We start from the raw sequence: 55,675 nt of genomic DNA on the forward strand, positions 1-55,675 counted from the left end.
GGACGTTTAAGTCCTGTGGAATACCGGCACAAGCTTGGCCTAGCCGCATAAAACCAGTCCAAGTTTTTATCCGCACCTCCACCGGGGGCTAGTGGGTCACTTCTGGGTGGAAATCAACAGCGCGCGGCTTCCAAGGGTGATCAAGTGTCGTCGCACAAAGGTTGGCGCGTCACCAGCATCCCGCCCGAAGCTCTGCTCAAAGCAAAGGAAGAACATGCGAGGTTGCAAGTCATGGCGCGCAAAGCAGGCGGTAAGCCCGTCGAAGACTTTGACGAGTTGGCATGGCTGCGCAAAGCAAAGCGCTCAGCAGTCCGCAGCAAGCCCTACAACCTGCAAGACGCAGCTCAGCAGTGCAAGGAGCTGGCCATCAAGGCTGGATGGATCGAAGTCCAGATCCAAGAAATCAAGAAGGTCGTAGCAAAAAGCGTCACCTAACCAGCGCCAGCGGCCAGAAGTCACCCAACTCAACCCGAAAAACTCGGCTTCAAAGATTGACTCTTACTGACATCCACTTGAGCAAATGCTATAGAAACAATATTGGTTTTTTGCCTTTATTTGGTTTCCTACACAGTTGTACGCAGACTAAAGGATCCATCAATGAATGACACGCTCAACACCATCGCCAGCACAATTGCCAGTGAATTCTCTGACGTCACAGACGTGGCCCAGGCAACAAGAATTGTTGTTCGCCTATTTCTTGCTGCTGTCCTCGGTGGACTTTTAGGTTGGCAGCGCGAAGCAAACGGCAAGGCAGCAGGCCTACGTACTCATATGTTGGTGGCCATGGGGTCTGCACTTGTTGTGCTCGTGTCTCTGCAGTCTGGGGTGGATACAGCGAATGCTGCACGAGTAGTACAAGGGGTCATCACTGGCGTCGGTTTTCTCGGTGCCGGAGCGATCCTGAAATCTGACGGCGAGAATTCAGCACCCCATGTAAAAGGCCTGACTACTGCAGCCGGGCTTTGGCTCACGGCCGCCATCGGCGTATGTGCAGGACTCGGTGAAGAGGCAACAGCAGTCATCAGCACAATCTTTGCGCTCCTAATCCTGAGCGTGATTCCCATGCTGACAAAAAACAGCCAATCCAAACAGAAACCGAAATCAGACTAGTCCCCAACAGAGGTGCAAATCGCACATCGGCCTCGCTAGCAACCAACACTCATAGCCCGCAATAGCGGGCTTTTCTCATTCTGGGAGCCAATATGCAAGACAAGATCACTCTGGCCATTGATGCGCTGGCATCAGCAGCGTTCATTGAGGGCGGTGTGTCGCCTGAGAACACCCTGGCAGCCCGCGACCTAACCGAGCAGCGCAAGCGTGAACTGCTGGCCAGCATCGGCGCGCCCTGCCTGCACCAGATTCAGGAGCCAGCCCCTGTGCTGGCAGCACAGCCAGCTGAGGTGATAACCGCACTCTGGGAAGCTATCGGCCACCATTCCGCTCAGGTTGCTGAAACAGGTGAAATGGCCCCAGGGCAGAAGCTGCTTGATGCGGCCCGAGCCGTTGAAATGGCTATCCGGCCGCCAGCCATTGCCCAGGCAGCGTCAGCAGCCGTAGCGGTGCCTGACGGGTGGAAGCTGGTGCCCAAGGTTCCAACGCTAGCCATGGGATGGGCCTATCTGGACAAGGCGCGCGAAGTCTCTCCTGGTGATCGCTGGAAGTTCAGCCATCCCGGCTATGAAGCAGCTTTGACTGCCGCGCCACAACCACCCACGCTTGCCGCCACCACTGCAGCACATCCGAAGCCGATTCTTTCCGAAGAGGACTTGGACGATTTGCGACGCTTTGAAGGAATGGCTTCAGACGGCGAAAGCTACGACATAGCAAAGAAACACATGAAGCGGCTTGCAGAGCTGGGTGTAGTGCGATGGATGGGTGGAAGCCGATACGGTATGACCGCATTTGGTCAGTACGTTCTTAAATGCTGGGAGCACCTTCCACTTGAGACGCACGAGGAAGCCAATGCAAGAGTTGGTGCTGAGTTCAGGGCTCGAATTGACCGACTGAATGCAGAAGCCATCGCCACCCAGGCAGCGCAAGGGGGTGAGTCGTGATCCCAAATCGCCAGCAAGATCCGGTGGTACATGCGCTGTGGTGGCTTGGCCCTGACTTGGTGCAGGTGTTGCACGATCGCGCTGACATTTGCCGACTGGAGCTGCATTCCGGACTGGTGCCACGTACGTCACCTCGTGAGGCGCTGGCCCGATTGAAGCGACTTGAAAATAGGAGTCTGCTTGTGCGCGATCACAAAAGATCAAACCATCGCATCGTTTTTAGCCTGCGGGACAAAGAGGTTCAAAGCTACTTCATGGCAGCAGCTGTGCAGCGCGCAACAGCCAAGGAAGGAGCGCAGTAGTGAAATTGCAAGCCCTAACTATTCGCTATTTCAACGAAATAACGCCAGTCTGGCTGCACGCACACGAATTCACTAGGCTCTCGCCACTTACCCCTGTACTGTCTTACATAGGTACAGAAACTTGACGGAAGGCAGTGTTCCCCTCATGACCAAAATCAAGGAATCCACCGTTCACCATACCGTGGACGCAAAGCAGTGGGAGCTCAATCGCGAAAAGGAACGTATAACCTATCCGCCAAATCACGCCGGCCCAATACAGATGGACTGGCGCAAGCGCGAAAATTACTCTGCCTCTGATCTCAACTATCGCGGAAGAAGCAAAGCCGCGTAGACGATCACGCCAACCTGACACACCACGAACCCCGCCACTGAGCGGGGTTCTGCTTTTTGGAGGATGGAATGAATCTCTACCTCTCCCCCCAGGAGATTGACGATCTCTGCACGCCGCTCACCCAGCGGGCAGCCCAGAAGCGATTCATTGAAAAAGTCCTGGGCATTCCCGTTGCTGGCCGGCGCCCAGACGGTGTGCCGATTGTTGGCCGAGCTGCCGCCGAGGAGCGGTTGAAGCAAAAAGAAGCCGCAGCAGCACAATCACGCGGATTTAACTGGAGAAAGTAATGGGACGTAGACGTGAGCGAGCCTCCGGCTTCGGTCTCCTGCCGAGAATGGAGGCCCGGCCGCGCAAGGATGGGAAAGTGACCTATCGCTTTCACCCTGTCGGCGCAAAGCCCGTGAACCTGGGCACTGACCGAGATGAAGCGATCCGCCAAGTGCTCGGTGTCGCCGCCGATTTAAATTCGGCTGGCACTGTTCAAGAGCTGTGGAGCTTGTATCAAAAGAGTGCGAAGTGGGCTGAACTCAAGCCTAGAACGCAAAGCGACTACGAAAAGTACAGCGTCAATCTTCTGGGGGTCATGGGGGGTGTTGCAGCAGCAGCCATCAGACCATCTGATATCGCGCGGTATTTACGAATCGAACGAGCAGACGCCCCAGTGCGTGGCAATCGAGAGGTAGCCCTTCTTTCAAACTTGATGAACATTGCCATTGAGCGCGGCGACATCGATGCCAATCCATGTAAGCAGGTCAAGAAGAACTCCGAGCGCCCCCGGACAGAAGCGCCGGATCCGCATGAACTCAGCGCTTTCTTGGACTGGCTTTTCAGACAAGGGCCGCACAACAAAACTCTGGCACTCATGGCCGAGTTTGCCGCTCTTGCAGGTTCCAGAAGGGTTGAATTCTTGGATCTGCAGATTCCGCAGATCGACATGGAGGCCAAGGTCATCCGGTTGATGCGGGCCAAGCAACACCTGGGGGCCACCAAGGCGGAAACCATACAGATGGGGCCCGCTATGGAGAACTTGGCCAGGCGCCTTATTGGAATGCCACGACCTGAGAACTCGCTCCATGTGTTCAACAACACCAAGGGCAATCCATTGACTGAAGTCAACTTTCTTACTGGCTGGCAAAGAGCAATGGTGGCGGCCCTCAAGGAGGGAGTGATTACTCGCAGATTTACGTTTCACGATCTGCGCGCTTACTACACCACCCAGCACAAGGAAAAGTACGGCAGCTTGCCAGAGTTGCACGCCAGTACCGCCACGACAGCGCGGGTATATGACCGATCAAAGGTCGCGAAGCGCACTTCCTTGAAGTGAGGAATATTCCCATCGCGGGAATAAAAAGAAAAAAGCGCTACAGCTTTTATAGCTGTAGCGCTTGTATTCTTTGGTGGGTCCTGCGAGATTCGAACTCGCGACCAACGGATTAAAAGTCCGCTGCTCTACCGACTGAGCTAAAGACCCTACCTTTACCGAAAAAGCAGTTGTTGCTTATTCTGCGGTATGCCGTTATTGTAATAGGTTTTTCAGGCCTTCAAAGAAAGTTTTCGACTAATTTCGTCGATAACCCAACCTGCAGCACATTGACCGAAGGTTGCAGTGACCGCGACCACCGAGCCATAGCCATGGCAATTGAGGCTTCCATCGCCTTCAATCGCACATGAGGCGTCAGGCGGTGCTACTGCCTCACGGCTGAAAACACAGGTCACGCCCATGCGCTTGCCGTCCTTGGGAGCGCCGAACTGCTTGCGCAGACGATAGCGCAACTGCGCCAGCAAGGGGTCATGCGTGGTGGTGCTCAAATCGGCGATATCCACCAGATGCGCCAGACGTTTTCCTCCTGCAGCCCCTACCGAAATAAAGCACTGCTTGGTTTTGCGCGCATGCGCGGCCATGGCGGTCTTGGCTTTGACTTGATCACAGGCGTCCACCACGGCATCCGCATCCGCAGGCAACAGCTGCAGCCAGTTGTCAGGGTCCACAAACTCGTCAATGCAATGCACCTGGCAGGCAGGGTTGATCTGGGCGATGCGATCGCGCATGGCTTCGATCTTGGCCTGCCCCACCGTCTCGGTCAGCGCATGAATCTGGCGATTGATGTTGGACTCGGCCACATGGTCCATATCAATGAGCGTAAGACGGGCCACGCCGCTGCGCGCCAATGCCTCGGCTGTCCAGGAACCCACGCCACCAATACCGACCACCACCACATGCGCTGTTCGGATGCGGGCTGCGCCCTGCACGCCATACAGCCGCTCAAGCCCGCCGAAACGGCGCTGCATATCCGCAGCATCGTCTGGAGAAAAAACAGCGCCTGTTTCGGGCGCTGTTGCTGTGCTTTGAGACAGAATTTCCGACATCACTTCAGCGTAGCCAGCTTTGATTTGGCATTGGCCGCCGCCTCGGTGTTGGGATAGGACTTGATCAGACTCTCCAGAGTCGCGCGAGCGGCCTTGGTGTCCTTGAGTTCCACCTGACAGTTGGCAATGGACAGCGCAGCTTCCGGAGCACGAGCATGCAAGGGCGCATTGGTCAGCACGGAGCGAAAGTTCGCAATGGCGTTCTTGTAGTCACGCGTGGCGTACTGAGAGTTGCCCAGCCAGAAGCGCACGGACGGCGTGTAGCCACTCTTGGGCCATTGGCGCAAGAAGGCTGCAAACGCCTGACCGGACTCCGGGAACTTGCCGGCACGGAACAGGCCCAGCGCATCGTCAAATTCCTTTTTTTCGTTGGGGTCGGCAGCGAACTCCTGGCCATCCACATTCACCATGGTCGGCTCGAACTGGCGCAGGCGGTCATCCATGCCCTTGGCCAGATCCTTCTGACCACGCTGCAGCTCCACCACGTCACGAAGCAGCTGTTCGTTTTGTCCGCGCAGCTTTGCCTGGTCGGCCTTGAGCGCCTCGATCTGGGATTGCAACTCCAGCAGACTGCGGCGCGTTTGCGAGTTGTCCTCGCCCATGCGCTGCGAAGATTGCTGCAGGCTGTCAACGCGCTGGCGCAGTTCGATGATGGCGCGTCGCGCCTCGTCATCACCAAACAAGGCTGCTTGCGAGCTGACGGCATAGCCAGCCAAAAGGCTGGCTACCAGCAGCGGGCGCAGCGATACGGAACGGAGAGTCAACTGAGCCTGCATCATCATTAACGGTAGGAGATTTCAACGCGACGGTTTTGGGCGTAAGCGTCTTCGCTATGGCCTTCAGAGGCAGGCTTTTCCTTGCCGTAGCTCACGGCTTCCATCTGGGAGTCGTTGACACCCATCAGGCCCAGCGAACGGCGCACGGCCTCAGCACGCTTTTGGCCCAGAGCCAGGTTGTATTCACGGCCGCCGCGTTCGTCGGTATGGCCTTCCAGCTGTACCTTGGCATTGGGATTGCCCTTGATGAACTTGGCATGTGCTTCGATCTGAGGCTGTGCTTCGGCCTTGACGCTGTAGCTGTCAAAGTCAAAGTACACGATGCGGCTGACGCCTTGGGGGCCGGCCTTGGCAGCAGCGGAACCGGTAAGGTCCACGCCGGACACGCCGCTTTGGCTGCTGCCCGAAGTATTGCCGCCCTGGCTGGTCAGGGAGCCGTCGGTGGCGGGCTTGTCATCGAGCTTCACGCCGGAGCTGCAACCGGCAACCAGAGCGGTCACGGCCAGAGCCAGGGAAAGACGTTTAATGGTAATCATGGAATTTCTCCGATAGGTCCTCACGGACTTTTTTACTGTTAGAGGAAAAAGCAAACTGGCAATCACTGTTTCTGGAACGGGCCCCAATCGGGTTCCCGTATGTCCCCACCCTTGCCTGCCAGACGCGCCTTGATCTTCCCATCGAGCGTGGTGGTCATGAGTGCTTCACGACCTCCTTGAATGGTCGCATAAACGAGCAGGCGGCTGTTAGGCGCAAAACTCGGACTCTCGTCAGCCGTGGTCTCGGTGACGGAGTTGACCGTGCCGGTGGACAGGTCCATGACCTGCAGCTTGAAGCCGCCACCGATACGGGAGATATAAGCCAGCCATTTGCCATCGGGGCTGATGGCGGGCGAGATGTTGTAGTTGCCGTTGAAGGTCACGCGTTCGGCACCGCCGCCCGTAGCAGCCACTTTGTAGATCTGCGGCGCACCGCCACGATCGCTGACAAAGTAGATGGTGCGGCCGTCGCTGGAGAAGCAGGGCTCGGTGTCGATGCCGCTGCTTTGCATCAGGCGACGGGGCTCGCCGCCTTGAGCGCTGATCAAATACAGCTGCGAGCCGCCATCGCGGCTCAAGGTCACGGCCAAGCGGCTGCCATCGGGCGACCAGGCCGGCGCGCTGTTGGAGCCACGGAAATTGGCCACCAGACGGCGCTGGCCGCTGGCCACGTCGTGCACATAGACCACGGGCTTGCGCGACTCGAACGACACATAGGCCAGCTGCGTGCCGTTGGGAGCCCAGGCTGGCGAGATGATGGGTTCGGGGCTGGACAGCGCCGACTGGGCATTCTCGCCATCCGCATCGGCAATCCACAGCCGGTAGTTGGCGCCAGCCTTGGTCACATAGGCGATGCGCGTGGAGAACACGCCTTTTTCGCCGGTGAGCTTTTCGTAGATGTAGTCGGCAATGCGGTGGGCCACCAGGCGCAGATCGCCGGTGGTCACGGCAAAGCCCTGGCCCCCCAGATCCTGGCCGCGCACCACGTCCCACAAGCGGAAACGCACGTCATAGCGGCCATCGGCCAAACGGGTCACGCTGCCCGAGGCCAGAGAATCCGCGCCTTTGGAGCGCCACAGAGTCACGTCGGGGCGCGAGGATTCATCCAGCGCCACGCCCGAAGCATCCACCGCGCGGAACAAGCCGCTGCGCTCAAGATCGGCCTGAATAATGGCCGAGATTTTCTGGGGCGACGCACCCTCTCCCTTGAACGGTGCAATGGCAATCGGCAACTGCGTCAGGCCAACGCCTGTCACTTCCACCCGGAACTGGGCCAAAGCGGGAATTGCTGAAGAAGAAGCTAAAGCGGCGAGCACGGTGCGGCGCGAAGCGCCAAAACCTGCAGAAAAAGAGGAAAGGGATGGTAGTCGGTCAATAGTCATTGGCAGCCATCAAAATTTCCGGGCCATGCCCGGCACGAACACAAGCGCGAATGTTACACACACTGCATGCGTCATGATGTAAGAACGTGCTTAGTAGGGTGATCAAACGCAAGCCCGACGCACAAGGAAAAATGAGAGCATGCCAGAGTCTGATTACATACGCTAGCCACAGGTATGCATGGCAGAACTCATGGCCCGGGCCTGAAATCCGGCCTTTCATAGCCTCTAAAATCACGCGCTTATGCAAGCCACACCGCCCACACCGCCAAACGAGGCAGACACCGCTCCGGCATCTGCCGGCACGCCTGCCGCAGCACCTGCGTCGGAGTCTGTTTCTGCCCCCACCCTTCCCGTTGATGCGCAGGCCGCAGCTGCGGCCGAGTTGCCGCTGATGCAGCGCTTGAAGCGCCTGACGCCCTATTTCTCGGGCCAGCGCTGGGCCTGGGGGCTGGCAATCCTGGCCACCTTGATTGGCGCGGCCACCGAAGCGGCCCTGCCCGCCCTGCTCAAGCCCTTGCTGGACAGCGGCTTCACCCAGGGCACGCTGGCCCTGTGGACGGTGCCGGTCTTTCTGATCGGCATCTTCGTCGTGCGCGGTCTGGCCCAGTTTGCCGGCCAGTACGCGCTGGCGCGCATCACCAACGACGGCATGCTCGGGCTGCGCAAAAGCCTCTTCGAGCGGCTGCTGGCGGCGGACATGAGCCTGTTTTCGCGCCAGTCGGCCTCCTCGCTGTCCAACACCGTGGTGTATGAGGTGCAAACCGGCGCCCAGCAGCTGGTGCAGGCGATGATGAGTATCTCGCGCGATGGCTTCACCTTGATTGCCCTGCTGGGTTATCTGATCTATCTGAACTGGCAGCTCACGCTGATCGTGGCTTTCATGGTGCCCGGCGTTGCCTGGATCATGAAGGTGCTGTCCAAGCGCCTGTACCGCATTACCAAGTCCAGCCAGCAATCGACGGATCAGCTGGCTTATGTGGTGGAAGAGAATGTGCTGGCTCATCGCATGGTGCGCCTGCATGGTGCCCAGGCCGCTCAGCAGTCGCGCTTCAACGCCCTGAGCCGCCAGCTGCGCAACCTCAACACCAAGGCCACGATTGCCTCGGCCGCCATGACGCCGCTCACGCAGGTGCTGGCCTCGGTGGCTCTGTCCGTCATTTTGTGCATCGCGCTGTGGCAAAGCCGCGATGCAGCGGCTGCAGCATCCAGCGTCCAAGATGTGACCGTGGGCAGTTTTGCCGCCTTCATCTCGGCCATGCTGATGCTGATTGCGCCAATTCGCCGCATGGCCGACGTTGCCAACCCGATTACCCGCGGCGTGGCGGCTCTGGAGCGCGGCCTGCATCTGCTGGAAGGCTCGGTCAACGAGCAAGGCGGCAGCTACCGCCCCACTGCCCCCGTCATCGGCGCCATCGAGTACAAGGGCGTGAATGTGCAGTTCGGCGAAGACAAGGCCGCAGCGCTCTCCCACCTCAACCTCAAGGTCGGTGCCGGCGAGGTCGTGGCTCTGGTCGGCCCCTCGGGCGCCGGCAAGACCACCCTGGTCAATCTGCTGCCCCGCTTTCTCTCGCCCACCAGTGGTCAGATCACGCTGGACGGCGTAAAGCTGCCCGACTGGGATCTGCACGCGCTGCGCCACCAGTTCGCCATGGTCAGCCAGGACGTGGTCATGCTTAACGACAGCGTGGCCGTGAACGTGGCACTGGGCGGAGATATTGAAGAGGCTCGTATCTGGTCTGCGCTGGAAGCGGCCAATCTGGGCGACTTTGTGCGCCGTCTGCCCCAGGGAATCCATACCAGCGTAGGCCATAACGCCAGCCAGCTCTCGGGCGGCCAGCGCCAGCGCCTGGCCATTGCGCGGGCCCTGTACAAGAATGCACCAATTCTGATTCTGGACGAAGCCACCTCGGCGCTGGACAACGAATCCGAGCGCCTGGTGCAGCAAGCCCTGACCCGTCTGATGCAGGGCCGCACCACGCTGGTGATTGCCCACCGACTGTCCACCATCGAGCATGCCGACCGCGTGGTGGTGATGGAGCGCGGCCAGATTGCCGAGCAAGGCACGCATGCCGAGCTGATGGAGCTGGACGGCCTCTACGCCCGCCTGCATTCGCAAGTGCGCAGCACAACAGCCAAAGCTGCGCCTGCGCAAAAATAAGAGCATCTAGCGCACTAATCAAAAGGACTTCAGGGCTGACAAGCCTTGAAGTCCTTTTTTCATCAGCGCTACCCGCTATTAAATCAACAGTCTGAACGCTTACCAGCTGCCTCTAGAGGGCTGGCTTTTGCGCTCGGTCCTCAGCGCCTGGCTCAGGTGATCGGCCATGTACTGGCGGTCCACCAGCTTGGCAAAGTCCACAGCGGTAAAGCCGCGCTGGTTGCGCAAAGTCAGATCCGCGCCCTCCTTAAGCAGCAGATTGACCACGGCCTCGCTGCTGTACTGGGCAGCCAGCATCAGCGGCGTCGTGCCATTGGGCGAGGCGGCATCGATGTAAGCGCTTTCCTCGAGCAGCAGCTTGACGATATCCAGCGTCTGCGGCGTATCGGCCGAAGCCGCGTAGTGCAGCGGCGTCCAGCCTTCGCGGTTCACATCGGCGCCGCGCTGTATGAGCTGTCTGGCCAGGTCCAGATGGCCTTTGATACAGGCCATCATCAGCGCCGTCTCGTTTTGCCTGGAAGCTAGATTGACTTTGACGCCCGGCGATTTGAGCAGCACGTCGAACACCTTGAGCGCATCCTGGTGCAAGGCCGATACCAGTCCGGGGCGGCCGCGCGAGTCCAGCGTATTCGGGTCGAACCCCTTGAAGATCAGATTGATCATGACACTGGCGTTGTCGCTGACCAGTGCCCGCGAATAGTCATCGAAATCACCGGCCCGGGCCAGCCCCCCCGACAGGCCTGCCAGGGCAGCGCCCATCTGCCCCAGTCGCAACAGGGATTGGCGACGGCTCAAACGGGTGGGGACAAACAGGCTCATGAGCTCTTCTCCAGGACTTACTGCGTCACGCCTTTGAACAGGCGATCGAAATTGGCGCTGGTGGCCTCGGCCACCTCCTCCACCGAAATACCGCGCACCTCGGCAATTTGCTTGGCCACAAAAGGCACGTAAGACGGATTATTGGTCTTGCCGCGGTAAGGCACGGGCGCGAGATAAGGGCTGTCGGTCTCGATCAGCAGCCTATCGAGCGGCACAAAGGCCGCGACATCGCGCAGATGCTGGGCACTTTTGAAGGTGACGATACCCGACATAGAGATGTAGTAGCCCATGTCCAGCCCGGCACGCGCCACTTCGGCCGTCTCGGTAAAGCAGTGAAAGACGCCGCCGGCCTGGGTGGCGCTATCGGCCTCGCCGCACTCGCGCAAAATGGCCAGCGTGTCGTCCGAGCTGCTGCGGGTGTGAATCACCAGCGGCTTTTTTGCAATCTGACCGGCGCGGATATGGGTACGAAAGCGCTGGCGCTGCCATTCCAGATCGGCAATCGTGCGCCCGCCCTTGCGGTCTTCCATGCCGTAGTAATCGAGGCCTGTCTCGCCAACCGCCACCACGCGCGGCAGGGCGGCGCGCTGCACCAGATCCTCCAGCGTGGGCTCGGTCATGTCTTCGGTGTCGGGGTGCACGCCCACCGTGGCCCAGAAGTTGTCATAGTCCAGAGCCAGCTGGTGCACATCGCCAAACTCTTCCATGGTGGTGCAAATGCACAGGGCGCGCGTGACGCGGGCCTGCTCCATGGCGGCGCGGATCTGTGCCAGATTGCCGTGCAGCTCGGGAAAGTTCAGATGGCAGTGCGAATCGGTAAACATGAGAAAAAAACCTGTCAAAAACAACCACGCCGACCCTCCGATCTACCGCCCTGGCAAGAGCGAAATCAGCAGGTCGGCATGCAAGGCGAAAACTCGGCCCACAAGCCCGGCTCAAATGGTTTGCGTGGGCTTTTCCGAACTCAGTGCCGTGCCCAGAATGCCCTCGATCTTGGCCTTGAGCTCGGCAGACTTGGCATCCTTGGGAAATTGCAACCCCACGCCCTGCGTGCGGTTGCCGGGTGCGCGCTCCGGCGTCACCCAGGCCACCCGGCCCGCAATGGGGTAGCGCTGAGGATCTTCGGGCAGCGTCAACAGCACATAGACATCATCGCCCAAACGGTAATCACGCTGAGTGGGCACGAAAATCCCCCCCTCGGCGAACAACGGAATATAGGCAGCGTACAGCGCAGCCTTTTCCTTGATCGCCAGTTGCATCACGCTGGGCCGGGGAGTGGAAGGAGCATTCATAGGTGCTGAAATTTCATCCGACAGGGCGGCCCAAGGCTCGCCCTCTCAACATTTTTTCAAAGCCTGTAGGTTAACAGCCTACAAGGCCCACGGTCAAAACCCCGGCAAATCACCTGTCGCCAGGGCCTCGTCCGGCCCCAGCACCGCGCGCCCGGCCGGCATTGCCCGACAGCAGCACACTACGCGCCCTGGCTGCCAACGACTCCATCATCAGCCCGCTGTTGAAGGGATGATCGGCCGTACGGGCCGCCGCAACCAGCTCACGCGACCAGTCCGACAGCAGGGCCATGGACAGGGGCTTGGACGGCAGATCCGCCGGCGAGAAGTAGCGCGGCTCACCGCCACCGGTCAAGGCCATCAGATCGTGGCAGATCTTTTGCAGGGCGCTGACCGCATCGACCGGGGAGAACACCGACAGCGCGGCCACATCGCCCTTGGCCAGCTGGCGCGGCAGCTGCGACCAGGCCGCAGCGCCCTTGCCCTCCTTGGCCAGTGCCAGCGCATCGCCGGGGCGGCCGCCGGCGGCCTGCAAGGCAGCGTCCGCCTCGGCCGCATCCACCCCTTGGCCCAGCAGCCAGGCGCTGGCCGATTGCGCATCCGGCCAGGTCATGGTGTGGCCCAGGCAGCGGCTGCGTATGGTGGGCAACAGCTGATGTGCCGCCTCGCTGGCCAGCACAAAGCGTGCATCGCCAGGCGGCTCTTCCAGCGTCTTGAGCAAGGCATTGGCCGTGATGGCATTCATCTGCTCGGCCGGATAGATCAACAGCGCCTTGCCACGGCCGCGTGCGCTGGTGCGCTGGCAAAACTCCACGGCATCGCGCATGGCTTCCACGCGGATTTCCTTGCTGGGCTTGCGTTTCTTGTCGTCGATATCGGCCTGAGCCTTCTCGGGCAAAGGCCAACCCAGCGCCAGCATCTGCACCTCGGGCATGAGCACGCACAGGTCGGCATGGGCGCGCACGTCAATCGCATGACAGCTGGCGCATTGACCGCAAGCGCCCTCGGCACCAGGCCGCTCGCACAGCCAGGCCCGCACCAGGGACAGACCCAGGGCGTACTGCCCCAGGCCGGACGGCCCCTGCAACAGCCAGGCATGACCGCGCTGGGCCAGCAGTTGCCGGCGCTGGGCAGCAATCCAGGGCGCCGATGTTTCTACCGGCTGCACGCTTTGCGCCTCGCTCATGCCGCACCTTCGGACAAAGGCTTGTTCGCCACCATAATGGCCAGCCAGCCCCGGCGCACCACGGCCTGGGTGACCTGCTGCCACACCGCATGGCGGCTGGTATTGGCGTCGATGCGGGCAAAACGCTGGGGCGCGGCCTTGGCGCGGTCCGCATAGCCTTGGGCCACCCGGGCGAAGAACTCGCCAGGCTGGGCTTCGAAACGATCGGGCACGCGGGCCGTGGCCAGACGCTCTGCAGCCACTTCGGCCGGCAGGTCAAACCAGATGGTCATATCGGGTTCGCGCAGAAAATTCTCGGCCAAATCGGCCTGCAGCGCAGTACCGGTCTGCGCCATTCGCTCCAAAATTAATAGCTGATTCCAGTCAAAGCCCCGGCCTGCGCCCTGGTAGGCAAAGGTGGCGTCGGTAAAGCGATCGCTGATCACCACCTCGCCGCGCGCCAAGGCGGGCTCGATCACCTGCACCAGATGATCGCGTCTGGCGGCAAAGGCAATCAGCGCCTCGGTCAGCGGGTCCATGGCCTCGTGCAGCATCAGGGCGCGCAGTTTCTCGGCCAGGGGCGTGCCGCCGGGCTCGCGCGTCAGCGTCACCACCCGGCCCTGGTCTCTGAAGGCCTGGGCCAGGCCTTCGATATGCGAAGACTTGCCGGCACCGTCAATGCCTTCAAAACTGATAAACAAGCCTTTGGGGGAAGCGGTAGTCACGGGGGATCTTTCCTTCAAAAGCACCGACAGCGCTGTGAGGCCGTGGTGCTTTTTTTCTGATTCTTCAAAACGGGTGAGACGGCCAAGCGTCTCACCACAATGCTTACTGGCCGCGCTGATAGCGGTTGACGGCTCTATTGTGCTCGTCCAGCGAGGCGCTGAAATGGCTGGTGCCGTCGCCCTTGGCCACGAAATACAGGGCCCGGGTCTGCTCGGGCTGCACGGCCGCCATCAGCGCAGCCTTGCCGGGCATGGAGATGGGGGTGATGGGCAGGCCGGGACGGGTATAGGTATTCCAGGGCGTGTCGGCCTGCAGATCGCGCTTGCGCAAATTGCCGTCAAACGCGGCACCCAGACCGTAAATAACCGTGGGATCAGTCTGCAGCAGCATGCCTATGCGCAAACGATTCGTGAAGACGCCGGCAATCTGGGCCCGGTCCGAGGCACGGCCGGTTTCTTTTTCCACAATGCTGGCCAGTATCAAGGCCTCGTCGGGCGATTTGAGCGGGGTGTTGGCGGCGCGCATGGCCCAGGCATCGGCCAGATGCCTATCCATGGCGTGCAGCGCCCGGTGCAGCACTTGCACATCGGAGCTGCCTTTGGAGAAGGTATAGGTATCCGGGAAGAAACGGCCCTCGGGTGCCACGCCTTCGCGGCCCAGCAATTTCATCAGTTCCTCGTCCGAAAGCTCGCTGCTGTCCTGCTTCAACGTGGCTTCGCGCTGCAGCGCCTGGCGCACCTGGCGCCAGTTCCAGCCTTCCACCAGCGTCACCGCACTTTGGCTGGCCTCGCCGCGCGCCAGCTTTTGCAGCAGCACATAAGGCGTCAGCCCCTGCTCGAGCTCATAGTTGCCGGCCTTGATGGCCCGGTCCTGGCCCGAGAGGCGAAACCAGAGATACAGCAGCTGCGGGTCGACCTGCACACCGGCATCCGCCACCCGCTGCGCCACGGCGCGCGGACGCGTTCCGGGCTCGATCTCCAGCTCCAGCGTCTTGGCCGTCATGGTCATGGGCTGATGCAGCCACCACCATGCAGCGCCGCCGGCCAACACGGCCAGCAGCAACAAAACCATCAGTGCACGAAAAACAGCACGCACAACCTTGATCCATTCATAAGTTACTAGCGCCGATCATAATTCAGCCATGACCCTGCCATCGACGCCGTCCCTGAACGGCATTACCGCCATTTCCCATCTGGGTGTCATCCGCGCCGTAGGCGAAGACGCAGCCAGTTTCCTGCACGGCCAGCTGACCAACGACTTTGCCCTGCTGGATATGCAGCACGCGCGCCTGGCCGCTTTTTGCACCGCCAAGGGCCGCATGCTGGCCAGCTTTGTGGGCTTCAAGCGCAGCCAGGACGAAATCCTGCTGGTCTGCGACCGCAGCCTGCTGGCGCCCACGCTCAAGCGTCTCTCCATGTTTGTGCTGCGCGCCAAGTGCAAGCTCAGCGATGCCACGGGCGAATTCTCGCTCTACGGCCTCTCGGGCACGGCCGCCGAGGCCCTCATGCCCGCAGCCCGTCCCTGGGATCGCAAGGACGTGGGCCCTGCCTCGGTGATCGCTCTGTACCCAGCAGCCGGCCAGGCCCGTGCCCTGTGGCTGGCCCCGGCGGGCACGCCAGAGCCTGCGGGCGAGACGCTGCCCGAAGCCCTGTGGCTGTGGGGCACGGTGCAAAGCGCCGTGGCCACGCTCTCGGCCCCCGTGGTCGATGCTTTTGTACCCCAGATGCTCAATTACGAGTCGGTGGGCGGCGTGAACTTCAAGAAAGGCTGCTACCCCGGCCAGGAAATCGTGGCCCGCAGCCAGTTTCGCGGCACGCTCAAGCGCCGCGCCTATCTGGTTCATGCCGATACCGCACTGAGCGTGGGCCAGGAGGTTTTTTCGCCCGAAGATCTGGAGCAGGCCACGGGCACCGTGGTCCAGGCAGCCGCTTCGCCTCTGGGCGGCTGGGATGCGATTGTCTCCATGCAAATTGCCTCGGCCTCGCGCAACGACCTGTTTGCCCACGCAGCCCTCAACGAAGGCCATGCGGCCGATGCCACGGCTGGCGCTGCGCTGCAGGTCCTGCCCCTGCCCTACGAACTGCTGGCGGACATCTAGAACCGTCCATCTTGTCCACCCGGTTTGGCATGGCGCTCTTTGGGGCGCGTTTTGCTTTGCAGAGAACGGCTTTGGGCTTTGTACACTGCGGCCATGCCAGTCCCCCGCATTTTTGTTAGCTCCGCCAAGCCTTGGCTCGTCCTGGCCTGGCTGCTGGTATTTTTGCTGACCTCGGGCTTTCAGTGGTGGCAGGAGCGCACAGAGCAGCAACTCCAGCAGTTGCAGCTGACCGAGGCCGTGCAGCGCCAGATGCTGGAAAAAATCGCCCAGCACAAGGCCCACCTCACGGCGCTGGCCACACTGGCCCCGCTCCAGAATCCCAACGGCCAGCCGACAGCCATGTGGCAGGTGGCCCGTTCCATCGAGCTGATGTACCCGCGCATAGAGCGGATCGAGCTGGTGGCGACCGACCCTTCCGCCCAGAGTGATGCCTTAAGCCCCACCTCGGACGATTGCCGCAGCCCGGCAGCGGCCCGCACCGTGGCACCGCTGCGTCCCGGCGAAAGCGACAGCCTGCCGGACAGCGCTCAGCGCGGGCGCTATCTGCTACTCAAAAAAATAGCAGCACCCGTAGGCTGGTTGTGCATGCGCATTGATTCCGCCCATTTGCTGGAGGCCGACACTCTGCCGCCCCATACCGGCTTGCGCATCGACCTCGACGGACAGCCTTTGCTGCAGCCCCAGGGACAGAGTACCGACACCCACACTTACCAGCCCATAGGCCGATTTACCTTGCAAGGCTATGGCCAGCCCCTGCAGGTGCAGTTGCTGACCCAGGCCCAGCCTCTGCTGGGCTGGCCGCGCCTGCTGCTCAGCGCCGCACTCAGCCTGCTGCTGGTATGGCTAGGCGCCCTGGTCTGGAAAAGCCGCCAGCAGGCACGCCGTCACCTGCAGCGCGCCCAGTTGCTGGCCAACGAGGCACAGCTAGCCCACGCCTCCCGCGTCAACGGCATGGGCGAGATGGCTTCAGGCATTGCCCATGAGCTGGCCCAGCCCGTGACCGCCCTGCTCAGCCAGAGCCAGGCCGCCCTGCGCGCCCAGGAGCTGGGCAAGAGCGAGCTGCTGACCAGCGCCCTGCAGGCCAATGTGCGCGAGGCCCGCCGCGCCGGGGCCATTCTGGGCCGCATGCGCAGCTACATCAGCAACACGCCCAGTCAGGCCCAGCGCCTGGATCTGTCCCAGGCCGTGGCCCAGACTCTTTTGCTGCTGGAGGGCCCGGCAAGAGAAGCCGGCGTCCAACTGCTATGGGAGCCGGCGCAGGCAGATTGCAGTGTTTGGGCCGACCCCGTGGCACTGGAGCAGGTGCTGCACAACCTGGTGCGCAATGCGCTGGAAGCGCTGTCGCAGAGCTCGGTGGATGAACCCGCCATACAGATAGCGCAGCGAGCCGACGGCCAACAAGTCAGTCTCATGGTGCGGGACAACGGCCCCGGCATAGACGCCGCCACGGCCCAGCATATTTTCGACCCCTTCTTCACCACCAAGAGCGGCGGCATGGGCCTGGGCCTGCCGCTGTGTGCCACGCTGATGGAACGCATGGGCGGCCAGCTGCAATATCTGCCACCCGCCAGCGCCGGCCCGAGCACTGCCTGGCCAGGTGCCTGCTTTGTGCTGACCCTGCCCCTGGCGACCACAGGCTCCGCCCCGGAAAACCCCATTCCATGATTTACCTGATAGACGACGACGCCTCGGTGCGCGAGGCCTTGCACCTGCTGCTGCAGACCTACGACCTGAACGTAAGCTGTTTTGCCTCGCCGGCCGATTGCCTGGCCCATCTGGACCGCAGCCAACCCGGCGTGCTGATCATGGACTTGCGCATGCCGCTGATGTCCGGCCTGCAGCTTTACGAGCAGTTGCGTGCCCAAGGCGTGGACTGGCCCGCCATCGTCATCACCGGCCATGGCGATCTGCACTCCTGCCGCCGCGCCTTCAAGGCCGGCGTCACCGACTTTCTGACCAAACCCATAGAGGAGCAGACCCTGCTGGAGGCCATCAGGAGCGCCCAGGCCACGCTGGCCCGGCAGGCCGAGCGCAACGAGGCCCGCCACCACCTGCAGGTGCTGACCGAGCGCGAACGCGAGGTGCTGGAGCTGATCACCAAGGGCCTGGGCAGCAAGGAGATCGCGGCTGCACTGGATATCTCCGTACGCACCGTGGACACCCACCGCGCCAAGCTGGCCGAAAAGCTGGGCACGGGCTCCGTGGCCGAGCAGACCCGGCTGCTGCTGTCTGCCGCGGCCCGCAGCTGAGGCCCACCCTCGGTAAAACTACCGAGAGCCGTCCGTTGGCTTGCGAATAGGCGCCAAGCGCCCGGGTTCCTACAGTTCAGTCATTGCTTTCAACCCCTGGAGCCCTGACATGAATCGCCTGAGCACTTTTGCCCTCTTCGCCCTGAGCACCCTGGCCTGCGGCGCCGCCTCTGCGGCCGCCACGGTCAGCACCCGCTCCATTGCCTCGGCCACCGCAGCCCAACTGGCCCAGCAAACCGTGACCGCCTGCAGCGCCGACGGCCATAACGTGACCGCTGCCGTGGTGGACCGCGCCGGCGTGCTGCTGGCCCTGTCCCGCGCCGATGGCGCCGGCGCCCACACGCCCAAGGCCGCCACCGCCAAGGCTTTCACCTCGGCATCGTCGCGCAACCCGACCAGCGGCATGGCCAAGACGATTCAATCCAACCCCGATGCCGCCGGTCTGGCGCAAATCCCCGGCTTTCTGGTGCTGGCCGGCGGCGTGCCCATCAAGGCGGGCAATGAGGTCATTGGCGCCATCGGCGTGGCCGGCGCGCCCGGCGGCCATCTGGACGAGGCCTGCGCACAAAAAGCCCTGGCGGCCTTGAAAGATCAGCTGCAATAAGCCGCTGCGGCCTGCTAACTCCATAAGCCAAGGCCCCAGGCCTTGGCTTTTTTGCGTTTGAGCACCCGCTCAACTGGCTAGAATCACGGCTTTCCTGCGGGAGAGCGAGGCAGGCGCCACACCTAGCGCCATGCCTCCGCCGAAGGCGCAAACTCCCATAATCGCTCAGGCACCCCGTACCGCAGGTCAAGACAGTGCAGCCCAAATAAACCGGCTGCATGAATTCGCCAACTGGAGAGCAGCCCGCAGCCCTATGCTGCAGGCTCACCGAAGGGGCAAGTGCGCCATGCAAGACTGGCGCGCGCAACTCTCAGGTACAAAGGACAGCGGGAGAGGCACGCCAGACATTCCGCTGCGGTGAATGGCTGGTTTAACCCATCAGGGCTGTCATGCTTCCTTCTGTTTCCTTGCTGGACTCGTTCCAGGCCAGCAACTTCACCGTCATGCTGGTGATCTATCTGGTGGCCATCACGGCCGAAGCCATGTCCGGCGCACTGGCTGCGGGCCGGCGCAATATGGATATCTTCGGCGTGGTCGTCATCGCTTTTGTCACCGCCCTGGGCGGCGGCACCATCCGCGACATGGTGCTGGGCCACTATCCCATAGGCTGGACGCAGCACCCCGAATATGTATATCTGGTCATTTCCTTTGGCCTGCTGACCACGCTCATCGCCCGCCATATGCACCGCCTGAAGCAGGTGTTTTTGCTGCTGGACGCCATGGGTTTGATCGCCTTCTCGCTGATTGGCTCCAACACCGCGCTGGAGTTGGGCTACCCCACCATCGTCGTCATCATGGCCGGCATGATCACCGGCATCAGCGGCGGCATTTTGCGCGACGTGCTCTGCAACCAGGTGCCCGTGGTCTTCCGCCGCGAGCTGTACGCCAGCGTCTCCCTGGCCGTGTGCCTGATGTTCCTGGGTCTGCGCGCTCTGGATGTCAGCCCCAGTATCAGCACCATCGTGTGCTTTGCCGGCGGCCTGGCCTTTCGCCTGGCCGCCATACGCTTCAAATGGCGTCTGCCGGTGTTCTCCTATCAGCAGCGCTGGGAATAAGCTTCAAGCGTGCCCTATCTTCATCCACAGCAGCCGGACGGCGCCCTTCTTTCTGCCGACCAGCTTCTGGCCGGCTGCGGCCTGCCTGCAGCCTGGGCCCAAGCCCGGCAATGGCGCGTGCTGGAGACCGGTTTTGGCTGTAGCCTGAACTTTCTGCGCATCTGGGCCGCCTGGAAAGCCGATGCGCAAGCCCCGCGCCTGCTGCACTTCATTGGCCTCAGTGCCCAGCCCCCTTCCGCCGAGGAGATACTGGGCGCCCTGTCCCAAGCCGCTGCTGACGAAGCGCTGCACCCGCTGGCCCTACAACTGGGCGCCCAATGCTGGGGGCTGCTGCCGGGTGTGCACCGCCTGTCGTTTGAAGACGGCCGGGTGCTGCTGACGCTGCATGTAGGCGATATGCACAACACGCTGCGCAAGCAGCCGCTCACTGCAGACAGCCTGCTGCTCAGCCAAGCTGACGCTTTCTCCAGCCCCGAAGCCTTGAAAAATCTGGCCCGGCATTGCCGCCGTGGCAGCATGCTGGCGCTGGGCGAACGCCATGAAGACCCCACGCTACGCGAGCAACTGACCAAGCTGGGTTTTGACATCCACAGACACAGCACAGCCCAAACGCTGCAAGCCCGCTATAACCCCCGTTGGGAGCCACGCCACAAGGACGAAGGCCTGCCGCAGCCGGTGGCAGCGCCCGGGCGCTGCCTGGTCATAGGCGCAGGCCTGGCCGGTGCGGCTGCGGCCTCCAGCCTTGCGCGGCGCGGCTGGCAGGTCAGCGTGCTGGATGCCGCCGATGAGCCCGCCGCCGGCGCCTCGGGCCTGCCCGCAGGCCTGTTTTGCCCCCATGTCTCGCCAGATGACAGTGTTTTATCGCGCCTATCCAGAAGCGGCGTGCGCACCACGCTACAGATATTGGAGCAACTGAGCCAGGCACATAGGCTGGAGCAGGGAGTGGACTGGGAGCATAGCGGCGTGCTGGAGCACGATCTGCATGAGCCCGTGAACCTGCCGCCGCAGTGGCTGGATGCCGCAGCGCCGCAGTCGCAGGCCGGCCTGCAATGGAGCTGCCCGGCCACGCCCGAACAACTGGAGGCCGCCCACCTGCCCGCTGCCAGCCATGCCCTATGGCATGAGCAGGCGGGCTGGGTCAGGCCCGCGCAACTGGTCAAGGCCTTGTTAAAGGCAGCGGGCATTCGCTGGCAAGGCAATGCGCCGGTCGCCAGGCTCGCACAGACCGACGATGCACTCTGGACGGCCGTGGACGCCGAGGGCAAGACGCTGGCCCAGGCCGAGATGGTAGTGGTGGCTTTGGGCCCGGCCAGCACGGCCTTGCTGCAAGCCAGCGGCCTGCAATCCGGGGCCTGGGAGATAACGCCGATTCGCGGCCAGGTCAGCATGGCCGCTCACACGGTGCAAACGCGGACAGCCATGCCGCCCTTCCCGGTCAACGGCCACGGCAATCTGGTGCCGGATTTTCCGAATGCCCAGGGCCAGCGGCAATGGATCATGGGCTCCACCTTCGAGCGCGATATCACCGCGTTACCGCCCACCCAGGCCGAGCAGCGGGACGCCCATGCCAGCAACGGCGAAAAGCTGGCCGCCTTGCTACCCGAGTGCCGGCTGGCGCTGGGTGGTTTCTTTGCCGCCGAGACCCTGCCCCCCACCTGGGCTCGCGTGCGCTGCGCTGCCTACGACCGCATTCCCGTGGTCGGACCTGTAGAACTTCAGGGCAACGGGCTGTGGCTGCTGACGGGCATGGGCTCACGCGGGCTTACGCTGTCCATGCTCGCAGGCGAACTGCTGGCCGCCCGCGTACACGGGGAGCCGCTGCCGCTGGATGCCAAGCTGGCGCTGGCCCTGCATTCGCAGCGCATGTCGGCGCGGGCGATAAAACCGTAAAACAGATAGCAAAAAGCGCTTGACTGGCAAGCGCTTCATGCTGTTTTTACTGAGATTACTCGCTGCGCGGAAGCTCGGTGCCGATCAGGGTCTGATCGGGGGCGATGCGCGTGGCCAACACCTTGTCCAGCGCCTTGCCATCCATGTCCATGACTTCAAAGCGCCAGTTCTCCCACTCCACGCTGTCGGCCTCGCTGGGCAGACGGCCTAGCAGCAGCATGAACATGCCGCTCAGGGTGTGATAGCGACCGCGCTCTTCCTCGGGCACGGCCACCAGGTTCAGATGGTCCTTGAGTTCGGGCACGGGAATATGGCCGTCCAGCAGCCAGCTGCCGTCGTCGCGCTGCACAGCCCAGCTTGAGGCCAGATCGCGCGGCTGGAACTCACCGGTAATGGCTTCGATCAAGTCCTGCAAGGTCACAATACCTTGAACCTCGCCGTACTCGTCGATGACAAAGGCCATTTGCACATCCGAGGTGCGGAAGTTGTCCAGCAACTCCATGCCGGTAATGGTTTCGGGCACATACAGAGCGGCTTGCAAAGGCTGGTCGCGCAGTTCGCGCTGGCCATTTTCACGCACCGTCTGAGCCAGCCACTGGCGGGCACTGAGCACACCCAGAATATTGTTCATATCGCCACGGATGACGGGGTAGCGCGCATGATCGGCCGCTTCCACCCGGGCCAGACTGGCTTCAAAGCTGTCGTCAATATCCAGGCAGATCACATCGCCGCGTGGCACCATCAGCGAGCCGATCTGGCGGTCATCGAGACGGAACACATTGCGCACCATGGTGTGCTCGTGCGATTCGATCACACCGGCCGTGCGGCCTTCCACCAGCATGGCGTGAATTTCTTCTTCGGTCACGGCGCTGCCGTTGCTTTCCTTGACGCCCAGCAGCTTGAGCAGTCCACGCGTGGAAGCCGACAGCAGCCAGACAAAGGGCTTGGTGGCCAGCGCCAGAAAGTTGATGGGGCGCGACATCAGACGCGCCAGCGCCTCGGGATGGGTCTGACCCAGGCGTTTGGGCACCAGCTCGCCCACCACGATGGAGAAGTAGGTGATCATCACCACCACCAGACCGGTGGACAGATAGTCGGCGTACTTCTGGGTCATGCCCATGGTGATCAACCAGTTCTCCAGCGGCCCGGCCAGCGCGGCCTCGCCGACGATACCGTTGAGCACGCCGATCGAGGTGATGCCGATCTGGATGGTGGACAGGAAGCGGGTGGGATCTTCTCCCAATTTGATAGCAGCTGCCGCGCCGCTGTCGCCCTCATCCACCAGTTTTTGCATTCGAGCCTTGCGCGCGGTCACCAGCGCAATCTCCGACATGGCAAACAAGCCGTTAAGGCAGATCAGGGCGAAAAGTATGGCTATTTCCATGGTCAGGCACCCGCGGTATCCAAGCGGTTGTCCGGGCGCCTCAATTGTTGTACAGACCTCTATTGTAGAAAACCGGCCACGGGGTATGCTCCGAAAATGCAAGCGCAGTTGAAGGAAATACCACGGTTTGCGGCTGGATACCGGTTTTTTCCACTCCGAACCGCAGGGCTTGCCAGTCGGAAAACAGCCGGGCTGGCGACGTTTTTAATAACCAATCAGATATATATGAAGGACGAAACAATCGTTTGTTTCTATATAGAGCTTGTCTACAGTTCTGCCTAACGATCAAAGCCAAGCGCTTGTCCCACGAGGGGCAAGGCCGTACCAGCTCCACGGAAGAACCGCAGACATGTACCAATACACCGATTTCGACAAAGCGTTCGTCAAGCAACGCGCCGATCAGTTCCGCGACCAGCTCAACCGCTGGCAGTCGGGCAAGCTGGCAGAAGATGACTTCCGCCCCTTACGCCTGCAAAACGGCTGGTATGTGCAGCGCTACGCTCCCATGCTGCGTGTAGCTGTGCCCTACGGCGAGATCAACACCGCCCAGATCCGCGTGCTGGCCCGCATTGCCCGTGAATACGATGCACCCGAGGCCGAAGTCTTCAAGGCGGCCATGGAAGGCCAGGGCAAGCTAGGCACCACCTTCCTGCCTACGCACTGCGCCCACTTCACCACCCGCACCAATGTGCAGTTCAACTGGATTCCGCTGTCCAAATCCGCCGATGTGATGGATTTGCTGGCTTCCGTGAACCTGCACGGCATCCAGACCAGCGGCAATTGCATCCGCAACACCACCACCGATGCGCTGGCCGGCATTGCGCCCGACGAAATCGTCGATCCCCGCCCCTACGCCGAAATCCTGCGCCAGTGGACCACGCTGCACCCAGAATTCGCTTTTCTGCCACGCAAGTTCAAGATCGCCATCACCGGCGCAACCGAAGACCGCGCCGCTACCGGCTGGCATGACGTGGGCCTGCACGTGCTCAAGAACGCCGCAGGCGAGATCGGCTTCAAGGTCTTTGTGGGCGGCGGCATGGGCCGCACTCCCGTGATCGGCACGGTGATCCGTGAGTTCCTGCCCTGGAACCAGATCATGAATTACATCGAGGCCATCGTGCGTGTCTACAACGAGCTGGGCCGCCGCGACAACAAGTACAAGGCCCGCATCAAGATTCTGGTCAAGGCCGAAGGCCAGGCCTATATCGATGCCGTGGAAGAGGAATTCCGCCAGATCGTCGAAGTCGACGGCGGCCCTCACACCGTGCCCCAAGCGGAATTCGACCGCGTGGCGGCTATGTTCACCACCCCGGTCCTGCCTGTCGTGGCCGATGCGGCCGCCGACGAGCAAGCCCTGATCGAGCAAGCCGCCAAGGAACCTGCTTTTGCCCGCTGGCTGTCGCGCAATGTCCATGCGCACAAAGTGCCAGGCCTGCGTGCCGTGACCCTTTCCTTCAAGCGCGTGGGTCAGGCCCCTGGCGACGCCACCGGCGAGCAGCTGGATGCCCTGGCCGAGCTGGTGGACGGTTTCTCCGCCAGCGAAGCCCGTGTGACCCACGACCAGAACGTGATGCTGCCCTGGGTGCAGGTCAGCCAGTTGCATGCTCTGTGGCAGCGCGCCAAGGCCCTGGGCCTGGCCAGCACCAATGTGGCTTTGCTCACCGACATGATTGCCTGCCCCGGCGGCGACTTCTGCGCCCTGGCCAATGCCCGCAGCCTGCCGATTGCCGAAGCCATCACCCAGCGCTACCAGGATCTGGACGAGCTGGACGATATCGGTGAGATCGATCTGCACATCAGCGGCTGCATCAACTCTTGCGGTCACCACCACAGCGGCCATATCGGCATTCTGGGCGTGGACAAGGACGGCAAGGAGTGGTACCAGGTCACGCTGGGCGGCTCCGATGGTGCCGCCCTGTCGGGAGACGCGGTCGCCGGCAAGGTGATTGGCCCCTCGTTCTCGGCAGCCGAAGTGCCCGATGTGCTGGAAGCCGTGCTCACCACCTACCGCGATCTGCGCCTGAGTGGAGAACACTTCATTGACGCCGTGCGCCGCATCGGCCTCGACCCCTTCAAGGAAGCCGGCAAGGCCGCCCGCCATCCCGCCCCTGCCGAAGCCGAAGAAGAGGCTCTGGCCTGAACGACAAGAACAAGGAATCGATCATGAAAATTCTGGCAAACCAAGACTATCCCGGCGCTGCGGAAAACGACAGCAGCGTGCTGGTGCTGGCCAATGACGTGAATGCTCTGGAAGTCAGCCTGGACGGCATTCAGCAGGTGGATCTGTACTTTCCCAACTTCACCGACGGCCGCGCTTTCAGCCAGGCCTATTGGCTGCGCCGCCGCCGTGGCTTCAAGGGCGATATCCGCGCCACCGGCGATGTGCTGATCGACCAGCTGGTGCAGATGGAGCGCACGGGCTTCAGCTCTGCGGTTCTGCGTGCAGGCGTGGATGCCGCCGATGCCCAGCGCCAGTTCGAGCGCTTTTGCGGCTACTACCAGGCCGATGCCGTGAATGCCAAGCCCCACTTCGCCGAGGTGCAAGCATGAGCCTGCTCGCCCCTGCAATGGATCTGACCCGCATCAACGCCGAACTGGGCCGCGATGCCGCCGGTCTGGTGCGCTGGGCCGTGGGCCTGGGACAGGTGAACATCGTCACCACCAACTTCCGCCCCTTCGAGGCCGTGATCCTGCACCTGGTCAGCCAAGCACAGCCCGATGTACCCGTGGTCTGGATGGACAACGGCTACAACACCGAGGCCACCTACCGTTTTGCAGACGAAGTGACGAAGCAGTTGGGCCTGAACCTGAAGATCTACCTGCCGCGCCGCTCGCGTGCCCACCGCGAAGCCGTGGAAGGTGCCACACCTGCACTCGATGATCCGCGCCACGCAGCGTTCACCGAAGAGGTGAAGCTGGAGCCTTTTGCCCGTGCGTTGCGCGAGACCGCCCCCAAGGTCTGGTTTACCGCCCTGCGCGCCACTGACAGCGCCGTGCGCGCCCAGATGGAACCCGTGAGCATCAACCCCGATGGGCTGATCAAGGTGGCACCGCTGCTGCACTGGTCGTCCAAGGACTTGCACGAATACTGCAAACAGCACGGCCTGCCCAACAACTTCGACTATGTGGACCCCACCAAGGGTGAAGACCAGCGCGAATGCGGCCTGCACCTGGCGCATTGAAATGCTCCCCCTGAGCCGCTTTGCGGCTTCCCCCTCTCTCGCTCTGCTTCGCAGGACGGGAGGGGGACAGCACCGGTGCTGCGGGGCGGCCCTTGCACGGTGCCCCGGCATGGGCCGCGCCTGTTTTGTATGCCGTTGATTGAAAAAAGATAGCTTCCAGCGCTTTCCTCATAAGCGCTACAGCAAGATTTGATTGGATAAACAATGAATGCCCGAGTGGATACCTCTGTGCTGAACCACCTCAGCAACCGCCACCTGGATGCGCTGGAAGAAGAAACCATCTTCATCCTGCGCGAAGTCGCCGCCGCCTTTGAGCGCCCCGCCCTGCTGTTTTCTGGCGGCAAGGATTCGCTGGTCATGCTGCGCTGCGCCGAAAAAGCCTTTGGCGCGGGCCGCATCCCCTTCCCCTTGCTGATGATAGATACCGGCCACAACTTCCATGAAGTGACCGATTTCCGCGACTTCCGCGCCCAGGAACTGGGTGCCGAGCTGATCGTGCGCAGCGTGGAAGACTCCATGGCCCGCGGCACGGTACGTCTGGCCCATGAAGGCGAGAGCCGCAACGCCCACCAGTCGGTCACGCTGCTGGAAGCGATTGACGAGTTCCGCTTCGACGCTCTGATTGGCGGCGCCCGCCGCGACGAGGAAAAAGCCCGCGCCAAGGAGCGCATTTTTTCCCACCGCGACAGCTTCGGTCAGTGGCAGCCCAAGGCTCAGCGCCCCGAGCTGTGGACGCTGTTCAACACCCGCATCGCCCCCGGCGAGCATTTCCGCGTCTTTCCCATCAGCAACTGGACGGAACTGGATGTGTGGCAGTACATCGCCCGCGAAAACATTGCCCTGCCATCGCTGTACTACACCCACCAGCGCGAAGTGGTGGAGCGCAAAGGCCTGCTGGTGCCCGTCACGCCGCTGACCCAACCCCGCGATGGCGAACAGGTCGTTCTGCGCGATGTGCGCTTTCGCACCGTGGGCGATATCACTTGCACCTGCCCCGTGGAAAGCACGGCGGCATCGGCCGAGGACATCGTGATCGAAACCCTGGCCGCCGACGTGAGCGAGCGCGGCGCTACTCGCATGGATGACAAGACCAGCGATGCGTCGATGGAAAAGCGCAAGAAAGACGGTTACTTCTAAAGCACCCCCTGTGGCGCTATCGCGCCTTCCCCCTCTCTCATCAGGCTTCGCCTTCGGGAGGAGGACGACACCAGCGCGGCGGGGCGGCCCTTGCGCGGTGTCTCTGGGTTGGTTCATGCCTGTTCAAGGATCACGCTCTGGCTTGATCAAAGAAAGAATGCGATGACTGAAACTATTAATTCCATAGCTGCTGGTGCAAACACATCAAGCACTGCAGGCCAATTTGGTACAGATAACGGCAGCGCGCTGCGCTTTATCACTTGCGGCTCGGTCGATGACGGCAAGAGCACGCTGATCGGCCGTCTGCTGGTCGATACCCGTGCCGTGCTGCAAGATCAGCTGGCCGGCGTCACCAAATCCGGTGAAACCGATCTGGCCCTGCTGACCGATGGTCTGGCTGCCGAGCGCGAGCAAGGCATCACCATCGACGTGGCCTACCGCTACTTTGCCACCGAAGCGCGCAAGTTCATCATTGGCGATGCGCCCGGCCATGAGCAGTACACCCGCAACATGGTCACGGCCGCCTCCAGCGCCGATGCCGCCGTGGTGCTGGTGGACGCCACCAAGCTTGATTGGCAAGACCCCACGCTGGAGCTGCTGCCCCAGACGCGTCGCCACAGCCTGCTGGTGCATTTGCTGCGCGTGCATTCTCTGGTGTTTGCCGTCAACAAGCTCGATGCTGTAGAGGATCCGGCCCTGGCCTTTGTCCATATCAGCGCGGCGCTGCAAAAATTTGCGCAATCGGCCGGCATCCAGGTCGCGGCGACCATCCCGGTGTCGGCGCTCAAGGGTTACAACGTGGTCAACGCCAGCCAAGGCTGGGCCGGCTACACAGGTCCCAGTCTGCTGCAGCTGCTGGAGCTACTGCCCAATACCCCCAGCGATGCGGATCTGGCCCTGGCCTTTCCCGTGCAGTGGGTGGAGAAATTCTCTTCCTCGGCAGACACCTCGCAAGGCCGTCGCATCTTCTGGGGCCGCGTGGCCGCCGGCGTGGCCAAGGTCGGCGCCCAGGTGCAGATTCTGCCCAGCGGCCAGCTGGCTACCGTGGCCCAGGTGATAGACCATGCGCGCGCCCCCAAAAGCGTGAACGCAGGCCTGTCGGCCGGCATCACGTTGGACCGCGAAGTCGATGTCTCGCGCGGCGACTGGATTGTGGCCGCGCCGGTGCCGCTTGACGCCGCCGAAGACGACTTTGACGCACCGGCGGCACAAAGCCCCTGGCCTGCCAGCCGCGAGCTGACTGCCACCGTGGCCTGGATGGACAACGAACCCCTAGTCAGCGGCCGCGTGTACTGGGCGCTGCACGGCCACCGCTGGGTCAAGGCCAAGGTGCGCCGCGTGGCACATCGATTGAACATCAACACGCTGGAGCAGGAAGCGGCCGAGCAGCTGGAAGCCAACGCCATAGGCCAGGTGGAGTTGCTGCTGCAGGAAGCCATTCCCGCCGCCGCCTTCACCAAGGCCCGCCAGCTGGGCTCGATCATTTTGGTGGATACGGCCAGCCATGCCACCGCAGGCGCTCTGCTGATTCGATAGTCCTGAAACCGTCAAAATCGGGCCGCAGACACCGATCTGGAACACAAACCAGATCGCTCTGCGGCCTTATCCGTGTCAAGTTCTGGCACGACGCAGGAAAAAACCTAAAATCACGGGGTTTTACCCATCCCCATCCATAAGAAGAATCTCCATGACTCACGTCGTCACCGAAAACTGCATCAAGTGCAAATACACCGATTGCGTAGATGTTTGCCCCGTGGACTGCTTCCGCGAAGGCCCTAACTTCCTGGTCATCGATCCCGATGAGTGCATCGACTGCGCCGTCTGCATCCCCGAATGCCCTGCCAACGCCATCTTTGCCGAAGAAGATGTGCCTGCCGACCAGCTGGCGTTCATCAAGATCAACGTCGATCTGTCCCAGCTCAAGACCTGGAAGAGCATCACCAAGCGCAAGACTGCCTTGCCCGATGCCGACGACTGGAATGGCAAGCCAAACAAAGTGGATTTGCTCGAGCGCTGATCGGCGAGCCCGCGGGTCTGAGCTAGGCTTGGCAATATGAGCGAATCACAAGCCACAGCCATCCAGCCCGACTCTCCACCCTCCAACGCTATCGACACCGATGCCCTGATCATCGGTGCCGGCCCCATAGGCCTGTTTCAGGCCTTTCAACTGGGCCTGCAAGGCATCAAGGCCCATCTGGTCGATGCCCTGCCCCATGTGGGCGGGCAATGCGCACAGCTCTACGGCCACAAGCCCATCTACGACATTCCGGGCATTCCCGTGTGCACCGGCAAGGAATTGGTGCAGCTGCTCGATCAGCAGATAGCGCCCATGAACCTGCCCCGCCACCTGAACCAGCAGGTGCAAAGCCTCAGCCGCCTGGCCGATGGCCGCTGGCAGGCAGTTACCACGGCGGGCACGCAGTTTCACACCCGCAGCGTGTTTGTGGCCGCCGGCGTGGGCGCTTTCGTGCCCAAGGCGCTCAAGGTCGCAGGGGTGGATCAGCTCGCTGCCGACCAACTGCTCTACCACCCCAGCGAAACCAGCTCGGCACTAGGCCGCAGCGTGCTGATCTATGGCGGAGATGAAGAAGCCGTTCAGGCCGCCATTGACTGCGCCAGCCTGGCCGCTAAAACCCGACTCATGCACCGCCGCGATACTTTTAACGCTGCGCCCGATCAGCTGGCCCGCCTGCAAGCGCTGCGCGATAGCGGTGCGATCGAGGTCGTCATCGGCCAGATCACCGAGGTGCAACAGAACGCGGGCCAGTTGCAAGCCCTGCAGTGGATGGATGGCGAAGGCCGAGAGCAAACCCTGCGCGTGGATTGGCTGCTGGTGTACCTGGGCATCTCCCCGCGCCTGGGGCCGATTGCCGACTGGGGCATGGCCATAGAGAAAAAACAGCTGGTGATCGACCCGGCCACCATGGCCACCAGTGCGCAAGGCATTTATGCTGTTGGCGATATCGTGAGCTACCCGGGCAAGAAAAAACTCATTCTTTGCGGCTTTCACGAAGCCACCATGGCCGCTTTTGCGGCGGCCGAGTATCTGCAGGGTGAAAAACCGCTGCTGCAATACACCACCACCAGTGCCAAGCTGCATGCTATTTTGGGCGTGCATCACCCACAGCATTGATAGCGCCACGCGCACAGCAAATGATGGTTTCAGCCATATTGCAGTCTGAACTCCATTCAGATCATGCGCTTGAAGCTCTTGATTCAATAGCAGCAGCCACTGAAATTTGCGCTTTAGTTGGCCGCCAATCTGCCGATAAGAGGCATATCACCACGATTGGAAGCCTATGCTGCTTGCGTCCCAAGAAGCCCCCCCGCCGGCCACCGTGCCGGCCCCTATGCGCAGCGGCTTTTTTCAGATGCCGCTGTTTCGCCCCGGTACCGAGGTCACGGCCAATGGCAGACGTGAAGTCGTCAGCCACGTGATCCTGCGCCGCCGCGAACTGATGGTCTATCTGCAAGGCCATGAAGATCCGTTCAGGCCCGACCGACTGGACCTGGCACCCAGTCTGTTCAGCACCGAGCGTCGCCCCGAGCCGCTGACCGCATTTCTGTAATTGAGGCGCCTCAACCAGTCTTTTTACGAAGCAGTGGATGGCAAGAGGCTGTTGAACAGCTGCTTGCCGTGCTGGTACCGCGGCTACGCAGCCTCTTTTGCGCGAATAAATTCGCAATATTGAAAAATACGGCTGATTTCCAAGTTACATTAATGGCTTCGGAGCGTAGCGCAGCCTGGTAGCGCATCTGCTTTGGGAGCAGAGGGTCGCGAGTTCGAATCCCGCCGCTCCGACCAAACGACAAGGCCTTGGATTGAAAAATCCAAGGCCTTTTGTCTTAGTGGACCGTGGGCCGCTCTCTGGCCTGCAGCTGCACTCTCCTCGGCAATCTCTCTTCTTGCTTTTACCGATTCACGCAGCTGCGATGAGGCAGATTTTCCTTGCTTGTTCTTTTAAGCATGGACTTGCTCCGCGAGCTCCAGAGGCACAAGCCTTGGATGCAAGCGCCGTGTCATTCAACAGACAACACGACAGCCTCAACACCAGCCATGAGCGCCGCATTCGGCAGACAGATGGCTTGGCATCACCGCAGCTCAGACGGGCAAGCTGCTGGCTCGCTCGCTTTCCAAGGCGTTGCGACCCGCTTGATCTGACCAGTGCAGAGATGGATGGCTATGTCCTCGCGTTGGCCTGTCAGCCGGATTGATCATTCCCCGCGTCAATCCAGAGCGGTTCACGTTCCATGTGTCGTCCTCTGGCAGTTTGAAGACCGATACCGCCCGCACCAGCTCCGCCGCCTGGTTGTTCAGTCCGTCGGCCGCCATCGCAGATTCCTCGACCAGGGCGGCGTTCTGCTGAGTCACATGGTCGATCTGCGTTACCGCCTCCCCCACCTGACTCACACCCTGGCTTTGCTCCGCGCTGGCCTCGCTGATTTCGCCCACGATGTCCGCCACACGCTGGATGGACTGCACCACTTCCTGCATTGTTTCCCCAGCCCTGTTCACCAGGCTGGTGCCTTGCTCCACCCGCTGCACACTGGCCGATATCAGGCCCTTGATTTCCTTGGCCGCCTCGGCGCTGCGCCCTGCCAGACCACGCACCTCGCTGGCAACCACAGCAAAGCCGCGACCGTGCTCACCCGCGCGTGCAGCCTCCACTGCGGCGTTCAAGGCCAGGATATTGGTCTGAAATGCAATGCTGTCGATCACGCCGATGATGTCGGAGATTTTGCGCGACGAATCGTTGATGCCCTTCATGGTATCGACCACCTCGGCCACCACCTCGCCACCCTGCTTCGCAACAGTGGACGCACTCACAGAGAGCTCGTTAGCTTGGCGTGCGTTCGCTGCGTTATGTTGCACCGTGGTGCTGAGCTGCTCCATGGATGCAGCAGTCTCCTCCAGTGCACTGGCTTGCTCTTCCGTGCGGCTGCTCAACTCATTGTTGCCCTGGGCAATCTGCGCGCTGGCGGTCGCCAGGCCCTCTGCGTTGAGTCGAACACCCGCGACGATGTTCACCAGGCTCTCGCGCATGGCACGCATGGCAAACAGCACACTGCTCTTATCGTCAGCTGCCGTGTGGACTTCCTGGCTGAGGTCGCCCGTCGCGATCTTGTGCGCCAGATCCGCAACCTGGTGCGGCTCGCCGCCCAGTTGCCGGGTGACCTGACGCGTGATGATGAAGGCGAACAACAGTCCCACGGCCAACGCTATGGCGCCCAAGGCAATCATCGCGAACTTGGCGTTGTCGTAGGAGTCCTTGGCTGCACTGGCCGCTTTGTCATTCAGGTCCGCTTCGATCTGGACCATGTCGGCAATGGACGCTGCCCATTTTTCCTGGGCAGGATGCGTCTCGCTCATCAGCAAACGCGTGCCCTCTTCAGCTTCGTTGGCAAACCCCAGCGCGGCCGCCTTTTGCAACAGCGGCAATGCAATGGCTTCCATTTGCTTGATCTTGGCCATGCCCGCACGTTCCTCTGGAATAGTGCTGGGCAGCGTGGCAAACATCTGGTTCAGCTTGGCCTCGGCATCACTGTATTTTTTTCCTGCACCAGAATTCGATCGGCCTCCGGCTGCATCTGCGCCACATCGGTCAGCAAAATCAGGTTGCGGGCGGCAATTCTTCGGTCCTGCAACGAAAGCTGCATCACAGTGAGCAAGTCGGCTTCGACGTTGTTGACGTCGATGATTTCGACCATGCGCTGGTTGATGTCGACCATGCGATTGAGCGCAAACACCGTGCTGACCAGCAGGAACGCAAGCGTCAAAAGAAATCCACCATAAAGGCGGGTGCTAATTCTCATTTGCGCAAAATTCATTCGAGTTTTCTCCTTAGCATGGCCCGCACCGCGTGAAGACATCACTAGGCGATAAAGACTTTGTTTCTAAATGTTAACTCATTACGCGAAAAATAAGCCAAAACGGAAAAGCATCCTCTGGAAATTCGTTAAGGCGACAATCCAGATGACGCAGCAATCCGGAAAATGCCATGGTGTCGTCGCAATAGCAACCATGCAATCGGTCCTAGCCTTCACATCACCCGGACTGGTGATCTCAGCTTTCACCCACTCGTACATGGCCGGCATGCGTCAATGCCGAACCCTCACCCATTGGCACAGCTCCCTCCTGCACTCCGGCTCGCCGAGCCAATGGAGCCTCAGGAAGCGGCACCAAGCGGCGATGAATCGTCCTCTGACGAGATCGTATACGCGGGCGACCCATCAGCATCCTCGCGCAAACGTTGCCTGAATTGAAGTGGAGCCAGGGCCGGCGAGCACAGATAACCCTGGAAGTAGCCCCCTTGCATCTGCTCGATGGCAGCACATTGCTCCGGCGTCTCGACGCCTTCAGCCACGATCTCCACTCCCAATGCCTGGCCCATGCTGATGATGGCACCCACAATGGCCTTGTCTTCCTCATCATCGGGCAGGCCGCGCACAAAGCTTTGGTCGATCTTGATCTTGGAAATCGGCAGCTTCTTGAGATAGGAGAGATTGGAGTAGCCGGTACCAAAATCATCAATGACCAGGCCCACGCCCAATTCAGCAATGCGATGCACGCGCAAGGCCATCTCCTGGGCATCCTGCAGCAAGATGCTCTCCGTCAACTCCAGCTCCAGCCAGTGTGCCGGCAGCGTGCTGCCATGCAGTACCTGCGTGAGTCGCTCGACAAAATCGGGCTGTCTGAACTCCAGCGCGGAAACGTTGACCGAGACCTTGATGAACATGCCCTGGGCATGCCAGCGCGCCGCTTCCTGCACCGACTGCTCCAGCACCCAGGCACCCAGCGTGACCACATAGCCCGACTCCTCCGCCAGAGGAATGAAGGCTGCCGGCGAAACCACACCGAACTCAGGATCGGTCCAGCGCAGCAAGGCCTCCGCAGCCACAATGCGGCCGCTTCCTATATGCACTTGCGGCTGAAAGTACACGCTCATATGGCCCTTATCCAGAGCCTGTCGCATGGCATGTTCAAGCCGCATGCGCGAGAGCAGACCCGCACTCATCTGCGGCTGATAAAAACTGAAGTTTCCACGACCGCGTTCCTTGACGCGGTACATGGCAATATCGGCCTGGCGTATCAGCTCGCTCAAGGTGAGGCCGTCACGAGGGAACTGGGCCACGCCAATGCTGCACTGGACCGAAAAGCCCAGGCCGTCGAGCAGAAAAGGCCGCCGCATCTCGGTCAAAATTCTCTCTGCGACAGAAGCGGCGCCTTCTGCATTGCAGGCATGCAGATACAGCACAAACTCATCCCCGCCATGCCGACACAAGATATCTGCAGGGCGCAGCAAACTATTCAGACGCTCTGCCACCAGTTTGAGCACGCGATCGCCAAAATGATGCCCCAGAGAATCATTGATGATCTTGAAACGGTCCAGATCCACAAACAGAATGCTGAACATGTCGTTGTGGACATGGGCAGTGGCAATTGCCGCATCCACCCGCTCGATCAAGCTCATCCGGTTGGGCAAGCCCGTCAAGGCATCGGTGTAAGCCAGCTGCTCTATGCGTTGCTGGGCAAAGCGCTGCTGCGTCATATCCCGCATAAAGCCTATGCTTTGCACCACGTTGCCATAGCCATCACGCAAGGCGACCCAGGACAACCATACGGCACAACGCTTGTCCTGGGCCTGAGTGAGCCACAGATTGCCTTCCCAGAAAGCACCTTGCTCCCACTGCTCCTGCGCCAGTTGCGACAGCTGCGGCACGGCTCCGTCATCCGTCGCGAATAGCGTGCCGGCGTCCTGGCCGACCACATCCAGACCCTCCAGCAGCTTGCGCCCGGCAGGGTTGACCTGCACCAGCTTGCACGCGGCATCGGCAATGAATATGCCGTCAAGACTGGATTCAAACACACGCGCTGCCAAGCGCAGATCGGCTGCTGCCTGGGATTGAGCGGTGATATCCCGATACGAGAATATGCGTCCGGTTGGAACGCCACGGCTGACCTGCGGCACCGAGCGGCGCTCGATCACACGTCCGTCACACAAATCCAGGACTTCGGAAGTCTCGGGAGCCGACAGATCGGGCAAGCCCAGACCTGGCGTGTCCTGCAGCAATGTGAACTGGCTTGCACTACGCAGAATCTGCGCATCCAGATGCGCAAAAACAGCGGCATCGTCGCGGGACGACAGGATTGCTTGCGGCAGCGTCCACAGCTGCGAAAAACGATGATTGAAGGCCCGTATATCGCCATCCGGCCCACAGACCAGGATGCCATCGGCCGCAGACTCCAGCGTGGCCCGCATTTCGGCCAGCAACTCTCCAAGCACCGTCTCATGGCGCTCATGAGCGCTTTTGTCCATCATGGAAAGCAAAAGATAGCAGGGCTGGGAATCCAGCGCCGTCACCCGCATCTCGACCGGCACCAGCATCCCGTCGGCACGGCATATCTCCGAGACAAACTGAGCGCCTTCGCTCCAGTTGAGAGGGTCGCTCCAGAAAGCATGTTGCAGCGGCGTGGCCGCCAACACCAGCACCGAACGACCCAGGACCTCCTGTGAGCCATAGCCCGTCAAGGTCTGACTTGCGGCATTGGCATAGACCACGGTCAATTGCTGCACATCCAGCAGCCAGGCTCCTTCCTGCAATCCATCCAGCAGCTGGCTCATGAGCTTGGCTGGCGTATGGATTTCCTGAGAAATCTCGGCGCGGGCTGCGTTCACGATAAAACCTTCTCGGGCTGAACGCCCACAGCACTGTCAAAGTAATAGCTCACGCGGCGATGTGGCAACAAGGCGCACACCGCCTCCCGCGTCAGTTGATGCACACCAAGCCCGCGGCGTATGCCAAGTTGGGGACTTGCTTGCAGATCCGCCAAAGTTAGTGTCGCCGCTTCCTTGATGTCATGTATCAATACCCGGGGCTTGAGCGGGTAGGCGGTGTTGACCGAAGTCACCAAGCCTTGCCTGCCATCCGTCATCTCCACCAGCGAACCCGGCGGGTAGACGCCCATCAGGCGCACAAAAGCCGCCAGCACTGCTGGAACGAATTTCCTTTGATGGGTGGTAAACATGGAAGCCAGCGCCTCATGCGGCGTAGGCGAGACGTGATTGTCGGGCGGATTGCACAAGCGGTCATAGGCATTGACCAGGCACAGTATCTGGCCTGCCAGCTCCATGTCGCTGCCCAGCAAATGCAGCGGGAAACCCGATCCGTCGGCCCACTCATGGTGCTGGGCAATTGCAGATGTCACAGCAGGAGGCAGCCCCATGCTCTGCGCCAAGGCGACAGACTCGCCCACATGCTTGGCATAGTGGGCATGTTGTGCTTTCGAAGTATCCAGTACGCCAATATTCATGCCGCACACAAAGGGCTGAGTCGGCAAGGTCAGTTTGCCTAGGTCATGCAGCAAGGCCGCCAATCCCAGCTCATGCAGTGCAAGCTCCTTGAGACCCATGGCCCGGCCCAACAACAAGCTGAGCACGGTCACATTCACACCATGGGCGCTTGAAGCATTTGCCGAGGAATCAGAGAGTACGTGCAGCACCACATCCTGCTCTGGCAGCAGGGTGGCAAGACAATTGGCGATCAGTTGCTCACCGGCTGCGCGTGCCAGTTGCGGCTGCTGCAGCGCAGCCTGCTCAAGCTGCTCATAGCCGCGCGCCGCCTGCAAGAACTGCAGATCCATGTGCTTGACCTTGGCATGCCACTGCTCGACGGCATCCAAATGCAGTGGCTGCGGGTTCAAGGGTGCCAGTGAAGACAATGACTCGGGATCCGGCAAGCAATCCGCTGCCAGATCCTCATCCCCGGTCAAAGCGGACGCCATTTCGCTTTTATCAGGGTCGTATTGAATCGTGCTCAGGCCCAGTTCCTTCAAGGTCTGGATCTGTGCTTGAGAAATAATTTTGAAGTTATTGACCGGAAAAGGATGATGAAGCCATCCCAAATCAAGATGGACATACATGCCTATCCGCACTTGCCCAATATCAATAACAGCGAGTCGATTCACTTTTTGCAACAGATGTGAGAGCTTGCATTATCTCCACTTCAGCAGGCTCTCTGAAGAAAATAAAGCGTCATACGCTCGCGACAAACCCGGATTGTCAGTTTTTTGGTAAAACAGCGTCAATTTCAGCCAAGTGTTCAGCGGCACCAAAGACTGGGTTTGTAGACTAGATCCATCCACAGGGCCCAGGCCGATATGGCGACCAGCATCAGCCCTGCGATGCGGGTACCCCATTGCGCACGCGCCGCATTGATGCGGGATTGACTCAGACGCCACAGCCAGGGGCCGCCTAGCAGCCAGAGCCCGCTGCCTATGGCAAACGCAGCCATGGACAAACCGCCTTGCCATGCGCCGCCGCTGAGCGCAGCCACCAGCACGGCCGAATACAGCAAGCCGCAAGGCATCAATGCCCAGAAAAAACCGGCCGCCAGACGGCCACCGGGCGCACTGACCCAGGGCTGCACACACTGCCAGGCAAAACGCCCTGCACTCTCAAGCCATGCCGGCTGCCTGGCCTGCACCATCAAAGCCAGACCCCAGGCCATGACGGCCACATGGGACAGAGCCCATAGGGGCTGCAGCGCCGTGCTTTGATTGGTCAGCCAGGAAAGGCTTTCCATGGCCACGGCCGCTGTGGCGCCCAGAGCCGAGTAGCCTGCAATACGCCCTAGATGAAATGACACAAGCGCCAACCATGGACGGCTTTGCTTGCCATGAAAGTGCAGCACTTGTGACGGGCTGCCGTCAGTACGGCTGTCGGTCCTGCTGCCAGTGACCGCACTGCAGGGCGCAGCACACATGACAAGGCAATGGGACCCACCCACGAGTCCCATGATCAAAGCAGTCCAGAGCAGCGAAATCAACATGCCCTAGATGATCCTGGAAAAACGCGCACGGTTTCGGTCCGCCTGCAAATACCGATCAAACAACATGGCAACTCCGCGCACAAAGAACCAGCCCAGCGGCGTGACCTTGAAGCCTTCGTCGCTGAGCACCAGCAGCCCGTTGGCCTGCATTTCCTTCAAAGCTTGCAACTCGGACGCGAAATATTCCCGAAAATTCAGCAGCCAGGCTTGCTCCATGGGCTCGAACAGCACCTCCCCCTGGCACATGATGGACATGATGACGGCCCGGCGCGCCATGTCATCGCGCGAAAGCGCCAGTCCTCGAACCACGGGTAGCATGCCGGCATCCAACGCGTCGTAGTACTCCTCCAGGGTTTTGGCGTTCTGGCTGTAGCTCGCACCCACCTTGCCGATGGCCGATACACCCAGCGCAATCAGATCGCAATCGGGCTGCGTGCTATAGCCCTGGAAATTGCGGTGCAGGCGCCCCTGCCGCTTGGCAATCGCCAGGGAATCATCGGGCAGGGCAAAGTGATCCATGCCCACATAGACATAACCCCCGTCCATAAAGGCATCAATGGCTCCCGAAAGCATATTGAGCTTGTCCTGGCCCATGGGCAAATCGGCAGACTCGATGCGACGCTGGGGCTTGAACCGCTCGGGCAGATGGGCATAGGCATACAGGGCGATGCGATCCGGGCGCAGCTCGTTGACCTGGGTCAGCGTGCGTGCAAACGACTGCGGGGTTTGCTTGGGCAGACCGTAAATCAGGTCCACATTGATGGAAGCAAAGCCCAGTTCACGCGCCTTTTGCACCAGGGCAAAAACCTGTTCGGCAGGTTGTTCACGGTGCACGGCTTTCTGTACCGCGGGGTCGAAATCCTGAACCCCGAAGCTCAGGCGATTGAAGCCCAGCTCCTTGAGTACGGCCAGGCGCTCATTCGTCACGGTGCGCGGATCTACTTCTATCGAGTACTCCCCACCCGCTTCGAGCTTGAAATGCTCACGCATCAAATCCATGAGCCGGGCCAGCTCGGCATCGGAGAAAAACGTGGGCGTGCCGCCGCCCAGATGCAGCTGGCTGACCGCCTGTCCCTTGCCGCAGTGCTCGGTGTGCAAGGCCACTTCACGCGCAAGATAGTCAAGATACTGGGTCGCTTTCTCGTGGTGCTTGGTCACGATCTTGTTGCAGGCACAGTAGTAGCACAGCGACTCGCAAAACGGCACATGCACATAAAGCGACAGCGGCAGCGCCCTCGCTGCACAGTGGGTCTTGCGTTGCTGGAGCGCCAGGATGTAATCCTCGGTGCCGAAAGCCTCTACAAAACGGTCGGCTGTTGGAAATGATGTGTAGCGTGGTCCAGGAACATCAAATCGACTCAGTAGTTCGGGCGTAACAGCGGTCATAACGTGAATGTCAGGATGCGCTCACATTGGCGGATGACAGCTTGTTTCCTGATGGGCAGGATTTCTGGCAACTGCAACCGCAATGAACTCGCACACATTGATTGAAGGAATGATTGCAATGTGCCCCAAGCCAAACACATCAGCCTTGATGGATATCAAGAAATGCCAAGGCAACAGCTGCGACAATTTGATCCATCTCATCACTCACCAAGAGGTCACAGATAGTCCAGGCCCACCGGCTTGCACCATCCCTGCTTACCCATGAATCTTCAGACCATCAAAGCAAGCTGCTCCAACTGCAATCTGCGCGAACTGTGCATGCCCATGGGCCTGGACGATGAACAGATGGAGCGTATTGATGAGATCGTGGCGACACGCCGCAAAGTCAAACGCGGTGGTCTGCTGTTTCGCAATGGCGAAGGTTTCACTTCGCTGTATGCCATTCGCACCGGCTTTTTCAAGACCTGCGTCGCCACCGAGGACGGCCGCGATCAGGTGACCGGCTTTCAGATGGCGGGCGAGATCATAGGCCTTGACGGTATCGTCAACGACCACCACACCTGCGACGCGGTGGCACTGGAAGATGCCGAGGTCTGCGTGATGCCGTTTGACAAGCTCGAGCAGCTCTCGCGCGAAGTCACCGCCTTGCAAAATCACGTGCACAAAGTCATGAGCCGCGAGATTGTGCGCGAACACGGCGTGATGCTGCTGCTGGGCAGCATGCGCGCCGAAGAGCGGCTGGCCGCCTTTGTGCTCAATCTGGTGCAGCGCCTGTCTGCCCGCGGCTTTTCCAAGTCGGAGCTGGTGCTGCGTATGACCCGTGAGGAAATCGGCAGCTATCTGGGCCTGAAGCTGGAAACCGTGAGCCGCACTTTCTCCAAGTTTGCCGAAGAAGGCATTGTGGAAGTCAAGCAACGCCATCTGCGCATTCTGGATACGGAGGCGCTCAAACGCATCGTCAACAGTCAGCAGTGCCACGACTAAGGCTCACCCCGCTTCACAATAAAAAGCCCGCTTCCATGGACGCGGGCTTTTTTCATGAAAGCGACTTACTCCACCAGCGGCGCGGAAACAATGCCGTGATTGAGCTCCTGCGCGGAGCGCGAAAGCAAACAGGTGATGTAGCTTGAAAAAAGGGTCACGCCCCAGAACACAAAGAACGCCAGCGTGTAGACAGCGTTGCGCGACCAGCCCACAGGGGCAATATCGCCGGGATCGACAAAAGCAAAAACCACCATCTCCATGATTGCCGCCGCCAGAAAGGCCGGCCAGGCAATCCACTTCCAGCGTTGAGCGAGCATGCTGCGTCTCCTTGGGCTGTGTCATCGGTGCAAAACATTTTGCACAAGCAGCCATGGAATGCGCCCCCGCAAACCCTTGGATTGCCGCAAACAGCGGGCAAGCCTCGGGAGAATTACTATTTATTTAATAGCTATCAGCACTTTGTGCATATGGACTAGAGGCCAAAATGCTTTGAATTTACCGAAAAACAAGCGTTTAGCGGTCCGTGGGGTGGTCCTTGGCCGGGGTAGCGGCGTGATTGCGACCTGTCACGGCAGGCGCCAGACTTTTTTGAGACTCTTCCAGACGCTTGTTGATCTCGATACCGTGCTGATAGTAGTCCGGGTCAATGACGGGATCGGGCGCACTGATGGCGATATAGGCGGTCACAAAACCGGCCACCACCACAATGGCCGGGCCGGCGACAACCAGCCAGACATGAGGAAACTTCCACCAGGGCTTGCCGTCTTCGGCATGAACCGGCTTGACAGCGCGCCCGGCAGGGGCAGAAACAGGGCTAGAAGACATGACAAAACCTCTTTGATCAATCTGCCACAAGCGCCTGCGAGGCGGCTGCGGCATTCACATTGTTAACGCGGCACCAGAAACACGGCTTTTTCAGACGTGCGCCCTGCCCCGGCAGTCACGGCATCCACATTGAAGTACACGGTATGCGAGCCCGGTGCTGCCGATCCATAGGGAATCTGCAGACCCACGGGCACGCCGCGCGTCTCCGCCGGCCCGACCACCACCTCATCTTCAAGCACCACCTCCAGGCCATCCAGTCCCGTGGCAGTGATGCGATAGCGCTGCTCCTGCTCGGTGGCATTCATGATCTGCAGGCGGTAGACATTCTCCAGCTTGCCGCCGGCCACAATGCGCGACAGCGAGGCGCGGTCACGAATCACATTGAGCTTGAGCGGCTCGCGCAGGATCAGACTGGCAATCATGGCCGCGCTCAAGCCCAGCAGCACCACCGTGTAAATCAGCACCCGCGGCCGAAATACTCTGCGGATGATCTGCGCCTGCTTCCAGGCCCTGGCGATGGCATTTTGCGTGCTCATGCGTATCAGGCCGCGCGCATAGCCCATCTTGTCCATCACGGAGTTGCAGGCATCGATGCACAGCCCGCAGCCAATGCACTCGTATTGCAGACCGTTGCGGATATCGATACCCACGGGGCAGACCTGTACGCACAGCTTGCAGTCAATGCAGTCGCCCAGACCCTGGGCCTTGGCATCCACCTGCTTGGTACGGGGGGCGCGCGGCTCGCCGCGCTGGCCGTCGTAGCTGACGATCATGGTGTCCTTGTCGAACATGGCGCTCTGAAAGCGCGCATAAGGGCACATGTATTTGCAGACCTGCTCGCGCATATAGCCCGCATTGCCATAGGTAGCAAAACCGTAGAACAGAACCCAGAAGATCTGCCAGTTGCCTTGCAGTTCAAGCAGCTGCGAACCCAGCTCACGGATGGGCACGAAAAAGCCCACAAAGGTGAAGCCGGTCCACAGGGAAACGGCAATCCACAGAAACTGCTTGAGTGACTTCTTCCAGATTTTCTCGAAAGTCCAGCCGCTCTTGTCTATGCGCATGCGGGCGCTGCGGTCGCCTTCGACCTTGCGCTCTATCCACATGAAGATTTCGGTATATACCGTTTGCGGACAGGAAAAGCCGCACCACAGACGCCCGGCCACCGCCGTGAAGAGAAACAGCGCCAACGCACTGATGATGAGCAAGCCCGTCAGATAGATGAAGTCCTGTGGATACAGCACCAGTCCGAAGAGATAAAAACGGCGCGCCTCCAGATCGAACAGCACCATCTGGCGCTGGCCCCACTGCAACCAGGGCATGCCGTAGAAGAACAGCTGGGTCAGGAACACCATGGCCCAGCGCCAGCGGGAGAAAAACCCGCTGATGGAGCGCGAGTACACCTTTTGCTCGGAGGCGAACATCGCCACCATCTTGTCCCCGTCCTCGGGCTCTACAGGCGTGATCGGGATGATCTTGCGGGGCTTGCCGTTATCGGGCTGCATGGCAGCTCCTTAATTTTTTGTAATGACTGAAAATTCAAACGCGAAAAAAAGGCGACGCGCGAGCGCCGCCCTTTCCAGCGTGCTTACTTCTGAGCCGGGCTGCCCTTGTTGGACAGGCCCCAGACATAGGAAGCCAGCACGGCAATCTGTGCCTCGGTCAACTTGTCCTTCTGGGTCGGCATCTCGTTGTGCTTGCCGTTGTTGACGATGTTGACGATGGCCGCTTCACCCCAGCCGTGCAGCCAGATGTCGTCAGTCAGATTGGGGGCACCCAAAGCCTGGTTGCCCTTGCCGTCCACACCGTGGCAGGCGGCGCAGGCCACAAACTTGGACTTGCCTTGCGAGGCGCGAACCGTGTCATGCGGGCTGCCGGAGAGGCTGAGCACATAGTTGGCCAGGTTGCGCACATCCTCGCTGGAGCCCACGGCCGCTGCCATGGGGGGCATGACGCCGGTGCGGCCGTTGGTGATGGTTTCCCTGATCTTCTCCGGTGTGCCGCCATAAAGCCAGTCACCGTCGGCCAGATTGGGGAAGCTCTTGCTGCCATGAGCATCCGAAGCGTGGCACTGGGCGCAGTTGTTCATGAACAAACGCTCGCCAATGGCCATGGCCTGGGAGTCCTTGGCCATTTCTTCCGTGGGCATGCTGACGAACTTGGCATACATGGGTTCCAGATCGGCCCGGGCCTTGGCCACTTCCTTGTCGTAGGCGCCGGTCTGGGTCCAGTCCAGCTTGCCGGTAAAAGCACCCAGACCGGGGTATGCAGCCAGATAGCCGAGACTGAAGATGATGGTGATCAGAAACAGTCCCATCCACCATTTGGGCATGGGATTGTTGAGTTCGCGCAGGTCGCCGTCCCAGACGTGGCCCGTGGTGTTGTCGGCCGAGGAGACCACTTTCTTGCGCGCCACTACCAACAGCAGCAGCAAGCAGCCAATGATGCCCAGCAGCGTAATCGCGGCCACATACACCGACCAGAAGTTGTTTATAAAGTCGCTCATGGGTTGTTCTCGTTGTGGTGTGCGGCCTCAGTCTTCCAGAAACGGAAGCTGAGCTGCCTCGTCAAAACGGGCCTGGTTGCGGCGGGCATAAGCCCAGCACCAGATGCCGATGAAGCACGCCAGCGATGCCAGCGTGGCCACGATGCGCATGGTGGTGATATCCATATCCAGTCCCTTCTCTGTTACTTGACGGCACGGCCCAGGACCTGCAGATAGGAGATCACGGCCTCCATCTCGGTCTTGTCCTTGACCTGGGCTTGCGCACCGGCGACTTCCTCGTCGGTATAGGGCACACCCACCTTGCGCAGAGCATTCATGCGCTGGGCCACGGCGCTGTCATCGACCTTGCTGGTTTCAAGCCAGGGGTAGGCAGGCATATTGGACTCGGGCACCACATCACGCGGGTTGTTCAGGTGGATGCGATGCCATTCATCGCTGTACTTGCCGCCCACGCGATGCAGATCGGGGCCCGTGCGCTTGGAACCCCACTGAAAGGGATGGTCGTACACGAACTCGCCAGCCACCGAGTAATGGCCGTAGCGCATGGTCTCGGCGCGGAAGGGGCGGATCATCTGCGAGTGGCAGTTGTAGCAACCTTCGCGCAGATAGACGTCGCGGCCCATCAGCTGCAGCGGTGTGTAGGGCTTGAGACCGGCCACGGCTTCCGTGGTGGATTTCTGAAAGAACAGCGGAACGATTTCCACCAACCCGCCGATGGCCAGCACACACAGTGTCAGCGCGATCAGCAGGAAGTTGCTGGTCTCTATCTTCTCGTGGGAAAAGCTCTTGGGAGCTGCGTTGTTGTTGTCAGACATTGCTTTGACTCCTCAATGCTCAGGCGTATGCCGCAGCAGCCACGGGGACACGCACGGGACGACCGGCCATGGCGGTCTTCCAGGTGTTCCATGCCATCACCAGCATGCCGCCCAGATACAGCAGACCACCGGTGACGCGAATCACATAGAAGGGATAGGTCGCCTTCACGCTTTCCACAAAGGTGTAGGTCAGCGTTCCATCCGGGTTGACGGCACGCCACATCAGGCCTTGCATCACGCCGGCAATCCACATGGCCGCGATGTAGAGCACGATGCCGATAGTGGCCATCCAGAAGTGCAGCTCGATGGCTTGCATGGAATGCATTTTTTCGCGGCCGAACAGGCGGGGAATCAGGTAGTAGAGCGATCCCATGGTGATCAGCCCCACCCAGCCCAGAGCGCCGGAGTGCACGTGACCCACGGTCCAGTCGGTGTAGTGGCTCAGGGCGTTCACGGTCTTGATGGCCATCATCGGGCCTTCAAAAGTGGACATGCCGTAGAACGATAGGGATACGATCAAAAAACGCAGGATGGGGTCATCGCGCAGCTTGTGCCAGGCACCCGACAGCGTCATCACGCCGTTGATCATGCCGCCCCAGCTGGGAGCCAGCAGGATCAGCGAGAACACCATGCCCACGGACTGTGTCCAGTCAGGCAGCGCGGTGTAGTGCAGGTGGTGCGGACCCGCCCACATATAGGTAAAGATCAGGGCCCAGAAGTGCACGATCGACAGGCGATACGAGTACACCGGGCGGCCAGCCTGCTTGGGGATGAAGTAATACATCATGCCCAGGAAACCAGCGGTCAGGAAAAAGCCCACGGCGTTATGGCCGTACCACCACTGCACCATGGCGTCTTGCACGCCGGCATAGGCGGAATAGCTCTTCATCCAGCCAGCAGGGATGGAGATGTTGTTGACCACGTGCAGCAAGGCAACGGCCAGGATAAAGGCACCGAAGAACCAGTTGGCCACGTAGATGTGCTTGACCTTGCGTATGCCTATGGTGCCGAAGAACACGATGGCATAAGACACCCAGGTCACGGTGATCAGCAGGTCGATCGGCCATTCCAGCTCGGCGTACTCCTTGCCCTGGGTGTAGCCCAGGGGCAGGCTGATGGCCGCGCCCACGATCACCAGCTGCCAGGCCCAGAAGGTCAGGCTGGCCAGTTGAGGCATGAACAGCTTGGTGTGGCAGGTACGCTGCACCACGTAATAGCTGGTGGCAAACAAGGCACAGCCGCCAAAGGCAAAGATCACGGCATTGGTGTGCAGCGGACGCAGACGACCATAGCTGAGCCAGGGAATGCCGAAGTTCAGTTCGGGCCAAGCCAGCTGCGAGGCGATCAGCACGCCCACAGCCATACCAACCACCCCCCACACCACGGCCATGATAGAGAACTGCCTTACGACTTTGTCGTCGTAATAGACAGCATTGTTATTTGTTGCTTCCATCGGGCACCTCTTAGATTTCTTGCAAAGTGTTCATTGGTTTCTCATCTGGCTCGTTGAGCCACATCAATCGTCGCGAAGAATGCGCTCGCCTTCTTGTTCCACGCTCTCGAACTGACCCCGGTAAACTGCCCACCAAAGGGCCGCAAGAATGGCCAGCACCAGCACGACCGAAAGCGGTATCAACACATAGAGAATGTCCATCAGCGGCCTCCTTGAGTCAGTGGCATGACGGTGCCCGGCGCAAGATGCGCGGGGTCGGACGCGTTGCTATTTGCAACCTGCAGCGGCAACGCACGTGCTAGACGGGCTGCGTTAGCGACGACCAGCAAAGAGCTCAGCGCCATGCCGAGCCCTGCCAGCCAGGCAGGCATCCAGCCCATCAGGGCCAGAGGAATAGAGATCGCGTTATAGGCTGCTGCCCAGCCCAGGTTCTGGCGCACCACGGACAAGGTCCGTCGGGCCAGCAACAGGCTTTGCAGCACTAACTCCAGGCTGTCTCCCAGTACCACGAAGTCTGATCGTGATTGTGCCAGCGGTACTGCTCTACCAAACGCAAAAGAGATATGCGCTCCGGCTAAAACTGGGCCGTCGTTCAGGCCGTCGCCCACCATGGCCACTTGATGACCGGCTGCCTGCATGGCCTGCATGCGCTCGAGCTTGTCCTGCGGTTGGCAGTCGCCCTGCGCCTGGGCAATGCCAAGCCTTTGCGCCACAGTCTGCACAGCCGCATTGCGATCTCCAGAGAGCAAACACACGCTTATGCCATGCGCCTTGAGCGCCTTGATGACTTGCGGCGCCTCATCGCGCAAGTCCTCGCTCAGATGAAATTGCGCCAGCGCCTGCCAACCCTGAGGCGTCTTTTGTGCCAACAGCACGCTTTGCCCGGATGCCTGAGGCGCCAGTTCGGCCACACCGCAATGCGCAGCCGACCCAAAACGCAGGTGTAGCTTGCGGGATGTGCTATTGATTTCATGAGCACTGGCCTGCAGACCGGCCCCGGCCAGTTCTTGCACCGACTCCAGCACCCAGGCGGTTGCCGGCCCTCCCGCCTTGGCCGCTGCCTGCGCCACGCTGCGCGACGCAGGGTGCATGGATTGGCTGGCCAGCAAGCCGGCCAGCGCCAGCAGCTCATTCGGGTTCTGCCCGGCAGCAGGGGTGAGCGCACGCAACACCAGGCCGTCGCGGGTCAAGGTCCCGGTCTTGTCAAACACCAGGGTATCGATGGCGGCCAGCGCCTCCAGCCCATTGAGATTGCGTACCAGCACGCCATGGCGTGCCAGCGTGCCGGCGGCGGTGAGCATAGCCACCGGCGTGGCCAGGGACAGTGCGCAGGGGCAGGTCACGATGAGCACGGCCACCGCCACCATCAGCGCCTTGCCCGGGTCCTCGGGCCACCACCAGACGGCCGCGGCCAGCGCCGCCAGCAGCACCACGACGAGAAAGGGACGCGCTACCTTGTCGGCCATCTGGGCCAGCTGCGGCTTTTGCAGCGATGCGCTTTCCATCAGATCCACAATTTGCGCAAAACGGGTGTTGGCGCCAACGCCGTCCACACGCACATCCACCACCGCATCGAGGTTGTAGCTGCCTGCTGTCACGCCGTCGCCCAGGGCGCGCAGCACGGGCGTGGATTCCCCCGTCAGCAAGGCCTCATCGGCATGGGTGGTGCCGCGCACAATCATGCCGTCTGCGGGAAAGGCTTCGCCGGCGAGCACGCGCACCACATCGCCCACTCGCAGGCGGCGCGTGGCAATGCGCTCGAAGGTATCGGCATCTGACGCCTTGCGCAGCACCGAGTCAGGCAGGCGGTTCATGACCGCTTCCAGCGCGCCGGCCGTGCTATCGCGCAAACGCAGCTCCAGCCAGCGACCGGTGAGCAGGAAGAAGACAAACATGGTCAGCGAGTCGAAAAACACTTCGTGACCAAAGGGGCCGGAGGGATCAAAGGTTCCCAGCGTGCTGATGATGAAGGTGATAGCCATGCCCAGCGCCACCGGCAAGTCCATGCTCACCCGGCGCTGACTGATGTCCTTGAGTGCGCTCTTGAAGAACGGGCCGCAGCAAAACAGCACGACGGGCAGAGAAATCACCCACGAAGCCCAGCGCAGCAAAGTCTCGAACTCCTGCGTCAGATCGCCGGGCTTGGAGACATAGGCAGGCCACGCGTACATCATGACCTGCATCATGCAAAAACCGGCCACCAGCCAGCGCCACAGCGCGCGACGGGTCTCGGCCTGGCGTAGCTCGCGCAGAAAAGCGTCGCGCGCCGGCAGCGCGCGGTAGCCCGCACGCGCAATGGCTTCCATCCACTGGGATGGAAGCACCTGGGCAGGGCGCCAGACGACACGGGCACGGCGCGTGGCAGCACTGACTTCAACCCCTTGCACGCCGGGTACGGCGCGCATCGCCTCTTCAATGGTGAGCGCACAGGCCGCACAGTGCATGCCCTCCAACACCAGGTGCGATTCCCAGACCGGAAATGCCGTGGGTTCGTCCAAAGAGGCGGTAGAGGCCGCCTTGGCCTCTGCGGGCCGGCCGAACGAACTCCACTCCTGTGGGTCGTCCAGCAGCAGATTGCCAGCCGGGGGCGGGACTTGGGGATCTGATCCGGCAGCCACCTGCGTGGCCTGATCGGGCGTGACAGGATGGTTGTGATACATGTTTGAAGCTTAACGGGAGGGGATCATAATGAGCTTGACCTTGATCAACTGACATCACCCCGCACCGTCCTATGCTTTAAAGCATCAATCCGCCCACCAAAAGGAGTTCGCCATGTACAACCGCATCCTCATCGCCACGGATGGAACAGAGCTTTCCGACAAAGCCGTACGCGCCGGCATTGAGCTGGCTGCGCTCTCAGGCGCCAGCGTCGTCGCACTCAAGGTGGTCTCGCACTACCCGCGCAGCTACATGGAAGGCACGGATCTGCAGGACATCAAGGAAGCCAAGCGCATAGAAGAGCAGTGGACGGAGCAGGCCCAGGTGCTGCTGGGCGGTATCAAGAACCTGGGTCAGGAGCACAAAGTGAGCGTAACCCCCGAGGTGGTGCACTCCGATCTGGTGGCAGAAAGCATTGTGGAAACCGCCAAAAAACGCGATTGCGACCTGATCGTGATGGCCTCTCACGGCCGCAAGGGCCTGCAGCGCCTGCTGCTGGGCAGCGAGACCCAGCACGTGCTCACCCATTCGCATATACCGGTGCTGGTGCTGCGCTAACGCCACCTCACAACCGCAGCTACGCTTCGCCTGATTGAAAGCAGGCGCTCACACAGAACAAAAGCAGCTTGCACCCAGGCTGCTTTTATTCATTTTGGCCTCTAGCCCACAAGAGATATGCGCTAGTAGCTATCAATTCGTGAGTCAAGGTGAAAGTCAAAGGACCTGGCTGCACATAAAGAAGCTGCCCCTCGCCCACGCAATTGAGCACTCGCCACAGTCAAACAAACTCTTTCTGGTACTGGTCGCGCAACAGCTTCTTCTGCACCTTGCCCATGGTGTTGCGCGGCAGGGCATCGACCACATAGCAGCGCTTGGGCACTTTGAAATTGGCCAGCTTGGCCTTCAGAGCATCGATGATTTTCTGCCCGTCGACCTGCGCCCCCTTGCGCGGCACGATGACGGCCACGCCCACCTCGCCAAAGTCAGGGTGAGAGACTCCGACCACCGCGCTTTCGTCCACGCCGGCCAGCTCGTTGATAAAGCCTTCCACCTCCGCCGGATAGACGTTGTAGCCGCCCGAGATGATCAAGTCCTTGCTACGGCCCACGATGGAGAAATAGCCGCGTGCGTCCTGCATGCCCACATCGCCGGTCTTGAACCAGCCGTCCTTGGTGAACTCCTCGGCCGTCTTCTCCGGCATGCGCCAGTAGCCAGCAAACACATTCGGGCCTTGCACCTCGATATTGCCAATCTCGCCCACGGGCAGCGGCAGGCCGTCATCGCTGTGAACGCGCACGCCCACGCCGGGCAGCGGAAAGCCCACGGTACCGCCGCGGCGCTCGTCCTCATTGCCGTAGCGCGGGTCTGCCGTGTAGGGGTTGGAGGTGAGCATGGTGGTCTCACTCATACCATAGCGCTCCAGAATGGCCTGACCGGTACGCGTCTTCCAGGCGCGGAAGGTCTCGATCAGCATGGGTGCCGAACCCGAGATGAACAAACGCATGTTCGCGGCCTTGTCGCGATCCAGGCGTGCATCGGCCAGCATGCGCACATACAGCGTAGGCACGCCCATGAAGATGGTGGCGTCCTTGAAGCGGTCGATCACCGCCGCAGGTTCGAACTTGGAAAACCAGATCATGGGGCTGCCATTGAGCAAAGCGCCATGAATCGCCACGAACAGCCCGTGCACGTGAAAAATGGGTAATGCATGGATCAGCACATCGCCGCCCTGCTCCGGCGTGCGCCAGCCCCAGTAAACCTTGAGCATGGCCGCATTGGTGGCCAGATTGCCGTGGGTGAGCATGGCGCCCTTGCTGCGCCCGGTAGTGCCGCTGGTGTAGAGAATCGCGGCCAGATCATCGGTCTTGCGCATGGCGGGTTGCTGCTCATCGCCATGGTGAGCGGCGCGGTCCAGCAGGGTACCGCTGCGATCCGTGCCCAAGGTGTAGACATGGCCTACGCCGCTGTTGAAAGCGATCTTGGAGACCCAGCCAAAACTTTCGGGCGCGCAGACCACCACGGCGGGCTCGGCATTGCCTATGAAATATTCAATTTCTGCACTTTGATACGCCGTGTTGAGCGGCAGAAACACGTGACCTGAGCGCAAGGTGGCCAGATACAGCATCATGGCCTCTACAGATTTTTCCACCTGCACGGCCACGCGGCTGCCCTCGGGTAGTTGCAGCGAATCGAGCAGATTGGCCATGCGCGCACTGCCATGATCCAGATCGGCCCAGGTGTAGTACAGGCTCTGGCCATCGGGATCCACGGCCTCCACCGCCACTTGGTCCATCTGAGCAGGAAATGCGGCGCGCAAGGCGCTGTAGAGATTCGCTTGGTGCATGTCGGTCATCGGTGATCAAAGAAAGAGGAACTGGGATGCGAGAGACATCATAGTTCCTCGATACGGGGCCCAAGACCTGGTCCATGACGGCCCGTTACCGGCCCCCTGGCCGGGGCCGGTTGCCGCGCTCAATCGAGTTTCACTCCCGAAGCTTTGACCACCTGGGCCCAGCGCTGGATCTCGCTGTGAATCATGGCCGCAAACTGCTGCTGGTTGAGCTTGCCATACTCCGCTCCGTTGCGCGCCCAGGCGGTCTTGACCTCCTCGGCCGCACCGATTTTCTGCACCTCCTGCAGCATGTGCTGCTGCATGACGGCAGGCGTGTTCTTGGGAGCCCACAGCCCGTACCAAGTGGTTACGGTGTAGTCGGGCAGGCCCACTTCGGCGGCGCAAGGCACGTCGGGGAAGGCGGGGTTGCGCTCCTTGCCGGCCACCATCAAGGCCTTGATTCGGCCGCTCTTGATGTGCTGAGCCGAGGAACCCAGGCCGTCGAACACCATGTCCAGATTGCCGGCTATCAAATCCTGTAGCGCCGGGCCCGCGCCCTTGTAGGGGATGTGCAGTATGGAGGTCTTGGTCTGCAGCTTGAACAGCTCGCCGGCCAGATGGTGGGAGCTGCCCGAGCCTGCCGAGCCATAGTTGTATTTGCCCGGCTTGCTGCGCATATCGGCCAGCAACTCCTGCACCGTGTTGAACGGCACATTCTTGGGATTGACCACCAGCACCTGGGGAACGCTGGCCAGCAGTGCCAGCGGCACGAAGTCACGTTCCAGGTCGTATTCAAGTCGGGGGTAGACCGATGGCGCGATCACATGGTGGGCACCACCCATGAAGAAGTTGTAGCCATCGGCCGGCGCCTTGGCGGCAATGGCCGCGCCCAGCGTACCGCCCGCCCCACCCCGGTTGTCCACCACCAGAGTCTTGCCGGTGATCTTGGAAAACTGGCTGGAAAACGGCCGGGCAAATGCATCGGTGCCGCCGCCGGCAGGAAAGGGCACGATCAGATTCACCGGCTTGGCAGGCCATTCGCCAGCGGCTGAGGTCTGCGCCTGGGCCAGGCCCGTCCAACCGGACAGACCGCCCGCAGCCAGCGCGCCCATGGAATGGATCAGCTCGCGTCGCTGCCTAGAAAACTCCTGCATTGCATCTCTCCTGAATGCCCAGCATGGCCGGGCTGAGTGGTCAGAAGGCGCAGAGACAGCTTGCTTGCAAGGCTTGACGCAGCACGCTCACGCCGTGCGCATCAGTTCTTGCACAGCGATTCAATCTCGGAGGAGACGGGAATCTTGCCCTGCGCCAGCAGGCTGCGGTGCTTGTCCAGACGCTTGAGGTCATACAGATAGTTGACCATCAGCCCCATGGATTGCTTGTGCCCCTTGGGCGACAGGTCTGCCGCCCAGTTCAGGCGCTCCACGCGCGCACCGTTGCCGAGGTGAAAGCGTGCCACGGCATCGAGCGGACGACCCTTGGCAGTTTCCCGCCCCAGATAGCGGGCGGCGCAGAACATAGCCGCCTGACGCACGGCAGACTTTTCCTTGAGCGAGGCAGGATCGTCCAGCGCGGCCAGCAAATGCGCCATGTCCACGCCGCCGGCAGCGGCTTGCAGCGCTGCTTTCTGCTTGTCGTCCAGCTCGGCCAGCACGGCATCGCCATGCTTGGAGAGCCAGGAGCGCAGGCCGGGAATGGGCGACAGCGTGGCAAAGTGCTTGAGCTTGGGGAACTCCTGAGTGAGCGTCTCCACCACATGCTTGATCAACGAATCGCCAAAGCTCACGCCCTTGAGGCCCGATTGCGTATTGCTGATGGAATAGAAGATGGCGGTATTGGCCTTGGCAATATCGGCGGCGGCAGCCGATTCGTCGAGCAGCGGCGCAATGCTGTCGGACATCTTGTCCACCAGGGCCACTTCCACAAAGATCAGCGGCACCTTGGGCATGCGCGGGTGAAAGAAGCCGTAGCAGCGGCGGTCGCTGTCCAGGCGGTTCTTGAGGTCCGACCAGCTGCGGATATCGTGCACGGCTTCGTACTTGATGAGCTTTTCCAGCAGCGATGCCGGCGAATCCCAGTTCAGGCTCTTGAGCTCCAGCAGCGCCACATCAAACCAGTTGGAAAACAGGTGCTCCAGCTCGGCATCCAGGGCCACATAGCGCTGCTCGGCCTTGGGCAAGGCCAGCAGCTCGGCCCGCATATCAACCAGAAAACCCATGCCGCCCTGCGGCTGGGCAAAGCGCTGCAGCATCCGGGTACGCGAAGACATCAAGGCCCGACGCAAGCCCATTTCGGCTTCGCTGCGCTCCACATCGCTACCGGCCTTGTCATAGCGTTCGCGCGCGGCCTGCAGCGCCGTGGCATCGGGGCCAAACTGCTCGATGATCAGCGCCCAGAAATCCTTGTGGGCCGGCAAAGCCGCCTTGGCATACCAGTCCATCAGCAATTGGGCATGGCGACCACCCTCCACATCGCTCAGCGAAGCATCGGCCACTTGCTGCAGATCTTCCAGCAGGCGGCGCAGCTCGCGCGGAGACAATGCCTCCTGCCCGCGCTTGAGGGTTGCCTCCAGGCGCTTTGCCAGCGGACGCTGCTCCACGCCATCCTTGCCAGGTTTGTCGCCTTCCACGCCACGCACCCACAGCGTGGTCTGCTCGATCCAGTCTGCTGCCCAACCCATTCACATCTCCTTGCGTGCTGTTGATGATGCTCTCAATCGAGAAGCAAATACCGCATATGCAGTCATGTCTGCAAGCATTATGGGCAGATTTTGTGACCCCAGGCACGGGCTGTTCCGCCCAGAAACAAAAAACGCAGGCCTGGGCCTGCGTCGTGAGGAAATGGGGCTAGGCCGCGCAATAAAGCTGCCTTATGCCGCCGAGCGATTGACGCTATAAGGCGCATTCTTGCCGCACCACAGCCACATGAGCGCACCGCCCGCAATCATCGGAATGCACAGCCACTGGCCCATGCTCATGCCCAGGGACAGAATGCCCAGGAAATCATCGGGCTCGCGGAAATACTCGGCAATGAAGCGGAACACGCCATAGCCGAACAGGAAGACCGCGGCCACCTGGCCGGGCTTGTGCTCCTTGCGTGCGTAAATCCACAGCAGGATGAACAGCAGCAGGCCTTCCATCAGCATCTGGTAGATCTGCGAAGGGTGGCGCGCAATCATGGAACCGCTTTGCGGAAACACCATGGCCCAGGGCAGGTCGGCACTGGCAGCACGCCCCCAGAGTTCGCCGTTGATGAAGTTGCCAACTCGGCCTGCAGCCAGCCCGGTAGGTACGCAGGGCGCTACAAAATCTGCGACTTGCAGCCAGCTGCGCTTGCGCGAATGTGCAAACCAGAGCATGGAACCGATCACGCCCAGCAGGCCACCGTGAAAGCTCATGCCGCCTTGCCAAACGGCAAAAATCTCCAGTGGATGCGTGAGGTAGTAATCTGGCTTGTAGAACAGGCAGTAGCCAAGGCGCCCGCCGATGATTACGCCCAGCACGCCGAGAAACAGAATGTCCTCCACATCCTTGCGCGACCAGGCTTGATCGCCCCGCATGTATTTGAAGGGCGGATGATTCAGGCGGCGCGTCCCCAGGAACAGGAACAGCGCAAATGCTGCCAGATAGGTCAGACCATACCAATGCACGGCCAGGGGACCGATTTGCACGGCAACGGGATCAATTTGCGGATACATCAGCATGACAGGCATTGTGCCGTAGCCAGACATGCCCCCAGGAATGCGCCGCAGGAAAACCACTCGAGCCGGACTGCGGCGACTCGCCATCCTATGCCGAATCAATGAAAACAGCCTCAAGCGCTTGTTGGACAAGCGCGTCAAGCTATTGATTTCATTGCATCAAGGCTTGCGCACGGCTTCCAGTTTGATCAAGCCTTCTTTCACCATTTCGCGCACGCTGCGACTGGCCTCCTGCGTCATCTCCCGCAACTGCTGGGGCGATCCGCCCAGCACCTGAACTCCCATGACCTGCAAGCGCTCCTGCATGGCTGGCTCGCTCAACACGGCGTTGGCAGCCGTGTTGAGCTTGTCGATAATCTGTGGCGGTGTGCCTGCAGGAGCCACCAGACCGAACCAGGTAATGGCCAGATCGTTGAGAGCCGGATGACCGAGCTCCCTGAACGTTGGAACCTGGGGCAAGGCCGGCAGCCTCTCCTGCGCAGCCACAGCGATCGGTATCAGCCGGCCCGAGCTCACATGGGCGGAAGACGAGGGGTACTGATCGCTCAGAACATGCGTCTCCCCCGATAGCGCACTGCTCACCACCGGTCCCTGACCCTTGTAGGGAATGTGGTGCAGCCGAATCTTCAGCGAGGCATTCATGCGTTCAATGATCAGATGCCCCACCGAGCCCACGCCCGAT

General features: G+C 60.9%; 54 protein-coding genes, 2 tRNA genes and 2 riboswitches (1 of these 58 cut by a window edge). Of the genes, 24 read left to right on the forward strand and 32 right to left on the reverse strand.

Translation table 11 applies throughout. The annotated features are described in order from the left end of the window. Nucleotides 1-231: 231 nt before the first annotated feature. The 6 genes from ACNAZA_RS14820 (at nt 232) to ACNAZA_RS14845 (ending at nt 4,011) form a co-directional block, all read left to right on the forward strand. On the forward strand, nt 232-435 hold the full coding sequence (locus tag ACNAZA_RS14820) for a hypothetical protein (protein ID WP_415797314.1): 204 nt from the start codon (nt 232-234) through the stop codon (nt 433-435). A 162-nt stretch (nt 436-597) separates the two neighbouring features. Next, entirely contained in the window at nt 598-1,110 is a 513-nt protein-coding gene (locus tag ACNAZA_RS14825; RefSeq protein ID WP_415797315.1) for an MgtC/SapB family protein, read from the forward strand. A gap of 92 nt (nt 1,111-1,202) precedes the next feature. Next, nucleotides 1,203-2,054, forward strand: coding sequence for a hypothetical protein (locus ACNAZA_RS14830; RefSeq protein WP_415797316.1), 852 nt, complete (start codon nt 1,203-1,205; stop codon nt 2,052-2,054). A 447-nt stretch (nt 2,055-2,501) separates the two neighbouring features. Then, a complete protein-coding gene (locus ACNAZA_RS14835) occupies nt 2,502-2,687 on the forward strand; it encodes a hypothetical protein (protein ID WP_415797317.1) in 186 nt (61 codons plus the stop codon). 68 nt (nt 2,688-2,755) lie between these two features. Further along, complete coding sequence (locus ACNAZA_RS14840) at nt 2,756-2,974, forward strand: hypothetical protein (RefSeq protein WP_415797319.1); 219 nt, start codon at nt 2,756-2,758, stop codon at nt 2,972-2,974. Beyond that, nucleotides 2,974-4,011 (forward strand): tyrosine-type recombinase/integrase, encoded by a 1,038-nt coding sequence (locus ACNAZA_RS14845; RefSeq protein WP_415797320.1) that lies wholly within the window; start codon nt 2,974-2,976, stop codon nt 4,009-4,011. The genes ACNAZA_RS14840 and ACNAZA_RS14845 overlap by 1 nt, the downstream gene beginning before the upstream one ends. 71 nt (nt 4,012-4,082) lie before the next feature. Here the strand turns inward: ACNAZA_RS14845 and ACNAZA_RS14850 are convergent. The 5 genes from ACNAZA_RS14850 to tolB form a co-directional block, all read right to left on the reverse strand. After that, nucleotides 4,083-4,158, reverse strand: a tRNA-Lys gene (locus ACNAZA_RS14850). 62 nt (nt 4,159-4,220) lie between these two features. Continuing rightward, entirely contained in the window at nt 4,221-4,976 is a 756-nt protein-coding gene (locus ACNAZA_RS14855; RefSeq protein WP_415797321.1) for a tRNA threonylcarbamoyladenosine dehydratase, read from the reverse strand. A 77-nt stretch (nt 4,977-5,053) separates the two neighbouring features. Further along, nucleotides 5,054-5,836 (reverse strand): tol-pal system protein YbgF, encoded by a 783-nt coding sequence (gene ybgF / locus ACNAZA_RS14860; protein ID WP_120967337.1) that lies wholly within the window; start codon nt 5,834-5,836, stop codon nt 5,054-5,056. Next, entirely contained in the window at nt 5,836-6,366 is a 531-nt protein-coding gene (gene pal, locus ACNAZA_RS14865; RefSeq protein ID WP_415797322.1) for a peptidoglycan-associated lipoprotein Pal, read from the reverse strand. The genes ybgF and pal overlap by 1 nt, the downstream gene beginning before the upstream one ends. 62 nt (nt 6,367-6,428) lie before the next feature. Further along, a complete protein-coding gene (gene tolB, locus ACNAZA_RS14870) occupies nt 6,429-7,748 on the reverse strand; it encodes a Tol-Pal system beta propeller repeat protein TolB (RefSeq protein ID WP_120967335.1) in 1,320 nt (439 codons plus the stop codon). Nucleotides 7,749-7,989: 241 nt separating this feature from the next. On the opposite strand from tolB, the gene msbA reads away from it, so the two are divergent. Beyond that, complete coding sequence (gene msbA / locus ACNAZA_RS14875; protein WP_415797323.1) at nt 7,990-9,906, forward strand: lipid A export permease/ATP-binding protein MsbA; 1,917 nt, start codon at nt 7,990-7,992, stop codon at nt 9,904-9,906. A gap of 99 nt (nt 9,907-10,005) precedes the next feature. Here the strand turns inward: msbA and ACNAZA_RS14880 are convergent, their stop codons facing one another. The 6 genes from ACNAZA_RS14880 to mltG form a co-directional block, all read right to left on the reverse strand. Then, on the reverse strand, nt 10,006-10,725 hold the full coding sequence (locus ACNAZA_RS14880; RefSeq protein ID WP_415797324.1) for an ankyrin repeat domain-containing protein: 720 nt from the start codon (nt 10,723-10,725) through the stop codon (nt 10,006-10,008). A gap of 17 nt (nt 10,726-10,742) precedes the next feature. Then, a complete protein-coding gene (locus tag ACNAZA_RS14885) occupies nt 10,743-11,549 on the reverse strand; it encodes a TatD family hydrolase (RefSeq protein WP_415797325.1) in 807 nt (268 codons plus the stop codon). Nucleotides 11,550-11,660: 111 nt separating this feature from the next. Further along, nucleotides 11,661-12,017 carry a PilZ domain-containing protein gene (locus tag ACNAZA_RS14890; RefSeq protein WP_415797326.1) on the reverse strand — a complete coding sequence of 119 codons (357 nt, stop codon included), beginning with the start codon at nt 12,015-12,017 and terminating at the stop codon, nt 11,661-11,663. A gap of 109 nt (nt 12,018-12,126) precedes the next feature. Next, nucleotides 12,127-13,200 carry a DNA polymerase III subunit delta' gene (locus ACNAZA_RS14895; protein WP_415797327.1) on the reverse strand — a complete coding sequence of 358 codons (1,074 nt, stop codon included), beginning with the start codon at nt 13,198-13,200 and terminating at the stop codon, nt 12,127-12,129. Continuing rightward, the gene (gene tmk / locus ACNAZA_RS14900) at nt 13,197-13,904 is read right to left on the reverse strand and encodes a dTMP kinase (RefSeq protein WP_415797328.1); all 708 of its coding nucleotides are present in this window, start codon (nt 13,902-13,904) and stop codon (nt 13,197-13,199) included. The genes ACNAZA_RS14895 and tmk overlap by 4 nt, the downstream gene beginning before the upstream one ends. Nucleotides 13,905-14,007: 103 nt before the next feature. Then, on the reverse strand, nt 14,008-15,000 hold the full coding sequence (gene mltG / locus ACNAZA_RS14905) for an endolytic transglycosylase MltG (RefSeq protein ID WP_415797329.1): 993 nt from the start codon (nt 14,998-15,000) through the stop codon (nt 14,008-14,010). A gap of 46 nt (nt 15,001-15,046) precedes the next feature. Between mltG and ygfZ the strand changes: the two genes are divergently transcribed. The 6 genes from ygfZ (at nt 15,047) to mnmC1 (ending at nt 21,801) form a co-directional block, all read left to right on the forward strand. Further along, complete coding sequence (gene ygfZ / locus ACNAZA_RS14910; RefSeq protein ID WP_415797330.1) at nt 15,047-16,003, forward strand: CAF17-like 4Fe-4S cluster assembly/insertion protein YgfZ; 957 nt, start codon at nt 15,047-15,049, stop codon at nt 16,001-16,003. Nucleotides 16,004-16,096: 93 nt separating this feature from the next. Next, the gene (locus ACNAZA_RS14915) at nt 16,097-17,668 is read left to right on the forward strand and encodes a sensor histidine kinase (protein ID WP_415797331.1); all 1,572 of its coding nucleotides are present in this window, start codon (nt 16,097-16,099) and stop codon (nt 17,666-17,668) included. Next, nucleotides 17,665-18,252 (forward strand): response regulator transcription factor, encoded by a 588-nt coding sequence (locus ACNAZA_RS14920; RefSeq protein WP_415797332.1) that lies wholly within the window; start codon nt 17,665-17,667, stop codon nt 18,250-18,252. The genes ACNAZA_RS14915 and ACNAZA_RS14920 overlap by 4 nt, the downstream gene beginning before the upstream one ends. A gap of 109 nt (nt 18,253-18,361) precedes the next feature. Continuing rightward, entirely contained in the window at nt 18,362-18,856 is a 495-nt protein-coding gene (locus ACNAZA_RS14925) for a GlcG/HbpS family heme-binding protein (RefSeq protein WP_415797333.1), read from the forward strand. An 87-nt stretch (nt 18,857-18,943) separates the two neighbouring features. Then, nucleotides 18,944-19,048: riboswitch (glycine riboswitch) on the forward strand. 29 nt (nt 19,049-19,077) lie between these two features. Then, a riboswitch (glycine riboswitch) is annotated at nt 19,078-19,193 on the forward strand. 52 nt (nt 19,194-19,245) lie between these two features. Next, the gene (locus ACNAZA_RS14930; protein WP_415797334.1) at nt 19,246-19,911 is read left to right on the forward strand and encodes a trimeric intracellular cation channel family protein; all 666 of its coding nucleotides are present in this window, start codon (nt 19,246-19,248) and stop codon (nt 19,909-19,911) included. Between the two features lie 9 nt (nt 19,912-19,920). After that, nucleotides 19,921-21,801, forward strand: coding sequence for an FAD-dependent 5-carboxymethylaminomethyl-2-thiouridine(34) oxidoreductase MnmC1 (gene mnmC1 / locus ACNAZA_RS14935; RefSeq protein ID WP_415797335.1), 1,881 nt, complete (start codon nt 19,921-19,923; stop codon nt 21,799-21,801). Nucleotides 21,802-21,856: 55 nt separating this feature from the next. Here mnmC1 and ACNAZA_RS14940 read toward each other — a convergent pair whose 3' ends face one another. Continuing rightward, nucleotides 21,857-23,185: a hemolysin family protein gene (locus ACNAZA_RS14940; RefSeq protein ID WP_415797336.1), complete on the reverse strand. Its 1,329-nt coding sequence runs from the start codon at nt 23,183-23,185 to the stop codon at nt 21,857-21,859. Between the two features lie 349 nt (nt 23,186-23,534). Here ACNAZA_RS14940 and ACNAZA_RS14945 point away from each other — a divergent pair, with 349 nt between their 5' ends. The 9 genes from ACNAZA_RS14945 to ACNAZA_RS14985 all read left to right on the forward strand — a co-directional run bounded on the left by ACNAZA_RS14945 (nt 23,535) and on the right by ACNAZA_RS14985 (nt 31,309). Then, a complete protein-coding gene (locus tag ACNAZA_RS14945; RefSeq protein ID WP_415797337.1) occupies nt 23,535-25,325 on the forward strand; it encodes a nitrite/sulfite reductase in 1,791 nt (596 codons plus the stop codon). A 23-nt stretch (nt 25,326-25,348) separates the two neighbouring features. After that, the gene (locus ACNAZA_RS14950; RefSeq protein WP_415797338.1) at nt 25,349-25,735 is read left to right on the forward strand and encodes a DUF934 domain-containing protein; all 387 of its coding nucleotides are present in this window, start codon (nt 25,349-25,351) and stop codon (nt 25,733-25,735) included. After that, a complete protein-coding gene (locus tag ACNAZA_RS14955; RefSeq protein ID WP_415797339.1) occupies nt 25,732-26,367 on the forward strand; it encodes a phosphoadenosine phosphosulfate reductase domain-containing protein in 636 nt (211 codons plus the stop codon). Before ACNAZA_RS14950 ends, ACNAZA_RS14955 begins: the two co-directional genes overlap by 4 nt. A 204-nt stretch (nt 26,368-26,571) precedes the next feature. After that, nucleotides 26,572-27,504: a sulfate adenylyltransferase subunit CysD gene (cysD, locus tag ACNAZA_RS14960; protein ID WP_120967316.1), complete on the forward strand. Its 933-nt coding sequence runs from the start codon at nt 26,572-26,574 to the stop codon at nt 27,502-27,504. 162 nt (nt 27,505-27,666) lie between these two features. Further along, complete coding sequence (locus ACNAZA_RS14965; protein WP_415797340.1) at nt 27,667-29,040, forward strand: sulfate adenylyltransferase subunit 1; 1,374 nt, start codon at nt 27,667-27,669, stop codon at nt 29,038-29,040. 151 nt (nt 29,041-29,191) lie between these two features. Then, entirely contained in the window at nt 29,192-29,521 is a 330-nt protein-coding gene (gene fdxA, locus ACNAZA_RS14970; RefSeq protein WP_120967314.1) for a ferredoxin FdxA, read from the forward strand. A gap of 36 nt (nt 29,522-29,557) precedes the next feature. Further along, nucleotides 29,558-30,637, forward strand: coding sequence for an NAD(P)/FAD-dependent oxidoreductase (locus ACNAZA_RS14975; RefSeq protein ID WP_415797341.1), 1,080 nt, complete (start codon nt 29,558-29,560; stop codon nt 30,635-30,637). 166 nt (nt 30,638-30,803) lie between these two features. Beyond that, nucleotides 30,804-31,073, forward strand: a complete 270-nt coding sequence (locus tag ACNAZA_RS14980; protein WP_415797342.1) for a hypothetical protein — start codon at nt 30,804-30,806, stop codon at nt 31,071-31,073. A gap of 159 nt (nt 31,074-31,232) precedes the next feature. Then, nucleotides 31,233-31,309 (forward strand) — tRNA-Pro (locus ACNAZA_RS14985). A 297-nt stretch (nt 31,310-31,606) separates the two neighbouring features. On the opposite strand, the gene ACNAZA_RS14990 is transcribed toward ACNAZA_RS14985, so the two are convergent. From ACNAZA_RS14990 to hemN, 6 genes are all read right to left on the reverse strand, one after another. Continuing rightward, nucleotides 31,607-33,022, reverse strand: a complete 1,416-nt coding sequence (locus ACNAZA_RS14990) for a methyl-accepting chemotaxis protein (RefSeq protein ID WP_415797343.1) — start codon at nt 33,020-33,022, stop codon at nt 31,607-31,609. Nucleotides 33,023-33,027: 5 nt separating this feature from the next. Then, nucleotides 33,028-33,333: an MCP four helix bundle domain-containing protein gene (locus ACNAZA_RS14995; RefSeq protein ID WP_415797344.1), complete on the reverse strand. Its 306-nt coding sequence runs from the start codon at nt 33,331-33,333 to the stop codon at nt 33,028-33,030. A 338-nt stretch (nt 33,334-33,671) separates the two neighbouring features. After that, a complete protein-coding gene (locus ACNAZA_RS15000; RefSeq protein WP_415797406.1) occupies nt 33,672-36,128 on the reverse strand; it encodes a sensor domain-containing protein in 2,457 nt (818 codons plus the stop codon). A gap of 50 nt (nt 36,129-36,178) precedes the next feature. Then, complete coding sequence (locus ACNAZA_RS15005; protein ID WP_415797345.1) at nt 36,179-37,471, reverse strand: HD-GYP domain-containing protein; 1,293 nt, start codon at nt 37,469-37,471, stop codon at nt 36,179-36,181. Nucleotides 37,472-37,605: 134 nt separating this feature from the next. Next, a complete protein-coding gene (locus ACNAZA_RS15010; protein WP_415797346.1) occupies nt 37,606-38,334 on the reverse strand; it encodes a sulfite exporter TauE/SafE family protein in 729 nt (242 codons plus the stop codon). Nucleotides 38,335-38,337: 3 nt separating this feature from the next. Then, the gene (hemN, locus tag ACNAZA_RS15015; protein ID WP_415797347.1) at nt 38,338-39,720 is read right to left on the reverse strand and encodes an oxygen-independent coproporphyrinogen III oxidase; all 1,383 of its coding nucleotides are present in this window, start codon (nt 39,718-39,720) and stop codon (nt 38,338-38,340) included. A 261-nt stretch (nt 39,721-39,981) separates the two neighbouring features. On the opposite strand from hemN, the gene fnr reads away from it, so the two are divergent. Then, entirely contained in the window at nt 39,982-40,704 is a 723-nt protein-coding gene (gene fnr / locus ACNAZA_RS15020; RefSeq protein WP_120967307.1) for a fumarate/nitrate reduction transcriptional regulator Fnr, read from the forward strand. Nucleotides 40,705-40,769: 65 nt separating this feature from the next. On the opposite strand, the gene ACNAZA_RS15025 is transcribed toward fnr, so the two are convergent. From ACNAZA_RS15025 to ACNAZA_RS15065, 9 genes are all read right to left on the reverse strand, one after another. Next, complete coding sequence (locus ACNAZA_RS15025) at nt 40,770-41,021, reverse strand: hypothetical protein (protein WP_415797348.1); 252 nt, start codon at nt 41,019-41,021, stop codon at nt 40,770-40,772. A 196-nt stretch (nt 41,022-41,217) separates the two neighbouring features. Next, nucleotides 41,218-41,529, reverse strand: coding sequence for a FixH family protein (locus ACNAZA_RS15030; RefSeq protein ID WP_415797349.1), 312 nt, complete (start codon nt 41,527-41,529; stop codon nt 41,218-41,220). 62 nt (nt 41,530-41,591) lie between these two features. After that, nucleotides 41,592-43,034, reverse strand: a complete 1,443-nt coding sequence (gene ccoG, locus ACNAZA_RS15035) for a cytochrome c oxidase accessory protein CcoG (protein ID WP_415797350.1) — start codon at nt 43,032-43,034, stop codon at nt 41,592-41,594. Between the two features lie 83 nt (nt 43,035-43,117). Next, nucleotides 43,118-44,035 (reverse strand): cytochrome-c oxidase, cbb3-type subunit III, encoded by a 918-nt coding sequence (gene ccoP / locus ACNAZA_RS15040; protein ID WP_415797351.1) that lies wholly within the window; start codon nt 44,033-44,035, stop codon nt 43,118-43,120. A gap of 27 nt (nt 44,036-44,062) precedes the next feature. Continuing rightward, the gene (locus tag ACNAZA_RS15045; RefSeq protein WP_415797352.1) at nt 44,063-44,200 is read right to left on the reverse strand and encodes a cbb3-type cytochrome oxidase subunit 3; all 138 of its coding nucleotides are present in this window, start codon (nt 44,198-44,200) and stop codon (nt 44,063-44,065) included. A 17-nt stretch (nt 44,201-44,217) separates the two neighbouring features. Next, nucleotides 44,218-44,850, reverse strand: coding sequence for a cytochrome-c oxidase, cbb3-type subunit II (ccoO, locus tag ACNAZA_RS15050; RefSeq protein WP_120967301.1), 633 nt, complete (start codon nt 44,848-44,850; stop codon nt 44,218-44,220). Nucleotides 44,851-44,869: 19 nt separating this feature from the next. Beyond that, nucleotides 44,870-46,303 carry a cytochrome-c oxidase, cbb3-type subunit I gene (ccoN, locus tag ACNAZA_RS15055; protein ID WP_415797354.1) on the reverse strand — a complete coding sequence of 478 codons (1,434 nt, stop codon included), beginning with the start codon at nt 46,301-46,303 and terminating at the stop codon, nt 44,870-44,872. 63 nt (nt 46,304-46,366) lie between these two features. Continuing rightward, nucleotides 46,367-46,504, reverse strand: coding sequence for a cbb3-type cytochrome oxidase assembly protein CcoS (gene ccoS, locus ACNAZA_RS15060; RefSeq protein ID WP_120967299.1), 138 nt, complete (start codon nt 46,502-46,504; stop codon nt 46,367-46,369). Next, a complete protein-coding gene (locus ACNAZA_RS15065; protein ID WP_415797355.1) occupies nt 46,504-48,963 on the reverse strand; it encodes a heavy metal translocating P-type ATPase in 2,460 nt (819 codons plus the stop codon). Before ACNAZA_RS15065 ends, ccoS begins: the two co-directional genes overlap by 1 nt. 112 nt (nt 48,964-49,075) lie before the next feature. Here ACNAZA_RS15065 and ACNAZA_RS15070 point away from each other — a divergent pair, with 112 nt between their 5' ends. After that, nucleotides 49,076-49,519 (forward strand): universal stress protein, encoded by a 444-nt coding sequence (locus ACNAZA_RS15070; protein WP_120967297.1) that lies wholly within the window; start codon nt 49,076-49,078, stop codon nt 49,517-49,519. 220 nt (nt 49,520-49,739) lie between these two features. On the opposite strand, the gene ACNAZA_RS15075 is transcribed toward ACNAZA_RS15070, so the two are convergent. The 5 genes from ACNAZA_RS15075 to ACNAZA_RS15095 all read right to left on the reverse strand — a co-directional run. Continuing rightward, on the reverse strand, nt 49,740-51,305 hold the full coding sequence (locus ACNAZA_RS15075) for a malonate--CoA ligase (protein WP_415797407.1): 1,566 nt from the start codon (nt 51,303-51,305) through the stop codon (nt 49,740-49,742). 128 nt (nt 51,306-51,433) lie between these two features. Then, on the reverse strand, nt 51,434-52,447 hold the full coding sequence (locus tag ACNAZA_RS15080; protein WP_415797356.1) for a Bug family tripartite tricarboxylate transporter substrate binding protein: 1,014 nt from the start codon (nt 52,445-52,447) through the stop codon (nt 51,434-51,436). Between the two features lie 101 nt (nt 52,448-52,548). Next, nucleotides 52,549-53,973 carry a malonyl-CoA decarboxylase gene (locus ACNAZA_RS15085; protein WP_415797357.1) on the reverse strand — a complete coding sequence of 475 codons (1,425 nt, stop codon included), beginning with the start codon at nt 53,971-53,973 and terminating at the stop codon, nt 52,549-52,551. Between the two features lie 189 nt (nt 53,974-54,162). Then, on the reverse strand, nt 54,163-55,005 hold the full coding sequence (lgt, locus tag ACNAZA_RS15090; protein WP_415797358.1) for a prolipoprotein diacylglyceryl transferase: 843 nt from the start codon (nt 55,003-55,005) through the stop codon (nt 54,163-54,165). A gap of 147 nt (nt 55,006-55,152) precedes the next feature. Then, nucleotides 55,153-55,675, reverse strand: the end of a protein-coding gene (locus ACNAZA_RS15095) for a Bug family tripartite tricarboxylate transporter substrate binding protein (RefSeq protein ID WP_415797359.1). Its footprint extends 542 nt past the window's final position; only the last 523 of its 1,065 coding nucleotides appear in the window; its start codon lies beyond the right edge, outside the window; it ends in the stop codon at nt 55,153-55,155.

The sequence above is a fragment of the Comamonas aquatilis genome, from assembly GCF_965139575.1.
Lineage (GTDB): Bacteria > Pseudomonadota > Gammaproteobacteria > Burkholderiales > Burkholderiaceae_C > Comamonas > Comamonas aquatilis.

Excerpts from the sequence above, each read along its gene's own strand:
- ACNAZA_RS14820 (WP_415797314.1), top strand. The coding sequence starts at position 232 with ATGGCGCGCAAAGCAGGCGGTAAGCCCGTCGAAGACTTTGACGAGTTG.
- ACNAZA_RS14825 (WP_415797315.1), top strand. The coding sequence starts at position 598 with ATGAATGACACGCTCAACACCATCGCCAGCACAATTGCCAGTGAATTC.
- ACNAZA_RS14830 (WP_415797316.1), top strand. The coding sequence starts at position 1,203 with ATGCAAGACAAGATCACTCTGGCCATTGATGCGCTGGCATCAGCAGCG.
- ACNAZA_RS14835 (WP_415797317.1), top strand. The coding sequence starts at position 2,502 with ATGACCAAAATCAAGGAATCCACCGTTCACCATACCGTGGACGCAAAG.
- ACNAZA_RS14840 (WP_415797319.1), top strand. The coding sequence starts at position 2,756 with ATGAATCTCTACCTCTCCCCCCAGGAGATTGACGATCTCTGCACGCCG.
- ACNAZA_RS14845 (WP_415797320.1), top strand. The coding sequence starts at position 2,974 with ATGGGACGTAGACGTGAGCGAGCCTCCGGCTTCGGTCTCCTGCCGAGA.
- ACNAZA_RS14855 (WP_415797321.1), bottom strand. The coding sequence starts at position 4,976 with ATGCAGCGCCGTTTCGGCGGGCTTGAGCGGCTGTATGGCGTGCAGGGC.
- ybgF (WP_120967337.1), bottom strand. The coding sequence starts at position 5,836 with ATGATGATGCAGGCTCAGTTGACTCTCCGTTCCGTATCGCTGCGCCCG.
- pal (WP_415797322.1), bottom strand. The coding sequence starts at position 6,366 with ATGATTACCATTAAACGTCTTTCCCTGGCTCTGGCCGTGACCGCTCTG.
- tolB (WP_120967335.1), bottom strand. The coding sequence starts at position 7,748 with ATGACTATTGACCGACTACCATCCCTTTCCTCTTTTTCTGCAGGTTTT.
- msbA (WP_415797323.1), top strand. The coding sequence starts at position 7,990 with ATGCAAGCCACACCGCCCACACCGCCAAACGAGGCAGACACCGCTCCG.
- ACNAZA_RS14880 (WP_415797324.1), bottom strand. The coding sequence starts at position 10,725 with ATGAGCCTGTTTGTCCCCACCCGTTTGAGCCGTCGCCAATCCCTGTTG.
- ACNAZA_RS14885 (WP_415797325.1), bottom strand. The coding sequence starts at position 11,549 with ATGTTTACCGATTCGCACTGCCATCTGAACTTTCCCGAGCTGCACGGC.
- ACNAZA_RS14890 (WP_415797326.1), bottom strand. The coding sequence starts at position 12,017 with ATGAATGCTCCTTCCACTCCCCGGCCCAGCGTGATGCAACTGGCGATC.
- ACNAZA_RS14895 (WP_415797327.1), bottom strand. The coding sequence starts at position 13,200 with ATGAGCGAGGCGCAAAGCGTGCAGCCGGTAGAAACATCGGCGCCCTGG.
- ygfZ (WP_415797330.1), top strand. The coding sequence starts at position 15,047 with ATGACCCTGCCATCGACGCCGTCCCTGAACGGCATTACCGCCATTTCC.
- ACNAZA_RS14915 (WP_415797331.1), top strand. The coding sequence starts at position 16,097 with ATGCCAGTCCCCCGCATTTTTGTTAGCTCCGCCAAGCCTTGGCTCGTC.
- ACNAZA_RS14920 (WP_415797332.1), top strand. The coding sequence starts at position 17,665 with ATGATTTACCTGATAGACGACGACGCCTCGGTGCGCGAGGCCTTGCAC.
- ACNAZA_RS14925 (WP_415797333.1), top strand. The coding sequence starts at position 18,362 with ATGAATCGCCTGAGCACTTTTGCCCTCTTCGCCCTGAGCACCCTGGCC.
- ACNAZA_RS14930 (WP_415797334.1), top strand. The coding sequence starts at position 19,246 with ATGCTTCCTTCTGTTTCCTTGCTGGACTCGTTCCAGGCCAGCAACTTC.
- ACNAZA_RS14940 (WP_415797336.1), bottom strand. The coding sequence starts at position 23,185 with ATGGAAATAGCCATACTTTTCGCCCTGATCTGCCTTAACGGCTTGTTT.
- ACNAZA_RS14945 (WP_415797337.1), top strand. The coding sequence starts at position 23,535 with ATGTACCAATACACCGATTTCGACAAAGCGTTCGTCAAGCAACGCGCC.
- ACNAZA_RS14950 (WP_415797338.1), top strand. The coding sequence starts at position 25,349 with ATGAAAATTCTGGCAAACCAAGACTATCCCGGCGCTGCGGAAAACGAC.
- ACNAZA_RS14955 (WP_415797339.1), top strand. The coding sequence starts at position 25,732 with ATGAGCCTGCTCGCCCCTGCAATGGATCTGACCCGCATCAACGCCGAA.
- cysD (WP_120967316.1), top strand. The coding sequence starts at position 26,572 with ATGAATGCCCGAGTGGATACCTCTGTGCTGAACCACCTCAGCAACCGC.
- ACNAZA_RS14965 (WP_415797340.1), top strand. The coding sequence starts at position 27,667 with ATGACTGAAACTATTAATTCCATAGCTGCTGGTGCAAACACATCAAGC.
- fdxA (WP_120967314.1), top strand. The coding sequence starts at position 29,192 with ATGACTCACGTCGTCACCGAAAACTGCATCAAGTGCAAATACACCGAT.
- ACNAZA_RS14975 (WP_415797341.1), top strand. The coding sequence starts at position 29,558 with ATGAGCGAATCACAAGCCACAGCCATCCAGCCCGACTCTCCACCCTCC.
- ACNAZA_RS14980 (WP_415797342.1), top strand. The coding sequence starts at position 30,804 with ATGCTGCTTGCGTCCCAAGAAGCCCCCCCGCCGGCCACCGTGCCGGCC.
- ACNAZA_RS14990 (WP_415797343.1), bottom strand. The coding sequence starts at position 33,022 with ATGTTTGCCACGCTGCCCAGCACTATTCCAGAGGAACGTGCGGGCATG.
- ACNAZA_RS14995 (WP_415797344.1), bottom strand. The coding sequence starts at position 33,333 with ATGAATTTTGCGCAAATGAGAATTAGCACCCGCCTTTATGGTGGATTT.
- ACNAZA_RS15000 (WP_415797406.1), bottom strand. The coding sequence starts at position 36,128 with ATGAGCCAGCTGCTGGATGGATTGCAGGAAGGAGCCTGGCTGCTGGAT.
- ACNAZA_RS15010 (WP_415797346.1), bottom strand. The coding sequence starts at position 38,334 with ATGTTGATTTCGCTGCTCTGGACTGCTTTGATCATGGGACTCGTGGGT.
- hemN (WP_415797347.1), bottom strand. The coding sequence starts at position 39,720 with ATGACCGCTGTTACGCCCGAACTACTGAGTCGATTTGATGTTCCTGGA.
- fnr (WP_120967307.1), top strand. The coding sequence starts at position 39,982 with ATGAATCTTCAGACCATCAAAGCAAGCTGCTCCAACTGCAATCTGCGC.
- ACNAZA_RS15025 (WP_415797348.1), bottom strand. The coding sequence starts at position 41,021 with ATGCTCGCTCAACGCTGGAAGTGGATTGCCTGGCCGGCCTTTCTGGCG.
- ACNAZA_RS15030 (WP_415797349.1), bottom strand. The coding sequence starts at position 41,529 with ATGTCTTCTAGCCCTGTTTCTGCCCCTGCCGGGCGCGCTGTCAAGCCG.
- ccoG (WP_415797350.1), bottom strand. The coding sequence starts at position 43,034 with ATGCAGCCCGATAACGGCAAGCCCCGCAAGATCATCCCGATCACGCCT.
- ccoP (WP_415797351.1), bottom strand. The coding sequence starts at position 44,035 with ATGAGCGACTTTATAAACAACTTCTGGTCGGTGTATGTGGCCGCGATT.
- ACNAZA_RS15045 (WP_415797352.1), bottom strand. The coding sequence starts at position 44,200 with ATGGATATCACCACCATGCGCATCGTGGCCACGCTGGCATCGCTGGCG.
- ccoO (WP_120967301.1), bottom strand. The coding sequence starts at position 44,850 with ATGTCTGACAACAACAACGCAGCTCCCAAGAGCTTTTCCCACGAGAAG.
- ccoN (WP_415797354.1), bottom strand. The coding sequence starts at position 46,303 with ATGGAAGCAACAAATAACAATGCTGTCTATTACGACGACAAAGTCGTA.
- ccoS (WP_120967299.1), bottom strand. The coding sequence starts at position 46,504 with ATGGACATTCTCTATGTGTTGATACCGCTTTCGGTCGTGCTGGTGCTG.
- ACNAZA_RS15065 (WP_415797355.1), bottom strand. The coding sequence starts at position 48,963 with ATGTATCACAACCATCCTGTCACGCCCGATCAGGCCACGCAGGTGGCT.
- ACNAZA_RS15070 (WP_120967297.1), top strand. The coding sequence starts at position 49,076 with ATGTACAACCGCATCCTCATCGCCACGGATGGAACAGAGCTTTCCGAC.
- ACNAZA_RS15075 (WP_415797407.1), bottom strand. The coding sequence starts at position 51,305 with ATGCACCAAGCGAATCTCTACAGCGCCTTGCGCGCCGCATTTCCTGCT.
- ACNAZA_RS15080 (WP_415797356.1), bottom strand. The coding sequence starts at position 52,447 with ATGCAGGAGTTTTCTAGGCAGCGACGCGAGCTGATCCATTCCATGGGC.
- ACNAZA_RS15085 (WP_415797357.1), bottom strand. The coding sequence starts at position 53,973 with ATGGGTTGGGCAGCAGACTGGATCGAGCAGACCACGCTGTGGGTGCGT.
- lgt (WP_415797358.1), bottom strand. The coding sequence starts at position 55,005 with ATGCCTGTCATGCTGATGTATCCGCAAATTGATCCCGTTGCCGTGCAA.